The 57671-nt window shown below is 61.5% G+C and carries 48 protein-coding genes and 1 pseudogene (2 of these 49 running past the window's edge); 17 read left to right on the top strand and 32 right to left on the bottom strand.

The window, feature by feature from the left end:
- The 3 genes in view from fdhF to JZ00_RS01010 are tightly spaced (each overlapping or abutting the next) and all read right to left on the bottom strand, a layout consistent with a single transcriptional unit that may run on beyond the window.
- Nucleotides 1-2184 carry the 5' portion of a formate dehydrogenase subunit alpha gene (gene fdhF, locus JZ00_RS01000; protein WP_039591228.1) on the bottom strand. The gene continues 693 nt to the left of window position 1, outside the view, so 2184 of the gene's 2877 nt are visible here — the first part of the coding sequence; its start codon is at nt 2182-2184; its stop codon lies off the left edge, out of view.
- Nucleotides 2181-3740, bottom strand: coding sequence for a formate dehydrogenase beta subunit (locus JZ00_RS01005; protein ID WP_039591230.1), 1560 nt, complete (start codon nt 3738-3740; stop codon nt 2181-2183). Before JZ00_RS01005 ends, fdhF begins: the two co-directional genes overlap by 4 nt.
- On the bottom strand, nt 3734-4216 hold the full coding sequence (locus JZ00_RS01010) for a formate dehydrogenase subunit gamma (RefSeq protein WP_039591232.1): 483 nt from the start codon (nt 4214-4216) through the stop codon (nt 3734-3736). The genes JZ00_RS01005 and JZ00_RS01010 overlap by 7 nt, the downstream gene beginning before the upstream one ends.
- Before the next feature lie 675 nt (nt 4217-4891).
- On the opposite strand from JZ00_RS01010, the gene JZ00_RS01015 reads away from it, so the two are divergent.
- On the top strand, nt 4892-7018 hold the full coding sequence (locus tag JZ00_RS01015; protein ID WP_235433036.1) for an RHS repeat-associated core domain-containing protein: 2127 nt from the start codon (nt 4892-4894) through the stop codon (nt 7016-7018).
- Between the two features lie 317 nt (nt 7019-7335).
- Here JZ00_RS01015 and JZ00_RS01020 read toward each other — a convergent pair whose 3' ends face one another.
- Nucleotides 7336-8265, bottom strand: coding sequence for a LysR family transcriptional regulator (locus JZ00_RS01020; protein WP_045156115.1), 930 nt, complete (start codon nt 8263-8265; stop codon nt 7336-7338).
- Nucleotides 8266-8390: 125 nt separating this feature from the next.
- Here JZ00_RS01020 and JZ00_RS01025 point away from each other — a divergent pair, with 125 nt between their 5' ends.
- A complete protein-coding gene (locus tag JZ00_RS01025; RefSeq protein ID WP_039591234.1) occupies nt 8391-8840 on the top strand; it encodes a cyclophilin-like fold protein in 450 nt (149 codons plus the stop codon).
- 19 nt (nt 8841-8859) lie between these two features.
- Nucleotides 8860-9888: an alpha/beta hydrolase gene (locus JZ00_RS01030; protein WP_039591237.1), complete on the top strand. Its 1029-nt coding sequence runs from the start codon at nt 8860-8862 to the stop codon at nt 9886-9888.
- 35 nt (nt 9889-9923) lie between these two features.
- On the opposite strand, the gene JZ00_RS01035 is transcribed toward JZ00_RS01030, so the two are convergent.
- A complete protein-coding gene (locus tag JZ00_RS01035; protein ID WP_039591238.1) occupies nt 9924-10658 on the bottom strand; it encodes a helix-turn-helix domain-containing protein in 735 nt (244 codons plus the stop codon).
- A gap of 113 nt (nt 10659-10771) precedes the next feature.
- Between JZ00_RS01035 and JZ00_RS01040 the strand changes: the two genes are divergently transcribed.
- The 4 genes from JZ00_RS01040 to JZ00_RS01055 all read left to right on the top strand — a co-directional run bounded on the left by JZ00_RS01040 (nt 10772) and on the right by JZ00_RS01055 (nt 13394).
- On the top strand, nt 10772-11392 hold the full coding sequence (locus JZ00_RS01040; protein ID WP_045156154.1) for a YebB family permuted papain-like enzyme: 621 nt from the start codon (nt 10772-10774) through the stop codon (nt 11390-11392).
- A 280-nt stretch (nt 11393-11672) separates the two neighbouring features.
- Nucleotides 11673-11870 carry a hypothetical protein gene (locus JZ00_RS01045; protein WP_039591242.1) on the top strand — a complete coding sequence of 66 codons (198 nt, stop codon included), beginning with the start codon at nt 11673-11675 and terminating at the stop codon, nt 11868-11870.
- Entirely contained in the window at nt 11867-12193 is a 327-nt protein-coding gene (locus JZ00_RS01050; RefSeq protein ID WP_039591243.1) for a low molecular weight protein tyrosine phosphatase family protein, read from the top strand. The genes JZ00_RS01045 and JZ00_RS01050 overlap by 4 nt, the downstream gene beginning before the upstream one ends.
- A gap of 331 nt (nt 12194-12524) precedes the next feature.
- Nucleotides 12525-13394 carry an AraC family transcriptional regulator gene (locus JZ00_RS01055; protein ID WP_039591245.1) on the top strand — a complete coding sequence of 290 codons (870 nt, stop codon included), beginning with the start codon at nt 12525-12527 and terminating at the stop codon, nt 13392-13394.
- A 17-nt stretch (nt 13395-13411) separates the two neighbouring features.
- On the opposite strand, the gene JZ00_RS01060 is transcribed toward JZ00_RS01055, so the two are convergent.
- The 8 genes from JZ00_RS01060 to JZ00_RS01095 form a co-directional block, all read right to left on the bottom strand.
- Nucleotides 13412-13855: an HIT family protein gene (locus JZ00_RS01060; protein ID WP_039591246.1), complete on the bottom strand. Its 444-nt coding sequence runs from the start codon at nt 13853-13855 to the stop codon at nt 13412-13414.
- Complete coding sequence (locus JZ00_RS01065; protein ID WP_039591248.1) at nt 13852-14238, bottom strand: response regulator; 387 nt, start codon at nt 14236-14238, stop codon at nt 13852-13854. Before JZ00_RS01065 ends, JZ00_RS01060 begins: the two co-directional genes overlap by 4 nt.
- A complete protein-coding gene (locus tag JZ00_RS01070) occupies nt 14235-16418 on the bottom strand; it encodes a PAS domain-containing sensor histidine kinase (protein WP_046508771.1) in 2184 nt (727 codons plus the stop codon). Before JZ00_RS01070 ends, JZ00_RS01065 begins: the two co-directional genes overlap by 4 nt.
- Nucleotides 16419-16604: 186 nt before the next feature.
- The gene (locus JZ00_RS01075; protein ID WP_039591250.1) at nt 16605-17435 is read right to left on the bottom strand and encodes an amidohydrolase family protein; all 831 of its coding nucleotides are present in this window, start codon (nt 17433-17435) and stop codon (nt 16605-16607) included.
- Nucleotides 17436-17466: 31 nt separating this feature from the next.
- Entirely contained in the window at nt 17467-18756 is a 1290-nt protein-coding gene (locus JZ00_RS01080) for an MFS transporter (RefSeq protein WP_039591251.1), read from the bottom strand.
- A gap of 128 nt (nt 18757-18884) precedes the next feature.
- A complete protein-coding gene (locus JZ00_RS01085; RefSeq protein WP_039591253.1) occupies nt 18885-19616 on the bottom strand; it encodes a GntR family transcriptional regulator in 732 nt (243 codons plus the stop codon).
- 131 nt (nt 19617-19747) lie between these two features.
- Complete coding sequence (gene arsJ, locus JZ00_RS01090; RefSeq protein ID WP_039591255.1) at nt 19748-20959, bottom strand: organoarsenical effux MFS transporter ArsJ; 1212 nt, start codon at nt 20957-20959, stop codon at nt 19748-19750.
- Nucleotides 20960-20968: 9 nt separating this feature from the next.
- Complete coding sequence (locus tag JZ00_RS01095; RefSeq protein WP_039591256.1) at nt 20969-21973, bottom strand: ArsJ-associated glyceraldehyde-3-phosphate dehydrogenase; 1005 nt, start codon at nt 21971-21973, stop codon at nt 20969-20971.
- 270 nt (nt 21974-22243) lie between these two features.
- On the opposite strand from JZ00_RS01095, the gene JZ00_RS01100 reads away from it, so the two are divergent.
- Entirely contained in the window at nt 22244-23944 is a 1701-nt protein-coding gene (locus JZ00_RS01100; RefSeq protein ID WP_039591257.1) for an amidase, read from the top strand.
- A 75-nt stretch (nt 23945-24019) separates the two neighbouring features.
- Here the strand turns inward: JZ00_RS01100 and JZ00_RS01105 are convergent, their stop codons facing one another.
- A complete protein-coding gene (locus JZ00_RS01105; RefSeq protein WP_039591258.1) occupies nt 24020-24796 on the bottom strand; it encodes an EAL domain-containing protein in 777 nt (258 codons plus the stop codon).
- Nucleotides 24797-25179: 383 nt separating this feature from the next.
- On the opposite strand from JZ00_RS01105, the gene JZ00_RS01110 reads away from it, so the two are divergent.
- Nucleotides 25180-26529: an OprD family porin gene (locus tag JZ00_RS01110; RefSeq protein ID WP_039591259.1), complete on the top strand. Its 1350-nt coding sequence runs from the start codon at nt 25180-25182 to the stop codon at nt 26527-26529.
- A gap of 117 nt (nt 26530-26646) precedes the next feature.
- On the top strand, nt 26647-27597 hold the full coding sequence (locus JZ00_RS01115) for a DNA/RNA non-specific endonuclease (protein WP_039591260.1): 951 nt from the start codon (nt 26647-26649) through the stop codon (nt 27595-27597).
- A gap of 43 nt (nt 27598-27640) precedes the next feature.
- On the opposite strand, the gene JZ00_RS01120 is transcribed toward JZ00_RS01115, so the two are convergent.
- The 4 genes from JZ00_RS01120 to JZ00_RS01135 form a co-directional block, all read right to left on the bottom strand.
- On the bottom strand, nt 27641-28480 hold the full coding sequence (locus JZ00_RS01120; protein WP_039591261.1) for an oxidoreductase: 840 nt from the start codon (nt 28478-28480) through the stop codon (nt 27641-27643).
- 20 nt (nt 28481-28500) lie between these two features.
- A complete protein-coding gene (locus JZ00_RS01125; RefSeq protein WP_039591262.1) occupies nt 28501-29265 on the bottom strand; it encodes an SDR family NAD(P)-dependent oxidoreductase in 765 nt (254 codons plus the stop codon).
- Nucleotides 29266-29449: 184 nt separating this feature from the next.
- Nucleotides 29450-30742 carry a PQQ-dependent sugar dehydrogenase gene (locus JZ00_RS01130; RefSeq protein WP_039591263.1) on the bottom strand — a complete coding sequence of 431 codons (1293 nt, stop codon included), beginning with the start codon at nt 30740-30742 and terminating at the stop codon, nt 29450-29452.
- The gene (locus tag JZ00_RS01135; RefSeq protein ID WP_039591265.1) at nt 30739-31167 is read right to left on the bottom strand and encodes a DUF2231 domain-containing protein; all 429 of its coding nucleotides are present in this window, start codon (nt 31165-31167) and stop codon (nt 30739-30741) included. Before JZ00_RS01135 ends, JZ00_RS01130 begins: the two co-directional genes overlap by 4 nt.
- A 306-nt stretch (nt 31168-31473) precedes the next feature.
- Between JZ00_RS01135 and JZ00_RS01140 the strand changes: the two genes are divergently transcribed.
- Nucleotides 31474-35652, top strand: coding sequence for a DUF5801 repeats-in-toxin domain-containing protein (locus JZ00_RS01140; protein WP_039591267.1), 4179 nt, complete (start codon nt 31474-31476; stop codon nt 35650-35652).
- A gap of 83 nt (nt 35653-35735) precedes the next feature.
- Here JZ00_RS01140 and JZ00_RS01145 read toward each other — a convergent pair whose 3' ends face one another.
- The 6 genes from JZ00_RS01145 to JZ00_RS01170 all read right to left on the bottom strand — a co-directional run bounded on the left by JZ00_RS01145 (nt 35736) and on the right by JZ00_RS01170 (nt 44524).
- Complete coding sequence (locus tag JZ00_RS01145) at nt 35736-36455, bottom strand: response regulator transcription factor (RefSeq protein WP_039591268.1); 720 nt, start codon at nt 36453-36455, stop codon at nt 35736-35738.
- Nucleotides 36456-36892: 437 nt separating this feature from the next.
- Nucleotides 36893-38266, bottom strand: a complete 1374-nt coding sequence (locus tag JZ00_RS01150) for a TolC family outer membrane protein (protein ID WP_039591270.1) — start codon at nt 38264-38266, stop codon at nt 36893-36895.
- A gap of 2 nt (nt 38267-38268) precedes the next feature.
- On the bottom strand, nt 38269-39594 hold the full coding sequence (locus JZ00_RS01155; protein WP_196304776.1) for an HlyD family type I secretion periplasmic adaptor subunit: 1326 nt from the start codon (nt 39592-39594) through the stop codon (nt 38269-38271).
- Complete coding sequence (locus JZ00_RS01160; protein WP_039591272.1) at nt 39563-41347, bottom strand: type I secretion system permease/ATPase; 1785 nt, start codon at nt 41345-41347, stop codon at nt 39563-39565. The genes JZ00_RS01155 and JZ00_RS01160 overlap by 32 nt, the downstream gene beginning before the upstream one ends.
- Before the next feature lie 139 nt (nt 41348-41486).
- Nucleotides 41487-43487 (bottom strand): M10 family metallopeptidase C-terminal domain-containing protein, encoded by a 2001-nt coding sequence (locus JZ00_RS01165; RefSeq protein ID WP_039591274.1) that lies wholly within the window; start codon nt 43485-43487, stop codon nt 41487-41489.
- Nucleotides 43488-43600: 113 nt separating this feature from the next.
- A complete protein-coding gene (locus JZ00_RS01170) occupies nt 43601-44524 on the bottom strand; it encodes a LysR family transcriptional regulator (protein ID WP_039591277.1) in 924 nt (307 codons plus the stop codon).
- Between the two features lie 115 nt (nt 44525-44639).
- Here JZ00_RS01170 and JZ00_RS01175 point away from each other — a divergent pair, with 115 nt between their 5' ends.
- A complete protein-coding gene (locus JZ00_RS01175) occupies nt 44640-45635 on the top strand; it encodes an aldo/keto reductase (RefSeq protein WP_039591279.1) in 996 nt (331 codons plus the stop codon).
- Nucleotides 45636-45707: 72 nt separating this feature from the next.
- Here the strand turns inward: JZ00_RS01175 and JZ00_RS01180 are convergent, their stop codons facing one another.
- The gene (locus JZ00_RS01180; protein ID WP_082112017.1) at nt 45708-46403 is read right to left on the bottom strand and encodes a tRNA (adenine(22)-N(1))-methyltransferase; all 696 of its coding nucleotides are present in this window, start codon (nt 46401-46403) and stop codon (nt 45708-45710) included.
- Between the two features lie 166 nt (nt 46404-46569).
- On the opposite strand from JZ00_RS01180, the gene JZ00_RS01185 reads away from it, so the two are divergent.
- On the top strand, nt 46570-47289 hold the full coding sequence (locus tag JZ00_RS01185) for a substrate-binding periplasmic protein (RefSeq protein WP_230633465.1): 720 nt from the start codon (nt 46570-46572) through the stop codon (nt 47287-47289).
- A gap of 30 nt (nt 47290-47319) precedes the next feature.
- Here the strand turns inward: JZ00_RS01185 and JZ00_RS01190 are convergent, their stop codons facing one another.
- Entirely contained in the window at nt 47320-47778 is a 459-nt protein-coding gene (locus tag JZ00_RS01190) for a winged helix-turn-helix transcriptional regulator (protein ID WP_039591285.1), read from the bottom strand.
- Nucleotides 47779-47947: 169 nt separating this feature from the next.
- On the opposite strand from JZ00_RS01190, the gene JZ00_RS01195 reads away from it, so the two are divergent.
- On the top strand, nt 47948-49213 hold the full coding sequence (locus tag JZ00_RS01195; RefSeq protein WP_082112018.1) for an MFS transporter: 1266 nt from the start codon (nt 47948-47950) through the stop codon (nt 49211-49213).
- A gap of 26 nt (nt 49214-49239) precedes the next feature.
- Here the strand turns inward: JZ00_RS01195 and JZ00_RS01200 are convergent, their stop codons facing one another.
- Complete coding sequence (locus JZ00_RS01200) at nt 49240-50091, bottom strand: LysR family transcriptional regulator (protein WP_039591287.1); 852 nt, start codon at nt 50089-50091, stop codon at nt 49240-49242.
- A gap of 74 nt (nt 50092-50165) precedes the next feature.
- On the opposite strand from JZ00_RS01200, the gene JZ00_RS01205 reads away from it, so the two are divergent.
- Nucleotides 50166-51137, top strand: coding sequence for a DMT family transporter (locus JZ00_RS01205; RefSeq protein WP_039591289.1), 972 nt, complete (start codon nt 50166-50168; stop codon nt 51135-51137).
- 125 nt (nt 51138-51262) lie between these two features.
- On the opposite strand, the gene JZ00_RS01210 is transcribed toward JZ00_RS01205, so the two are convergent.
- Complete coding sequence (locus tag JZ00_RS01210) at nt 51263-51610, bottom strand: carboxymuconolactone decarboxylase family protein (RefSeq protein WP_039591292.1); 348 nt, start codon at nt 51608-51610, stop codon at nt 51263-51265.
- A gap of 110 nt (nt 51611-51720) precedes the next feature.
- Here JZ00_RS01210 and JZ00_RS01215 point away from each other — a divergent pair, with 110 nt between their 5' ends.
- Nucleotides 51721-52626 (top strand): AraC family transcriptional regulator, encoded by a 906-nt coding sequence (locus JZ00_RS01215; RefSeq protein ID WP_039591294.1) that lies wholly within the window; start codon nt 51721-51723, stop codon nt 52624-52626.
- 20 nt (nt 52627-52646) lie between these two features.
- On the opposite strand, the gene JZ00_RS01220 is transcribed toward JZ00_RS01215, so the two are convergent.
- The 3 genes and pseudogenes from JZ00_RS01220 to JZ00_RS31845 form a co-directional block, all read right to left on the bottom strand.
- On the bottom strand, nt 52647-54701 hold the full coding sequence (locus JZ00_RS01220) for a 2Fe-2S iron-sulfur cluster-binding protein (RefSeq protein ID WP_039591296.1): 2055 nt from the start codon (nt 54699-54701) through the stop codon (nt 52647-52649).
- Between the two features lie 380 nt (nt 54702-55081).
- Nucleotides 55082-55666 carry a methyl-accepting chemotaxis protein gene (locus tag JZ00_RS31840; RefSeq protein ID WP_408636545.1) on the bottom strand — a complete coding sequence of 195 codons (585 nt, stop codon included), beginning with the start codon at nt 55664-55666 and terminating at the stop codon, nt 55082-55084.
- Nucleotides 55667-55669: 3 nt separating this feature from the next.
- Nucleotides 55670-56437: pseudogene (locus JZ00_RS31845) on the bottom strand (PAS domain-containing protein); the annotation flags it as partial.
- Nucleotides 56438-56731: 294 nt separating this feature from the next.
- Between JZ00_RS31845 and yghU the strand changes: the two are divergent.
- A complete protein-coding gene (gene yghU, locus JZ00_RS01230; protein ID WP_039591298.1) occupies nt 56732-57571 on the top strand; it encodes a glutathione-dependent disulfide-bond oxidoreductase in 840 nt (279 codons plus the stop codon).
- Between the two features lie 66 nt (nt 57572-57637).
- Here the strand turns inward: yghU and JZ00_RS01235 are convergent, their stop codons facing one another.
- A protein-coding gene (locus JZ00_RS01235) for a B3/B4 domain-containing protein (RefSeq protein ID WP_039591300.1) crosses the window boundary here: on the bottom strand, nt 57638-57671 show its 3' end. 659 nt of this gene lie beyond the right edge of the window; the window shows 34 of its 693 coding nt (coding positions 660-693); its start codon lies off the right edge, out of view; the stop codon is at nt 57638-57640.

Here is a 57671-nt window from a genome sequence, read left to right on the forward strand (position 1 = left end):
TGCCAGGGCGATGGTGGCTTCCCAGTCGGCTTTACCGGCCAATGGGTCCATCACCTTGCGCACGCGGGAGATGCGGCGCTCGGCGTTGGTGAAGGTGCCGTCCTTTTCCAGGAACGAGCTGCCCGGCAGGAACACGTGGGCGAACTTGGCCGTTTCATTGAGGAAAATGTCCTGGACGATCACGCATTCCAGAGCGGACAACGCAGCCGTCACATGTTGGGTGTTGGGATCGCTCTGGGCGATGTCCTCGCCTTGGCAGTAAAGCGCTTTGAAGGTGCCGTCCAGCGCCGCCTCGAACATGTTCGGGATGCGCAGGCCCGGGTCGGGTTGCAGGGTCACGTTCCAGGCCTGTTCGAACTGGGTGCGCACCGCTTCGTTGGAGATGTGCCGGTAGCCGGGCAGCTCATGCGGGAACGAGCCCATGTCACACGAACCCTGGACATTGTTCTGGCCGCGCAACGGGTTCACGCCGACGCCTTCTCGGCCGATATTGCCGGTGGCCATGGCGAGGTTGGCGATGCCCATCACCGAGGTGCTGCCCTGGCTGTGTTCGGTGACGCCGAGCCCATAGTAGATGGCCGCGTTGCCGCCCGTGGCGTAGAGGCGCGCGGCGGCGCGAATCTGCTCGGCAGGCACGCCGCAGACCGGGCCCAGGGCCTCGGGGGAATTTTCCGGCAGGCTGACGAAATTGCGCCAGCGGGCAAAGTCAGCAGGCTCGCAACGCGCCTCGACAAAGGGTTGGTCAATCAAGCCTTCGGTGGCAATCACATGGGCCAGCGCGTTAAGCATCGCCACGTTGGTGCCCGGACGCAGTTGCAAATGCAGCTCGGCACGGGCATGGGGCGAATCCACCAGGTCGATGCGCCGTGGGTCGATGACGATCAACCGGGCACCCTGGCGCAGCCGGCGCTTGAGTTGCGAGCCGAATACCGGATGCGCATCGGTGGGGTTGGCGCCCATCACCAGGATGACGTCGGCCTTCATCACCGAATCGAAATTCTGCGTGCCCGCGGACTCGCCCAGCGTTTGCTTGAGGCCATAACCGGTCGGCGAATGGCAGACACGGGCGCAGGTGTCGACGTTGTTGTTGCCGAACGCCGTGCGCACCAGTTTCTGCACCAGGTAGGTTTCTTCGTTGGTGCAGCGGCTGGAGGTGATGCCGCCGATGGAATCGCGCCCGTACTTGAGCTGGATGCGCCGCAGTTCACTGGCCGCATAGGTGACCGCCTCGTCCCAGCTGACTTCCTGCCACGGGTCGTGGATGTGCTTGCGGATCATCGGCGTGGTGATGCGATCCGGATGCGTGGCGTAGCCCCAGGCGAAGCGGCCCTTGACGCAGGAGTGGCCGTGGTTGGCCTGGCCGTTCTTGTCCGGGACCATGCGCACCAGTTGTTCGCCTTTCATCTCGGCGCGGAACGAGCAGCCCACGCCGCAATAGGCGCAGGTAGTGATGACGCTGCGCTCCGGCTGGCCGATCTCCACCACGCTTTTGTCGATCAGCGTGGCCGTCGGGCAGGCTTGGACGCAGGCGCCACAGGACACGCATTCGGAGTCGAGGAAGTTCTCGCCGCCAGCCGCTTCCACCCGGGAATCGAAGCCGCGCCCGCTGATGGTCAAGGCAAAGGTGCCCTGGATTTCCTCGCAAGCGCGCACGCAGCGACTGCAAACGATGCACTTGCTCGGGTCGTAGTCGAAATACGGGTTGGACACGTCCTTGGCTTCGGCCAGGTGATTGGCGCCTTCGTAGCCGTAGCGCACCTCGCGCAAGCCCACCTGCCCCGCCACGGTCTGCAATTCGCAGTTGCCGTTGGCCGGGCACGTGAGGCAGTCCAGCGGGTGGTCGGAAATGTACAGCTCCATCACGTTGCGGCGCAGCGTGGCGAGCTTGGACGTTTGCGTGCGCACCACCATGCCGTCGGTTACCGGCGTGGTGCAGGATGCGGGATAACCGCGCATGCCGTCGATTTCCACCAGGCACATGCGGCAAGAGCCAAAGGCCTCCATGCTGTCGGTGGCGCACAGTTTGGGGATGGTGGTGCCGAGCAAGGCCGCCGCGCGCATTACCGACGTGCCGGAGGGGACGCTGATTTCGCGCCCGTCGATGGTCAGGCTGACCTGCACGTCGCTTTCGCGGGCCGGGGTGCCCAGGTCGATGTCGCTGGCTGGATCGAAGATCGTGATCATTGGTCGGCCTCCGGGGTCGCCAGACCGAAGTCGGCGGGGAAATGCTTGAGGGCGCTGGCGACGGGGTAGGACGTCATCCCACCGAGGGCGCAGAGCGAGCCGTATTGCAGGGTGTCGCAGAGGTCTTGCAGCAACAGCGCCTGGTCCTGGCGGGCATTGGCATCGGTGCTGGCGAGCAGGCGATCCACCACCTCGACGCCACGGGTCGAACCGATGCGGCACGGCGTGCATTTGCCGCAGGATTCCTCGGCGCAGAATTGCAAGGCGAACCGGGCCATCCTGGCCATGTCCAGGCTGTCATCGGCGACCACCACGCCACCGTGGCCGAGCATCGCGCCCATGGCGGCGAACGCTTCGTAGTCCAGCGGCGTATCGAATTGCGCCGGTGGCACCCAGGCGCCTAGGGGCCCGCCAACTTGCGCGGCCTTCAGCGGACGACCACTCGCGGTACCGCCGCCGTACTCCTGCACCAATTCGCGCAGGCTCAGGCCGAACGCCCGCTCCACCAGGCCGCCACGGCGGACGTTGCCAGCCAATTGGAATGGCATGGTGCCCAGGGAACGGCCCATGCCGAAATCACGATAGAACTGCGCGCCTTTCTCCAGGATCACCGGCACCGAGGCCAGCGTCACCACGTTATGCACCAGCGTCGGCAAACCGAACAGGCCTTGCAACGCCGGCAGTGGCGGCTTGGCGCGCACCGTGCCGCGCTTGCCTTCGAGGGATTCGAGCAGCGCCGTTTCCTCGCCACAGATGTAGGCGCCAGCGCCGACCCGCACTTCAAGTTCGAAGGCGCAGCCACTGCCGCCCACATCCGCGCCCAGGTAACCGGCGTCGCGGGCGATGCGCAGTGCTTCGTTCAGCGTGCTGACGGCGTCCGGGTATTCCGAACGCACGTAGATGTAACCCATCGTCGCGCCCACGGCGATGCCGGCGATGATCATGCCTTCGATCAACAGGAACGGGTCGCCTTCCATCAGCATGCGGTCGGCGAAGGTGCCGGAATCGCCTTCGTCGGCGTTGCAGACCACGTACTTCTGCGGCCCTTGCGCGTCACGTACGGTGCGCCACTTGATGCCCGCCGGGAATGCCGCCCCACCCCGACCACGCAGGCCGGAGTCGAGCACTTGAGCGACCACCTCGGCACCGTCCAACTGGATCGCCCGGGCCAGCCCGAGGAAACCGCCCTGGGCGCGGTAGTCATCCAGGGACAACGGCTGGGTGATGCCGGCACGTGCGAACAGCAGGCGTTGCTGACTCTTGAGATAGGGAATGTGCTCAACCAGTCCCAATGCCGATGGGTGGCTGCCTGGATCACTCGCCAGTGCATCCAGCAGGCCCGGCACGTCCTGGGCGGTGACCGGACCAAAACCCAAGCGCCCTTCGGGCGTCTCCAGCTCTACCAACGGTTCCAGCCAATAAAGCCCGCGGGAACTGGTGCGCAACAACTGCAACGGCAATTGGCGCCGTTCGGCCTCGCGGACCAGCGCATCGGCCACCTTGTCCGCACCGACGGCGCGGGCCACTGAATCACGGGGAACGCACAAGGTCAGCATGGGCCATCCTCCAGGCAGCCATTCACCAATTGGCGCAGGCGTTCCGGGGTCAGCCGTGCATGCAGTTCACCATCCAGCTCCAGGGCCGGCGAACAGACGCAAGCGCCGAGGCAATAGACCGGCCGCAGGCTGATCGCTCCGTCGGCACTGGTGCCGTGATCGTCCAGCGAAAGCTGTTCGCGCAACTGCGCCGCCAGGCCCTCGGCCCCCATGCTCTGGCACGACTCGGCCCGGCACAGGCGCAGGGTATGGCGCGCCGGTGGCGTGGTGCGAAAGTCATGGTAGAAGCTGATGACGCCGCGCACTTCAGCCTGGCTGAGGTTGAGGGCATGGGCGATTTCAGGGACGGCGGTGTCGGGAACGTACCCGCAACCTTCCTGGATGGCATGGAGGATGGGCAACAAGGCACCGGGAGTGTCCTTCTCGCGCGCCAGCACGCTGTGAATCAGAGGCAGGTGAAGCGTCTCATCAGGCATAAACGTACCTCGGCATCTCGAACGACAGCGCCGCGTGGCGGTGGTCGTTCGGAGTCTTGGCTAGGGCGTGCGGCCCACGTCACGGTTACGTGGCAAATCCGATCGCCATTCTTGCTCGCCGGCCAGGTGTCTTTGGCGCACTTGGTCCGGGGCATCTTCACAGCTTGCCACTCCCGAAAGGTGGCGATTGCACATGGACGACTAAACGTGTTCTGAAAGCGACCAAGCGGGAAAAGTTGTCCTACGCCGCGGGAAGTCAAATACACAAGTGATTGTAGGTGACGCACAGCGATCGGTGGCTATTGGCCGTTTTCCTGACTGCCAGCGTGGTGACTGCTTTGCTGGATCACAACACAAGGTTACAAACACACTATATATGTATCGTTTTACAGCGCTCCATCCCACTTATTCACCTGAATGGCAGTCGATCGTTTTTTGATAAAAAAGGAACGTCTTATGAGGCTAGGCCACCCGAAACAGGAACGCTCGTCTATCAGTCGGACCGTCGGAGCTATCACGCCCGCAATAATCGCTCACTTGAATTTGATAGCAACGGAAGGCTAATTGCGCTTATTAAATCAGGTAGCACGCTGAGCATTACCTATTTAGACAACATTGCGACCGTTACTGATGGTTTTGGTAACACCTTAAAATTTACCGGACGAACTGGGTCGCTTGCTGCGCTCAGTGGGTGCGGCCGGCCAGACAAGCCAGAGACAGTACGACCTCAACGATAATCCGATCGCGCTGACCAATCCCCGCAATCACATTCACCAACGGGCCTTTGACTCGTTGAACCGATTGGTGACGAATACTGACCCGCTTAATGGCATCACCCAACTTGAGTACGACGTTCAAGATAACCTCACGCACGTCCGCGACCCACGTGGTGTAACCACCCAATATCAATACGACGGCCTGGGGAACCTGACGCGGTTGAACAGCCCTGACAGCGGCGCCACTGACTATCAGTACGATACCGCAGGCAACGTAACGCAACAGGTGGACGCGCGTGGTGTGGTCACGACTTTTACCTACGATGCGCTCAATCGCCTGACCGCCCGCCGCTATCTGACGAACCCGGCACTGGACATTCAATTCCACTACGATTCGATTGCCGCCGGTAACAAAGGCGTCGGCCGACTGACAGCCGTGGAGGACGTCAACGGCGTGCTGAATTACACCTACGACGCCCAAGGCAACGTTACAGCCCAGCGGCAAACAGCGCCCGCAAACACAGCGACTCAGCCAGAACAAATCGGCTATGGATACGATGTCGCCAATCGGTTGAGCAGGATCGATTATCCAACAGGTTTCAGCATCGTCTACTCACGCAACACCGCTGGGCAGATCAGCCAAGTGCAGGTCCGGCGCAGCACGGGGCAGCCGACCGCGCTCGCCAGCAACATCACGTATCAACCTTTCGGTCCGCTTAAAAACCTGACCTGGGCCAACGGGACTACGCTTCAACGTACCTACGATCTGGACTACCGGCTTACCGCTCAAACCGTTGCAGGCCAGAGCAAGACCTACGCCTATGATGCCCATGGAAATATCACCCAAATGCAACGCGGTTCACTCGGCAACCTTGATTACAGCTATGACCCGCTGGATCGCCTGATAGGAGAATCTACGGCTTTCAACCGGATGACTTACGTTTATGACCCTGCGGGTAACCGCACCCGAAAAGCGCTCAGCACGTTGATTGACGGCGAGTTGCGTGTCACCGCTGGCACGTCTTATCAGTATGGGACGAGCAACAATCGGTTGACGCAGGCAGGCACCCACTCGGTAGACTTCGACGCGGCAGGCAACCTGACCGCAGACCGCGCCAATCGTCAGTTTTCCTACGACGAGCAGAATCGCCTGAGCAAAGTGAAAATCAAGGGTGCTGTCAAAGCTCGGTTCCGCTACAACGCTTTCGGCCAACGAACCAAAAAAATCACCTCTCAAGGCACTACAACATTTATCTACGGGTTGAGTGGCGAACTTCTTGGCGAGCACGTATTCGATAACCAAGGCAAGAAGCTGAAAAGTCAGTTCTATATCTGGCTCGAAGGAGTGCCCTTGGGCGGGATCAGTGTGAGCTACGGTGCAACGGGCGCGCCAGCAAACAGCGCCGAGTTCTACCTCCATAGCGACCACCTCAACACACCGCGGATCGCAACGAACGCGGCGCGAACCAAGGTATGGGAGTGGGTTTCCGATGCATTTGGTACTAAGGAAGCCGGCGGACAACTGGAAATCAATCTGCGCTTTCCCGGTCAGTACTACGATGTCGAGACTGGACTCCACTATAACTATTTTCGTGATTACGACCCGAAAACTGGACGCTATGTGCAGAGTGATCCGATTGGGTTGGCGGGTGGTTTGAATACTTACGAATATGCAACGGCCAATCCGTTGAATGTTATCGATCCTAAAGGACTTATGGGTTATCCCAACGGCCCTACGCTTATGCCAGGAAAACAGGTCGTTCGTTACGGCCTTACCGCTTGTCTTGGGATGTACTGTGCGTCCTATATTCAAGGAGATCCTACCGCCATAGGATCCCTTGGAGTCGGCGGATTGGGTGCTGCGATACTAGTATGTGAACTGCCCCCTCCACCAGAAACAAATTGTGGTCCTGACTGGAAAGATCATATTCCCAACGGTGGAGTCGTATCCGGGGCGCCGGGCCGAGCCGGTCTGTTCTTAGGAGGACAACTGAACCCCGACGGAACACTTTGCGCCTATGGCGGACTTATGGGCGGCATTCCGGGGCCCAACTACAGCACTGGCCCCATAGAGTACAAACAATGATCACATATGTTTTTTCGTTACTGGGCTTGACTTATATAAGCCTGATGATAATGGCGTATCCCCATGCAAAAAATGGCCAAAGTATTGTAGTGGCCGGACCATGGTGGTGCCTCTATAAGAATAGCTATAAAGAAAGCGTTGGAAATCTCTGCAATTTTGGCAGAGTCATCCTAGGACTCGACCTAATCCTTCTTGCTTTTATTTATTTATAGCGACACCAAAACGGTTTCTGTATCAGACATCGCTTCATAGGGAGCGACCTTCAAAGGGCCAGCCGCCAACAGCACTCTGAAAACGACGGCTGGTGCTTTTTGGTCTTACGGGCCAGCAGGCAAAGGTTTCGAGGCATCCCCCTGGGCGTCCTTGCGCAACGCATTGGCAACCAGTGTAAATGCAGGTGACGGTTGTCGCCGGCTCGGATAGTACAAATAGTAGCCGGAGAATGGCGGGCACCACGCTTCCAATACCCGCACCAACCGACCCTCCTGAAGGTACGGTTCAAATTCTTCTTCCGGCAGGTAGGCAATGCCCAGCCCGGCCACTGCCGCCTGCACGATGTGCGTCGACGTGTTGAAGATGAGCTGGCCGTCCACCCGCACGTTTACTTGCTTGCCGCGTTGCTCGAAATCCCAGACATAGAGCCCGCCGGAGGTCGGCATGCGCTGGTTGATACAGCGATGGTTCATCAGGTCGCGAGGATGCCCGGGGATGGGGCGGCTGGCGAAGTACTCTGGCGAAGCCACGGCGCCCATCCGCAAGGGTGGGCCGATCGGCACCGCCACCATGTCCTTGTCGATGGTGTCGCCCAAACGCACCCCTGCATCGAAACGGTCGGCGACGATGTCACGAAAGCCGTAGCTGACATCAAACTCGACGTTGATATCCGGGTAGTCGTGCAGCAACCCGGTCAGTTTCGGCAGCAAGGTGGTGCGCAAGACATGGTCGCCGCAGGTGATGCGGACGATGCCGGCGGGCTTGTCGCGCATTTCCGTGAGCCTATCCAACTCGGTTTCGATCTCATCGAAACGATTGCCGATGGCGTGCAGCAGGCGTTCGCCCGCAATGGTCGGCGAAACGCTGCGGGTGGTCCGCGTGAGCAAGCGGATCTGCAGGCGTGCTTCAAGACCACTGATCGCCTGGCTCAGAGCCGACTGGGTGACGCCCAATGCGCCGGCAGCGCGGGTGAAGCTGCCCTCCCTCGCCACCGTGACGAAAGACAGCAGATCGTTGAGATTTCTTTTGACCATGGCGAAAGCACTTCAAGCGGATTGATTAGCCACGCTTATAACCCTGTTAAGCATTAATTAGCTAGTCGCACCACTGCCCACCGGTCACCATGTGCCCCATGAATAGAAACCCATGGACAACTGCGATGAGGTCGGCCCGGCTTTTGTTGTTGCTGGTGATGCTCGTGCTTGGCAGCTACGCAACGATCAACGGCGCCGCGTCGGCATCTTCCGCAACGGAGGAAACGGCTATGTGGATGAGCGTCGGTGAACAGCGCTTCGCCATCACCTTGACCGACAGCGCTGCCGCCCGGGCGCTTGCCGGGCTATTGCCGCTGGCGCTGGAGATGAGCGATCTCAATCGCAACGAGAAATACGCAACCCTACCCCAACCGCTACCCGCCAAGGCGAGCAGGCCGGGAACGATCCGCAACGGTGACCTGATGCTGTACGGCAAGGACACCCTGGTCGTGTTCTACAAGGACTTCGACTCAACCTACGCGTATACGCGCCTGGGTCATATCAACGACGCCTCTGGTCTCGCCCAAGCCCTGGGGCCGGAGTCCGTGAAAGTGACGTTTACCCACGATCGATAACCCACATCGACAGGCCCCCATGAAAAAAATCCTCGTTTTATTAACGCTTTTCGTCACGTCTCTTTCAGCGATAGGAGCCGATATGTCCAACGGCGCAGACAACTTCTACACCAGCGATGAAGTGACCGTGCAAAAGGTCAATTTCAAGAACCAGTATCAAATGAACGTCGCGGGCAACCTGTTCATCCCGAAAAAACTCAACGGCAAGACCAGCAATCCGGCAATTGTCGTGGGCCACCCGATGGGGGCGGTTAAGGAGCAAAGCGCCAATCTCTATGCCACGAAGATGGCGGAAAAAGGCTTCGTGACGCTTTCCCTGGACCTCTCATTCTGGGGCGAAAGCGAGGGGCGGCCACGCAACGCGGTCTCGCCGGATATCTACGCCGAGGACTTCAGCGCCGCCGTGGATTTTCTCAGCGCCCAGCCTTTCGTCGACAAGGAGCGGATTGGCGTCATCGGCATCTGTGGCAGCGGCAGCTTCGTGATCAGCGCCGCCAAGATCGACCCACGCATGAAAGCCATTGCGACTGTGAGCATGTATGACATGGGCGGCGTCAATCGCAACGGGTTGAAGCACTCCCAGACGCTCGATCAACGCCGAGCCATCATTGCCCAAGCAACACAGCAGCGTAACGTGGAGTTCGCTGGCGGTGAAACGCTGTACACCAGCGGTACGGTGCATCAGTTGGATGAAAATACCCATCCGATCCAACGCGAATTCTTCGATTTCTACCGCACGCCACGCGGCGAGTTCACGCCATCGAGCTCGTCCAGGGACCTGACCACGCACCCGACGCTGACCAGCAACATCAAGTTCATGAACTTCTACCCACTCAATGACATCGAGACCATTTCGCCCCATCCGATGCTCTTCATCGCGGGCGCCGATGCGCACTCCAGGGAATTCAGCGAAGAGGCCTACAAGCTTGCCGGTCAGCCCAAGGAACTGGTGATCATTCCTGGGGCCGGGCATGTCGATCTGTATGATCGGGTCGATCTGATTCCTTTCGATAAGTTGACGCGCTTCTTCCAGAGCAATCTGAAGTGACCCCTGTTCCAGCCCGATAAGGCCCTCCTTATCGGTTAACCCCGCTTCAGCCTCCTGAACGCCTGCGGCTCCCAGACGCGCATCGCCAGCAACAAGGCAGTCCCCCGTTTTTCGGACAGCGGCGCGGCCAACGATTCGTCGTGAAGCGCCGCCAGCTTGCTGCGCAATTTGTGGATTTCGGCTTGCAACTGGGCGTAAGCGGGATGGGTCAGCATGCCATGGGCGAAGTGCAGGGTTTCGTCGGGGCTGTCGAATCGGCTGGCCATGAAGTCCGGCAAGCCCTGTTTGAGGAAGAACCCTCGGATAGGGCCGTCCGGCAGCCAATCAAAATCCCGCGCTACCAGCAGCCTGATGCGATTTCCCGGCTTCAGGTCCGCCAGTCCCATCCGTTCCAGCACAATCAAGTGGCTGATGCATTCGGCTTTGGTAACGCTGTAGGCAGACACGATGTCGTCCAGCGACCAGTGATTCAGCGCACACACCGCCACCAGCAAGAGCTTTTCGTTCGAAACCAGTTGCGCTTCCTGTTCCCGCGCCAGCATTTGCAGGCGTGGGGTTGATCGCTCCGCCTCCTCAAGCAATTCAGCCATCGTCATGCCCAGCAGTTCACAGAGCTGGGCCAGGCGTTCGACTGTCAGGCGTCCGCTGGCCAACAGGCGTTTTACACTGGGCTCCGACAAGTCGAGCGCTTGGGCCACGTCGCGATAGGTCAGGCCGGCAGCCTTGAGGCGCTTTTTCAGGGTGGAGATGAGTTGGACAATTTGAGTCATAAGTATTGATATCCGATACCGTTGGTATAAGCTTAGCGAAATTATGATTAGAACGTTGCGAAATACGCCACCTCCTCCCCATGCTGAAAACTCCAGACAGCCGAGCGACCAGCATGTTTATCAACAAAACCGCAGCACTTGATTCCCCAGCACCCGGTGGGCCACTCGCGGATGACCTGCGAATTGGCGACATGGTGTTTATCCGCGTCACCGCACGCCCGTTCCTGGAGGTCGCCAACGCGACGAACGCATGGACAAACCACGTGGGCGTGGTGGTCGACGACAGCGGCGATGAGCCGTTGATTGCCGAAAGTACCTTTCCGTTTTCACGCACCACCTCGCTCTCTCGCTTCCTCCAGCGCTCCGAGCACGGGCATTGCGCAATCGCGAGGCTCACGCGCTCTCTCACCGACACGCAACGCAAGGCGCTGAAAAAGGCCGCTGATCATCGGCTAGGCACGTTTTACGACACCGGTTTCAACATCAGCTCGCGGCGCCAGTTCTGTTCTCGTTTCGTTCGTGAGGTCATCGAAGAAGCGACCAATATCCAGGTCGGACACGTGGAAACGTTCGCGACCTTGCTGCAAGACAATGCTGATCCAAATCTCGCGTTCTGGCGGCTGTGGTACTTTGGCCGGATTCCTTGGCAACGCCGTACCGTCACGCCGGCAAGCCTGCTTCGAAGCCCGGCGGTACAGATCATTTTCGATTCCCAACTCAAGGGTGCCGCATGATCGATGACGTGAAAGCGCCATCCGCTTCAAGGTCACCAGCCTGCCTCACCCGGCGCAGCCTGCTTCAGGTGGGCATGACCGGGGCGTGACCAAACTCCCCGGCGGCCCGTTGATTCGCAAGGATGGGATAAGTATTACCTGGAGTAGTGTCAGATTGAGTGATGCACGCAGCCGATGCCGAAATCGGGACGAGGCCTAGCCATTGCCCATATTCCTGCTTATGCGGTTCCGACTCGTATTACCGCGGCTGCTGAACCCGGTACTCACGAGGAAACAAACCATGGAAAGAAGCCGCGCCTGGCGGCGTACGCAGGCCCGTCGTAAACACGGTAATGACAAACCGGCTCGTCGGCCGGAGTTCAAGCCGGAAAAAAACTGGAAGCTCATGTATACCCGTGCCGACAAGCTCGCCAGGGCACGTCAACTCGGCATGAGCTATCCCATCAGCAGCACTCGCCAACTGTTGGATCAAGTGTGACAAACCTTCTGTTCGTCTGCAGTCGTAACCAGTGGCGCAGCCCCACGGCGGAGGCAATCTGGCGCCGCCGCCCGGGCTTCAGTGTCCGCTCGGCGGGCACCAGCCCTAACGCGCGCAGGCACATCGGCCCAGCGGACATTCGCTGGGCCGACATCATTTTTGTCATGGAACGCAAACACCTGAATCGCTTGCAGGCCGAATATTCCCGACTGCTTGAATACAAGCGGATCCATACCTTGGATATTCCCGACGACTATCGCTACATGGATCCGGAGTTGGTAGACATACTCGAAGACGCGGTGAAGCGTCATCTCAGCGTTTAAGCCAAGTGCATCGTCAACCAGGATCGAAACATCATGGATGAACGACGGGCGTAACACTGGCCTTTCGTTGCTGACGCTTGCCGGAGAACGCTGCTAGGGTCTGTACGAAATGTGTTCGCGCGAAGGCCAGACAAGGCGAAACGGGGCGAGGAAGCGCAGTGTACTGGAGTACATGAGCATTCCGAGCCCCGTTTCAACGCAGTATGGGTGAGTGCGGATACATTTCGTACAGAGCCTAGTGCCGAGCTACGCTCTTTGAGCAAACACGGCTAGGCAGGCCCGTGGCCGATAGTCGACTCTACACGGACCGCATTTCCAAGAGCCATTATCCGTGCCTGAACAACCGAGCGATTTCGCTTACAAAAAACGCTTCGACGCCGTCCTGGCCTACATCGACGCCAATCTCGAAGGTGATCTTTCGGTGAAGGCGTTGAGTGACGTGGCGAACTTCTCGGCTTATCACTTCCACCGGCAGTTCACGGCGTTCATGGGCGTGCCCGTTTCGCGTTATGTGCATCTGATGCGGCTGCGACGCGCGGCACATCAGTTGGTCGCCCTTGCCGGTTACTCGGTATTGGACGCCGCGCTGGATGCGGGTTTTAAAAGCCCCGAGGCATTTTCCAGGGCGTTCGGTCGAGCGTTCGGCATGGCGCCAAGCGTGTTCAGGAAGAACCCAAGCTGGCAGGTCTGGAATACGGTGTTTGCCATCCCCCATTTTTCAAGGAATATCCTCATGCAAGTTCGAATCATCGAACTCCCTGAAGTCAAGGTCGCCGCGCTGGAACATCGTGGACCGGCTGGGCTGGTCAACGAAAGCGTGCGCCAGTTCGTCCAATGGCGCATGCAGAGCGGGCAGTCGCCGGTGGCATCGAGCCGTACGTTCGGCATTCCCTATGGCAACCCTGATACCACACCGCCACACGCTTTCCGCTTCGCGATCTGCGGTGAGATTAGTGGGGATGTAGCGCCGAATGCGTTCGGTGTCCAGCCGCTCATCATCCCCGGCGGACGTTACGTCGTGGTTCGCCACGTGGGGTCACCTGATCACATCGGCGAAACGATCTACCCGATCTACCGCGACTGGCTGCCCGCGAGCGGCGAAGAATTTCGCGACCAGCCGCTGTTCTTCCATTACCTGAGCGCCTATCCCGAGACGCCACAGGATCAATGGCAAACCGATGTGTATGTCCCGCTGCAATGAGGACAAGCGCTACGGCCTCAGCCCCCCGAACGAATACGCCCCACCAACCGCGCCTGCAACGCCTCGAGCTCCTTCGGATCGGCTTTCCCTTGCCCGTGTACCCCAGGCGCCTGTCCTTCCCAACGCGGAACGATATGCACATGGATGTGAAAGACTGTCTGGCCAGCCGGCGCGCCGTTGAATTGGGCGATCTGCACGCCGTCCGGCTGCAACTCGTCGACGATGACGCGGGTAAGGCGTTGCACCGCCGCCATCATCGTGCCGAGGACTGCCGGGTCGACATCGAGGATATTGCGGGCCTGGGCCGCCTTGGGAATGACCAGCACATGGCCGCGTGATTGGGGAAAGATGTCGAGGAAGGCCAGCACATCGTCATCTTCGTAGATCTTGTAGGCAGGGGCTTCGCCGCGAAGGATCATCGCGAAGATGTTCTGGGAATCGTATTGGCCGTGCAGACTCATGGTTGCTCCTTGGACAGGCTTTGGTGGTTCAGGGTCAGCGCAATCTTCAACTGCAATTCGCTTTCTGAAAACGGCTTATGCAAAACCGGATACCGGGCAAACTCGGCGGGCACACCGCTGGCGCCGTATCCGGTGCTGAACAGAAATGGAATCTTACGATCCCGCAGGATTTCGGCAACCGGAAAAACCCGCTCCCCGGCGAGGTTGACGTCCAGGATCGCCAGGTCGAACTGCGCCGTACTTGCCACTTCACGGGCCCGGGCGAGCCGCGGGACGGAGGCCACCACCTCGCACCCCAGCTCTTCGAGCATTTCCTCGATCAGCATGGCAACGGTCCCCTCGTCCTCGACGAGCAGCACCTTGATCCCAGCAAATAACGTCATGCGTGATGCTCGGTGACCATGAACGAGAAGCGGCAGAGCACGCCCTCAGGTGCGAAGGTCAGCACGAATATCCCGCCCAGGTCGCGCTCGATGCAGCGTTTCATCAATCGCGACCCCAGCCCCTCGCGTTCCGGCGGTGACACTGGCGGACCGTCCTGCTCGCGCCAGTCCACGGTGAGCAACACGCCGTTCGATTGCGGCTGGACATTCCAGTTCACCGAAAGCCGGCCTGTCTCGACGGACATCGAACCGTATTTCAGGGCGTTGATCGCCAGTTCGTTGAGGGTCATCGTGAGGCCGAGCGCCACCCGGGTGTCGACCTCGATGGCGTCGCCCTCGATCGAGATACGAGCAGGGTCGGCGCCGAAAATGGGCATCAGCACTTCCTGGGCCAGGGACGCCAGGGCCGTATGCCCCCAATGCCGCCTCGTCAGCAGGTCGTGGGCGCGGGACAACGCGAGCAGCCGCGCTTCGAAGCGGTTGTAACCGTCCTTTGCGCTTTCTGCGTTGCGTGCGGTCTGGGCCGCCAGGGACTGCACGGTGGCCAAGGTGTTCTTGACCCGATGGTTGAGTTCGTCGATCAGGGTTTTTTGCCGATCTTCCGCCTGCTTTCGCTCGGAAATGTCCACCAGCATGTTGATGGCCCCCACCAGGTTGCCCTCGGCATCGTGCAGCGGCGTCGGGTATGGGGTAAACGGCACGCGGGTGCCGTCGGGACGTTCGGCAACCGCCTCGACACCGCGTATCGGCCGGTTTTCCTTCAGGGCCACCGCCATCGGGCATTGATCGTGGGGCAGGAAGGTGCCGTCGGTGTTGAACAATTTCCAGGTTACGCACCAAAGGTCGCCCAATTGTGGCGTTCGTCCCGACAGCTCCACCGCCGCGCGATTGAAGAACGTGATACGACCTTGCGCATCGGTGGTGTAGACCGCCGCCGGCAGTGCCTCGAGCAGGTTGCGCATATGCCGTTCGCTGTCGCGGATCTGGTTTTCCATGCGCCGCGCCAGCGTGACGTCCTGGAGTACCCGCACGCCATAGCGAAACGCGCCGTTGGCGTCCCGGACAGAAGAACTGTGGATGTCCAGGTAGACAGTCTCGCCATCGGGCTTGAAAGCGCGCTTGCGCAGCGCATAGTTGTCCATTTCACCCGCGACCTGGCGGGCATAGAGGGCCGCATCCTGGTCGATGCTCTCGGAGTGGGTGTAGTCCAGGAATGTCATCGCCAGCAGTTCTTCCCGCGTGCGGCCGAGCATGTTGCAGAAAGCGTCGTTGACGCGCAGCAGCCGGCCATCCGCCCCACACTCGGCAATGCCGATCGTGGCCGCTTCGTACGTTGCCGACAGCCTGTCGTCGCTCTCCTGGCGCGCCGTCTCGGCCGCATGGACACCCGTCATGTCCACCGTGAAGCAGCGCGTATTGAACAGTTTTCCCGCTTCGAAGCGCCCGTTGGAGGTGATGGTGACATGCTTGATCGAACCGTCCTTGGCCCTCAGGCGCGCCGGGTAGTCCTGCAGGCACTCGCCGCTGCCGAGCTTATCCAGGATGTCATTGATGACCGGCTCGTCGACATGGAAATCAGTGATGCTGCGACCGATGTACTCCTCTGCCGAATAACCCAGCAAAGCCAGTTCAGCCTTGTTGGCGCGCAGGATGAGGCCGTCGGCGCTGACGATGTGAAGGCCCACGGCGCTGTTTTCGAAAAAGTCCTCGAGGTCGGCATTCTTGCGCTGCAGCTCATCAGCCATGGCGTGCTGGGCGGAGACGTCCTGAAAGCAATTGATCGCCCCCTGGATGACGCCTTGTGCGTCTTTGAGGGGCCGGATGTTGACCAATGCCACGACGCGCGATCCGTCAGTACGCTCGATCAGCACTTCCTGGTTGCGCGTCGCGGCTCCCGCCTCGAGTGCCCAAGCCATCGGGCAATCTTCGAACGCGAGCGGGGTGCCGTCGGGCAGGAAAAGTCGATAGGAACCGCAGAAACGATCACCGCCCTTTCCCAATGTGGGCGTTCGCCCCCACAGGGTCGCCGCCTCGCTGTTGTACCGGACCAGCCAGCCGTCGTGATCGCACAGGTACACCGCGCCAGGAATCGCATCGAGCGCGCTGGCACCCATCGCCAAAAGACTTTCGTAATCGCTCTGCGCGCGCGTCTCCGTGGGAAACGCTTCTATGTTTGACATGGTTGATCCTCGATCCGCCTGGCTGAATACCTGCTACACAACGATCCCGGTATAAAACCGGGTAGAGATCCAGGCTCGGATACTTCATTGAATCTGCCAGCGCGGATTTTTTCATGCAGCAACAATGCATTCTAGATCGTTATTCATACCGCGAGTTCAGGAAAGTTGGATGCGGCGGCGCGGGGTTCAGAACTTGAACAGTGTCCGAGGTGTTTCCACCATGAGCGCACGCATCAGTTGCGGTGGGCACTCCAGTGCCTGCAACTGCTGCATCACGGTGTCGAAGCCCACATCGCTTTCATGTTGCGTATGCGGCCAATCACTCCCCCACACCAGCCTGCGAGGGCCGAAACTTTGCTCCAGCAACGCCAACGCGGCGTGGGCGAAGTCGAGGTTTTCCCGCTTCGTCCCGGCCAACCGGTAGATGCCGGAAACCTTCATCCAGACTTGCCCGCCCTGCCCCCACTTGAGCACCTCGGCGAAGCCCGGCTGCTCGACGCCCAGGCGCGCATCCGGACGGCCGAAATGGTCGATCACCAATTGGACGCCAAAAGGAATCAACTGCCGAATCAACCGCGGCAGATGATCGACCGGTGCATGCAATTCGACGTGCCAGCCCAGTTCGGCAAGATGGCCTAGGAATCCGCGCCAGATCGTTTCGCGAAAATCAGGCACGGCCTTGCCCATCAGGTTCAAGCGAACGCCGACCACGCCCAGCCGCGCCATGTCATCGAGCATCGCTCGGCTGACCTGCGGCTCCACCACCACGACGCCACGCAGTCGCTCCGGCGCCTGCCGGAGGGCCGCCAGCAGGTAACGGTTGTCGGTGCCGAGAAAACTCGGCTGGACCAACACCCCATGGCTCAGGCCGTAGCAACGCAGGTGTTCCAGGTATTGCGCCAGCGTGGCGTCATAGTCCGGTGTGTAGCGCCGCGCGGCAGCCAGCTCCAACTCACGGCTGAACACGTGGGCATGGCAGTCGATGCCGGTGATCGGCGTAGTGCAGGTATCAACCATGGGTATCCATCTTTCTGTAGATAAGCAGTAATCAGGCCCGTGCGCTTTCGCTGCCAGGCGCTACGTCGGATGCCGGTTGCGCCGTGGTCTCGAGACTTCGTCCGCGGGTTTCGGGCAGGCAAAGCGCCGCGAGTACCGCCACGCCGTAGGCGATGCCGGCATCGATCCCGATGGCCGACCCCAGGGACATGGAATCGCTCATGTGGCCGACCAGGAACGGAAACACCGCCGACAGGACCCGGCCGAAGTTGTAGCAGAAGCCGACGCCGGCGCCGCGCACATCCGCCGGGTACAACTCGTTGAAAAACGCGCCGAGACTCGCCGGAATGCCGGCCGCGAAAAAGCCGAGCGGGAAACCCAGGAACAACATCTGGGTGTTGGTCAGTGGCAAGAACACGTAGCACTGCACCGTAACCACACAGCACAGCGCGAACAGCAGGATGTTCTTGCGTCGGCCGATGCGGTCGATCAGCAGGCCGCTGACGACACAACCGCACCAGAAGGCGAAGATGATCACCGCCAGGTAGCCGCCGGAATTGAGCACCGACAGATTGCGCTCGGTCTTGAGAAAGGTTGGCAACCAGGTCATCACCGCGTGATAACCGCCATGGGCACCCAGCCCCAGCAAACCACCGAACAAGGTGACGCGAATCAGTTCAGGCCGAAAGATACCGCCCAGGGACTTGAAGAAACTCTGCGGGATGCCCTGTTCTTTTTGCAGGCGCTGGAAGCTGTCCGGCTCCTCGACATTACGACGCACCCAAATGATCAGGAACGACGGCAACAGGCCAACGATGAACATCACTCGCCAGGCCATGTCTTGCGGCACCAGGGAATAGATCAGCGTAAAGACCCCGACCGCCAGGCCCCAGCCCACCGCCCAGGCACTCTGCACTGTGCCCATGACCTTGCCGCGGTATTTCGGATTGATCGTCTCGGCCATCAACACCGCGCCGGCCGCCCACTCCCCGCCAATGCCAAAGCCCTGCAAGGCCTTGACGATCAGTAGCTGGTGAAAACCGCTGACGAACGCCGACAGGAAGGTGAAGAACGAAAACCAGAGGATCATCCACTGCAGCGTGCGCACCCGGCCATAGCGATCGGACAACGTCCCGCCGACCCAACCACCCAGGGCCGAAGTGACCAGCGTGACGCCGCTGATCAACCCGGCATCGCCCTTGGACAAGGCGAATGCGGCGATCAGCGCCGGGATCGCCAGGCCGAACATCTGGACTTCCAGCGCGTCGAGCGACCAGCCGCCGAAACACGCCCAGAACGTCTTGCGCTCCCGCGAAGTGATTTGCCGATACCAACTGAACATGATTTTTATCCTTGTAGGTGGAACGAAAGGCAGCCGAAAGCGAACCGCGCCGCTACCGGCCAGTCAGGAAAACAAATACGGCAAGGGCAGCGATATCCGCTGCCGGGAGGTCAGTTGACGCGGCGTGGTCAGCGAATCTCCACGCTGTAGCGGAAATGCTCGGCATGCCCGCGCGAACGCCGCCATTCCAACGGGTTGCCCGCGTAATCCCGGGCCAGGCGCTCGATCACCACCACCGGGCTGTTGACCGGCACCTGCAACAGGCGCGCGTGCACGTCGTTGACCGACTCGGCGGTGAGGGTTTCCTGCGCATAAGCGACAACCTGTCCGCAGGTTTCTTCGTAGATGGGATACAGCAGCGGACCTTGCTGGCTCAGGTCGATTTCCAGCAGCGGCTGGAATCGGCTGCGAGGCAACCAGATCTCTTCGGCGAGCACTGGCTTAACATCCAACAGACGCACCCGGACAATGCGGATGACCGGCGCGTCCACCGGCAACCCCAACGCCTGGGCCACCGCTGACGGCGCGGCCACCGGCTCCACCGACAAGATGCGACTCTGCGGAACCCGACGCTCACCGGACGCGGACTGAAAACGGAAGAAACGGAACAGCGACGACTGGAACTGGGGACGACGAATGAAGGTGCCTCGGCCCTGCTGGCGCTCCAGGACGCCCTCGCTGACCAACGCATCGATCGCCTTGCGCACCGTCCCGGTGGACAGCCCGTATTCGGCTGAAAGCGCCGCCTCCGTGGGGATCGCCTCCCCCGGACGCCAGCGATTGTTGGCGATCTGCTCGGCCAACTGGTCACGCAAACGTTGATAGAGCGGCAGGCGGGCATCGCTGGAGAGTGGGTTCATGAGACGTTATCGACCTTATTATCTAGTCATCTATATGAATGTGCGCCGAGTATTTCCTCCTATCGGCAATGTTGTCAAGAACGGACAAGGTGATGGCTAGACGAACGGAGGCAAGCGAAGGCTCGCAGAGCTCAGCGATCTGGGGGTGCGTGCCGAGGCAACGCGAACGAAATCAATGCGGCGAGCAGCACGAACGCGCTGGAAATCCAGAGGCATGCGGCCAACCCGTACCCTTGATAAACCCAGCCCGAGAGCAGCGTCCCGACCAACCGCCCGAGCGCGTTGGACATGTAGTAGAACCCCACGTCCAGCGACACACCGTCCTCCTTGGCATACGACACGATCAAGTAACTGTGCAGGGACGAATTCACCGCGAACAGCGCGCCAAACAGCATGAGCCCACCCAACAGCACCGCCTGATGAGACAGCCCCAGCGCTATCGCCGCCGGCAACCCCGCCAGCGCCAGCGCCCAGAGGAACGCGGCGCGACCGTCGGGCACCTGGCCGCGCTTCCTTGCGGTGATAGTCGGCGCCAGGGATTGCACGATGCCGTAGCCAATCACCCAGGCGGCGAGGAAACCACCCACCGTCCAGAACTCCCAGCCCAAGACACTGCTCAGGTAAACCGGCAAGGCCACCACGAACCAGACGTCCCGGGCTCCGAACAGGAACATCCGGGCCGCAGACAGAATATTGATCGCCCGGCTTTTCGAGAAGATGTCCCGGAACTTCGGCTTGGCTTTGGCCTTGCCCAAGTCTTTTTTCAGCAGTATCAGGCTGCCGACCCAGATCAGCGCCAGCACAGCCGCCATCGCCAGCAGCGCACCCTGGAAACCAAGCAACGCGAGCAACGCCCCGCCGAGGAAAAAGCCGACACCTTTGAGCGCGTTCTTCGAGCCGGTGAGAATGGCGACCCATCGATAAAGCGTGCCCTGCTGCCCGGCCGGCACCAAGAGCTTGATCGAGGACTTGGCACTCATCTTGTTCAGATCCTTCGCAATGCCGGACAACGCCTGGGCGCTCATCACCCAGGCGACCGTCAGCAACGTGGAAGGAACGGTGAGCATCAACAGCGCCACGACCTGCAACCCCAAGCCGAGGTTCATGGTCCGGTTCAGGCCAAGCCGGGCGCCGAGATAGCCGCCCAACAGATTGGTGATCACCCCGAACAGCTCGTAGAACAGAAACAGCGCGGCAATCTGCAACGGGCTGTAGCCCAGCGCATGAAAGTGCAGCACCACCAACATGCGCAGGGCACCGTCGGTGAGCGTGAACGCCCAGTAGTTGCCCGTGACGAGCAGGTACTGGCGCACTTCTGGCGCGAGGGCCGACAAGATGTTCATCGCGACTCCTCAGCCAGCCAGGCCAACCATCCGGGCCAGCTCGACGGTACGGTTGGCATAGCCCCATTCGTTGTCGTACCAGGCATAGAGTTTGACCTGGGTGCCGTTGATGACCATGGTCGACAGGCCGTCGATGATCGAGGAACGCGGATCGGTGCGGTAATCGATGGACACCAGCGGGCGCTCTTCGAAACCGAGGATGTCCTTGAGCTCATGTTCGGCGGCGTCCTTGAGCAAGCGATTCACCTCTTCGACCGTGGTCGCTCGCTCGACCTCGAACACGCAATCGGTCAGCGATGCATTGGCCAACGGCACCCGCACGGCATGGCCGTTGAGGCGTCCGCGCAGTTCCGGGAAAATCTCCGCAATGGCAGTGGCCGAGCCGGTGCTGGTGGGAATCAGGCTCAGACCCGACGCCCGGGCGCGGCGCAGGTCCTTGTGCGGTTGGTCGAGAATGCTCTGGGTGTTGGTCAGGTCATGGATGGTGGTGATCGAACCGTGGCGGATGCCGAGTTTTTCGTGAATCACCTTGACCACGGGTGCCAGGCAGTTGGTGGTGCACGAAGCGGCAGTCACGATGCGATGTTGATCGGGCTTGAACTGCTGATGATTGACGCCCATGACGATGTTCAAGGCGCCGGGCTCCTTCACCGGGGCGCTGACCACTACGCGCCGCACACCCTGATCGAGATACCCCTGCAGGACCGCGACCGTTTTCATCTTGCCGCTGGCCTCGATCACCACGTCGCAGCCCGACCAATCCGTCTCGCCGATCGTCTTGTTGGCCGTGACCTTGATGCGTTGCCCCTCCACGACGATGTTGTCGCCCTCGGCTTCGGCCTGACGATGCCAGCGGCCATGCACCGAATCGAAGTTCAACAGATGGGCGTGGGTCGCCGCGTCACCTGCCGGGTCGTTGATCTGTACGAACTGAAACTCCGGCCAGCCCCAGGCTGCACGCAGGGCGAGGCGACCGATGCGGCCAAAACCGTTGATGCCAATTTTTATCGTCATGGAGGGGCACTCATATGTGTTTAGCCGAATATATGGTTTTTCGCATATAAGTGAAAGTCCAGCGTCACTTTGCTCGTCTGAGGTGTCGAGGCAATGCGCTCCTTGCCCACAGTTCCTTTGTAATTCTCGATCGATGGAGTGCCCTCAGGTCACGCTCGTAGTACAGTCTCCACCCGATTATCAGAACCCATTTTGAACGATGTGAAACCACCGGGACTCCGTTCGAACGGTTCCTCGCACACATCATTCACCAGCCGCAGCGGTCACAGCATGATTGAAATCACCGAAGTCTCCATCGCCCAACTCCGGGCTGCGCTCGAATCCGGCCAGACCACGGCGGTCGAATTGGTCCAGGCATACCTTGCCAGGATCGATGCGTACGACGGTCCGCAAACGCCCACGGCCCTCAACGCGGTGGTGGTTCGCAATCCCGACGCACTGGATGAGGCAAAGGCATCCGATGACCGTCGGGCCAGGGGCCAGACGCTGGGCCCACTCGACGGCATTCCCTACACGGCCAAGGACAGCTACCTGGTCAAAGGCCTTACCGCCGCCTCTGGCAGCCCGGCCTTCAAGGATCTGGTCGCCTATCGCGACGCCTTCACCATCGAGCGGTTGCGCGCCGCCGGGGCGATCTGCCTGGGCAAGACCAACATGCCGCCCATGGCGAACGGCGGCATGCAGCGCGGCGTGTATGGCCGTGCCGAAAGCCCCTACAACGGTGATTACCTTACGGCACCTTTCGCCTCGGGTTCTTCGAACGGTGCAGGCACCGCCACCGCCGCCAGTTTCGCCGCCTTTGGCCTGGCCGAGGAAACCTGGTCCAGCGGACGCGGCCCGGCTTCCAATAATGGGCTGTGTGCCTACACGCCGTCGCGCGGGGTGATCTCGGTGCGCGGCAACTGGCCGCTGACGCCGACCATGGACGTGGTCGTGCCCTACGCCCGGACCATGGCCGACCTGCTCGAAGTGCTGGACGTCGTGGTCGCGAACGACCCGGATACCCGCGGCGACCTGTGGCGCCTGCAACCCTGGGTGCCGATTCCCCCCGTCGATTCGGTTCGCCCCGCCTCCTACCCCAGCCTCGCTGCCAAACCCGAGACGCTGGCGGGCGTGCGCTTCGGCGTCCCGCGCATGTACATCAATGCCGATCCCGAGGCGGGTACCGCCGAAAAGCCTGGGATCGGTGGCCCGACCGGCCAGCGCATCATCACGCGCCCGTCGGTGATTGCGCTTTGGCAAGAAGCGCGCAAGGCCCTGGAAGCCCAAGGCGCCGAAGTGATCGAGGTGGATTTCCCACTGGTGTCCAACTGCGAGGGCGACCGTCCTGGCGCGCCGACGGTGTTCACCCGCGGCCTGGTGTCCAAGGAATTCCTGCACCATGAACTGTGGGACCTGTCGGCCTGGGCGTTCGATGATTTCCTGCGGGCCAACGGTGACCCGAAACTCAACCGCCTGGCGGACGTCGACGGACCGCTGATTTTCCCCCACGACCCAGGCACCCTGCCCAACCGCGAGGACGACCTCGCCGCAGGCATGGACGAGTACGTGAAGATGGCGCAGCGCGGCATTACGCCGTGGGACCAGATCCCCACCCTGCCCGAGGGTTTGCGCGGCCTCGAAGAGACACGCCGGATCGATCTGGAAGACTGGATGGCGCGCCTCGGCCTGGACGCGGTGATCTTCCCCACCGTGGCAGACGTCGGGCCGGCGGACGCGGACGTCAATCCAGCGTCGGCCGACATCGCCTGGAGCAACGGCGTCTGGGTCGCCAACGGCAACCTCGCCATCCGTCACCTGGGCGTGCCCACCGTCACCGTGCCGATGGGCGTCATGGCGGACATCGGCATGCCTGTCGGCTTGACGTTCGCCGGCCGCGCCTATGACGACTCGAAGCTGTTGCAGCTGGCTTCGGCATTCGAATCGATGGGATCGAAACGGCGGATTCCGCCGAGGACTCCACCGTTGTAACCACAACAGGGACATGACCTGGAAAAGCAGGCCCACCGGGGTGAGGCCTGCGCCACCGTTGCTTCAGGCTATCGGTTAATCAAAACTTCCGACCGCAAGCCGGCCGACCTCAGGCCGCGCAAACAGGAATCCCTGCATCAGTTCGATGCCCATCGCCAGCAGCGTGGCGCTTTCCTCACGCGTCTCGACGCCCTCGGCAATGACGGTGATCCCCAGGCGGTTGGCGACCAGGATGATCCCTTCCACGATGGCCCGCTTGACCCGGTCGTGGTCGATGCCTCGGGTCAGCGCCATGTCGATTTTCAGTACCTGGGGCTGGAACATCGCCAGCAGGTTGAGCCCCGAGTAACCGGATCCGAAATCATCGATGGCGGTGGTGAAGCCCTGGCGCTCGTATTCCAGGAAAATCGACTTCAAGTGATCAGGGTCGTCGACCCGCTCGCCTTCCGTCACTTCGAACATCAGCCTGTCTGGCGGAAAGTTAGTGTTCCGCGCGGCCTCCAAAGTCGCGCGGATGCAGGTCTCGGCCCGGTACACGGCGTTGGGGAGGAAATTGATGCTGAGCAGGCAGCCGGGAATGTCCAGCATACCCAACCTTGCGGCTTCTTCGATGGCTTTCACTCGACAGGCCTGGTCGAACCGATAGCGATTGCTGTCATTCACCAGCCCAAGGATATGGCCGGCCGACTCGCCATTCACGCCGCGGACCAACGCCTCATACGCAAACGCCTGGCGCGTGCGGACATTGAAGATCGGTTGGAAAGCCATGGTGAAATCGAACCCCAGCGCTTCACGGTCGCGACACTCGGCGCAGCCAAGGGATTTGAAATTCGGATGAGAAGATTGGGTCATGATCTGTGTTCCGTCGCGGCAGCGGGCGTCCCTGTGACGCAGAAACTATAGGCAATCCCTCTTGAGTCGGCACGGGCCCGGCTTTCTGGAGTGCTGTCGGGCCCTTTGATCGTATGACCGCCGTGTCAAATCAGGCGTTCACTCGATTATCGGCTCGTAATTAACAACGTTTAACTCGCACCCGCGCGCAGCGTCACCAAGAATGGTCGCTCTGTTCAGACCTTCCAAAGCGGGAGGCGCCGACCCGCGCACGGTACGCCGGCGCGCTTTTCGCCGGCACGGAATTCATGTCATGGCCCATCCATCGCCCAGCACCGCCAGGACGCCCATCCTGGAGGATTGCGCGCACCCTCTCGCCACACTTTTTGACCTGGAACTGCCGCATGTCGCCTGCAATGAAAAACCTGATCGCCCACGGACAAGGAACGGCCCCGCTGAAGCCACTCTGGCTCCTCGCCTTGCTGGCAGGAAATGCCCCGGCACTGGCGGCGCCCACCACGCCCGGCTTCGCGCAAGGGGCATCGCTGGAAGTGCTGAGCCGTAACTTCTACCTCAACAATGACTACCGCTCCCCTACCTCGGCGGGCAAAAGCTACAAGCAGGAATGGGCGCAAGGGTTCATTGCCACGTTCGAGTCCGGCTTCACCCCCGGCTCCTTTGGCGTAGGCCTCGACGCCCATGGCTTCCTCGGGTTGAAACTGGACGGTGGCAAGGGCCACGCCGGGACGGGATTGCTGCCGCTGGACAGTGAGGGCCACGGCGAGGACCAATATTCCAGTGCCGGTGGCGCGCTGAAATTCAACGCGTCGCGAACCACCCTGGCGCTGGGCGAAATGACCGTGGAAACGCCGGTATTCGACACCGCGGACAAACGTCTGCAACCGGAATACGCCAGCGGCGTCCTGCTCAGCAGTCGCGAAATCGACGAGGTCGATCTGCAGGCCGGTCACTTCAGTGCATTCAAGAATCAGGATGCATCCACCGCCAAGGGCGATTTTTCCGGCTACGGCGCGACCACCCGCCACGGCCACATCGACTTTATCGGCGCCGATCTGTTCAGCGGCCGCAAGCTGGGCGGCGCCCTCTATGCTTCCGAACTGAGCGACACCTGGCGCCAGTATTACGGCAATCTGCACGCGACCGCCGGCAGCCTGTTTCTCGACGGCAACGTCTATTACACCCGCGACCACGGCCAGGCCATTGCGGGGGCTCTCGACAACACTGCGTTCAGCCTGTCGGGAAAATACCGGCTCCAAGCCCAGGCGTTCACCCTGGCCTATCAGAAAGTCCATGGCGACACGCCTTTCGATTTCGTCGGTGGCGACTCCATCTATCTGGCCAACTCAATCAAATATGCCGACTTCAATGGCCCGGGCGAGCACTCCTGGCAAGCCCGCTACGATCTCGACCTGGGCGCCGTGGGCATTCCCGGCCTCAGTTTCATGGCGCGCTACGTAACAGGAAGCGGCATAGACGGCAGTCACGCTCCCCGTGGCGGTGCCTACAACCCGTTCGACAACGACACCGGCACCTACAGCCCGCAGCAGGGAGACGGTGGCCGGCATTGGGAGCGCGACCTGGACCTGCGCTATATCGTGCCGTCAGGCCCGGCCAAGGACCTGTCGCTGCAGGTGTCCCACGTCACCCACCGCGCCAACGACGCCCAGGCCGGCGATGACATCGACAGGCTGTACATCGTCATCCAGTACCCGCTCACACTGGGACCGTTCTGAAGGCATGCCGGCTTCCATGGGTGGCAGGGTCATTAAACGTTCATCGGAGCGACAGCATCATGACTCGCAACAAACGCTGCACAGTCACGATTTTTGCCAGCCCAGCGAGGAAGCGCCATGCCGCCATCAGGACAACCGTTGAATCTGTCCCATCGTCCACGGCTTGCGGATCTGCGACCGCTCGTTCAATCCTTGCGGTCGCAAGGCGATTCCCTGCGCCAGCCCGCAAGCCCGAGGATCACGCCTGCGTCGCAGTTGGAAAATCGCAAGGGATACCGCAATGACTTCCTTGGCGATTTCACCGTGCCCTGGCCAAGCCTGGAAGCAACCCAGGCAGAGGACGCCTACCCGACCGGCAATACCGAGAACCGCCTCGATTACACGCACTTTTCGATCACCATGTCGCGGCGTCGGCGACTGGCGCTCGTCGTCGGCGTGAATATTGACGGGGCCGGCAGTGTCGAGGTGGATCGCGGGCGTGATGCCTGGGCATATGACGGTCGGCTGCCCAGCGATGCGCAGCTTGGAGAAGCCCTGTATGCCGACAACCTGCTCGATCGCGGCCATCTGGTGAGGCGCCAGGACCCCAACTGGGGGCCGGACGCCCACACGGCGAATGCCGACACCTTCCACTTCACCAACTGCTCGCCGCAAATGGCGGCCTTCAATCAGAAAACCTGGCTTGAGCTCGAGGACTACATTCTCGACAACACCCGGCGGTGGCAAGCCAGGGCCACGGTGTTCACCGGACCGCTGCTGCGGGAGGACGACCCGACCTACAGGGGCGTGCGGATTCCCACCGCATTTTGGAAAGTCGTGGCATTCCTTGGTGATGACGGCAAGCCCTCGGCCAGCGCGTATATGATCGATCAGCGCCGAGAACTGGGAAAACTGGAACTCATCTTCGGAGCGCTCAAGACCTACCGACACAGCGTCGTTCAGATCGAAGCGCTGACGGGTGTCCGTTTTGGTGATCTTGCCGATTACGATGGTTTTTCGAATGAGGAGCGGTTGACGGGGACACGGATCGAAGCCCCCATCCGAGGTCCGGAGGATATCCGTCTCTAAACGGGCCAACCGGCGCCCTGCACAACGGGCGCCGGTCAGACTTTCAACGGTCGGGATCCGGAAAATCAGCCCCACGGGCTGTCGCCTCCCAGGCGCGGAACTCGGTCTGCATGGCGGACAGCTTCGCCATCGCCACCTCGAACGCCCGGTTGCCCAACAACAACCGCTGCGGTGGTTGCTCGGCATTGACCGCCGCGTAGATCGCCGCAGCCGCACGGGCCGGGTCGCCTTCCTGTTGGCCGATCGAGGCGTGATAGGCGCGCCGTGCAGCGCCAGCGGTGGCGTCGTAGTCGTCGATCGGCTCGCGGACCTCGTCCGCCGAGCCGGCCCATTCGGTGCGAAACGCACTGGGCTCGACGGTCATGACGCGAATGCCCAGCGGCTCGACTTCGGCGCGCAGGGCGTCACTGAGACCTTCCACCGCGAACTTGCTCGCGCAGTAGTAACCCACCGCAGGAAAGCCGGCGAGCCCGCCTATGGACGTCAGGTTGACGATCGTTCCCCGCCGCCGCTGGCGCATGCCTGGCAGCACCGCGTGGATCATGCCGGCGGTGCCGAACAGGTTGACCTCCAGGAGCCGACGCGCCGCCCGTGGATCGGTTTCCTCGACGGCGGCGAAATAGCCGATACCAGCGTTGTTGACCAGCACATCGACCGCGCCGAAGACCCGCTCGCTTGCCGCCACCACATCGCGGGCCTGCTGCGGATCAGTGACGTCCAGCGGCAGCACCAGGGCTTCGCCAAGGCGGGCCAGATCCTCCACATATTCAGTCTTGCGAGCCGTGACCACCACGCGCTCACCCTGCTTGAGCAGATGCTCGGCAATGTAGCGGCCAAAACCAGTGGAGCAGCCGGTCACCAACCAGGTTCTTGGGTTGTTCATGACATTTCTCCTTCGTGGATTCAACCTGCGGTGACCGTCATGCCGCCATCCGCCATGACCACCGAACCGACCATGAAACTGGCACGGTCCGACGCCAGGAAGGCGACCACCTCGGCGATTTCCTCCGGTTGCGCGGCCCGGCCGATGGGCGCGGCTTCACCGTGCTGGGCGAGAAACGCGGGGCCATCCTCGACCACGTCATTGAGGATATTGGTGACCACATCGCCGACGCCGACAGCATTGACGCGGATCCCATGCTCGATGACTTCCAACGCCAACGTACGCGTCAGTTGCGCCAGGGCGCCCTTGGACGCGGTGTAGGCGGCGATGGTCGGGAACGCGAAATAGGACGCGTAGGAGGCGATGTTGACGATGGCCCCGGCTTTGTTGGGGATCATCGCCTTGACGGCTTCGCGTGAATGCAGGAACGCGGCGGTGGCGTTCACGGCCTGGATGCGCTCCCAATCCTGGCGGGTCATGTCGACCACCAACTTGTTGATGATGATGCCCGCGTTGTTGACCAGGATGTCCAGCCGGCCGAACTGCTCCACCGCCAGCCCCACCGCACGCTCGGCGGCGCCGTCCTCGGTGATGTCGGCCACCAGCGGCACCAGCCCCGGACGGGCCAGTTCGTTGACGGCAGGGTTGATGTCCTCGGCGATGACCTTGGCGCCACGGGCGTGCAACAACAGGGAAATGGCCTTGCCGATGCCGCTGGCGGCGCCGGTAACCAGCGCGACCTTGCCTTCTACTTCTTTGGAAATGCTGTGTTTGATATCGCTCATGGTGGTTCTCCTCATTGACAGGCCGACGAGGTATTCGCCGGCGCGCTGTCGTGATTGACGGCTTTACTGTCGCGCAATGAAGGAGATCGGGCTTTCGTGAGGTTGCGGTGACTGTCGGGATCTTGCGCGAAACTGCAGAACCAGCGCGGTAGCCCGGGACAACGATGCGTCCCGGGCTTGAAGTTCACGGATTGCGCGTTACCCGCCACACCGTGTTCGCCAGGTCATCGGCAATGATCAAGGCCCCCCGAGGATCGACGGTCACGCCCACCGGCCGGCCTCGGGTCTTGCCATCGGAACCGCGGAACCCGGTCACGAAATCAACCGGCTCACCCGTGGGCCGACCGTTGCTGAACGGCACGAAGATCACTTTGTAGCCCACCGGCTGGTCACGGTTCCAACTGCCGTGCTCGCCCACAAACGCGCCTTCGGCGAACTTTTCGCCCATGGCCGAAATGGAAAAATCGACACCCAGGGCGGCGACGTGGGAGCCCAGGCTGTAGTCGGGCTTGACCGCGGCAGCGACTTTTTGCGGATCCTGCGGCTGCGCCCGTGGATCGACGTTCTGGCCCCAATAGCTATAGGGCCAACCGTAGAATGCACCTTCGCGCACCGAAGTCAGGTAGTCCGGCACCAGGTCCGGCCCCAACTCGTCCCGTTCGTTGACCACCGCCCATAGCTGCCCGGAGCCTGGCTCGACCTTGAGCGCCGTCGGGTTGCGCAGGCCGGTGGCGTAAGGCTTGTGGGCGCCCGTCTCGGCGTCGATCTGCCAGACCATCGCCCGGTCGATCTCGACTTCCATGCCCCGCTCGGTGACGTTGCTGTTGGAACCGATACCGACGTACAGCGAGCGCCCGTCGGGGCTGATGGCCAGCGCCTTGGTCCAGTGATGGTTGATCGCCGAGGGCAAATCAGTGACCTTGACGGGCGCCCCGCTGGCCTTGGTCTGGCCGTCCTGATAATCGAAGCGAACCAGCGCGTCCTGGTTCGCCACGTACAGCTTGCCGTCGGCAAACGCCAGGCCATAGGGCGCGTTGAGGTTTTCGGCAAAGACAGTCTTCAGCTCGTAAGTGCCATCGCCATCGGCGTCACGCAGCAGCGTCAGGCGGTTGCCGCCCTTGACCTGGGTGTTGCCCTTGGCCTTGATAACGCTGGCGATCACGTCCTTGGGCTTGAGCTTCGCGGCGTTTCCCCCACGACCCTCCGCCACGAGGATATCGCCGTTGGGCAGGACCAGGGTCTGGCGCGGGATCTTCAGGTCGGTGGCGATGGCAGTGATCTCGTAGCCTTGCGGCACGGTCGGCTTCTGCTCACCCCAAGGCACCGGCTCGGCGATTTTCATGCTCGGCAACAGGCCACGCTGGGGCTCGGGCAACTTCGGATCCGGGCCGCGCGCTTGCGTGGTGTCCCCTTCGCCTCCGCAGGCGCTCAATAGCAAGGCCATGCTCAGGGCCGTCAATGCGATGCGAGGTTTCATTGCTCACCTCCCGAACGCAGGTTGGTCAGCCCGACCCAGGCCGCCACGCAGGCCAGCAGGGTCACGACGACGGACAACGCCAGGCCCTGGGGCATGCTGGCCCAGGCATCCTTGGCGTGCTCGAAAGCGTTGATCAGCCCCAGCACCCAGGTGGCGAACAACAGCAGGAAATAGCCTACCGGACGCCCGGCCTTGTGGTTCGCGCGGATCAGGTTGACCAACGCGAACAACAACGCCAGCCCACAAAACAGCAGCCCGCCGGCAATCAGCCAGGAGGCGAAATTGCTCCACTGGATCTGGTAGGTCTTGTAGTAAGCGATGTCGCTGAGCAGGCCCCCGAGAAACAGCGGAACCGTGCCGGCAAGCAGGACCGCATGGAGCGGCCCCGGCGTGCTTCGGTAGATAGGATGGGCGGTAACGGTCATGACAGCTCCTTATCGTTCAGCGCCCTGTCGGTCATTTCCAAGAGAATTGACTGGCAGGGCGCGTGGGTTGACGCCAAGGAAAATGATCGCGCTGGCGAAGGGTAAGTTCCGATTTTTCGCCATCGCAGGCGTTCGGACCCGTATTGACGGGGCGCTGGGCGCGAGCGACCAAGCGAGGGCCGACTAGTCCGAAACTCCCATGCCGCCTGGGAGTATCGGCCGATGCGCAATCACCCCGTGCATATCCATAGTTGCGGTCAATGGTCAACGGTCAGGCCTTGATGACCGCATGCTCTGGAGAAAGTCATGACTATTCGCGAGCAAGACTCATCACTGCTGAGTGATCCGACCTCGCTAGACGCGGCAAGCGCCACCGACGACCTCGGCGTCGTGGCAACCGGCGTGAACGTCACCCTGGACGAAACCGCCAACCTGCAGAACGCCACCGCCACGCCCGCCCCGGCGGGAGACGCCGACGACAACGACATCCTGGCGACATCCCTGCCCTCGTCCTTCGCCAGCCGCCTGACCGCGCTAGGCGCTGGAACGGCGACCGGCGCCGCCCTGAGTGGCTATACCGGCGCGGTGGGCGATACCGGCAGCGATGCCTTTACGATCAACGCCGCCCCTGGAGCACTCGTAACCGGCATCAGCTTTGTTGGCAGCGATGGCGCCCCGCTCGATGGGGTCGACAGTGGCTTGGACACCCTCGATGGCACCAGCATCCTGCTGTACACCGACACCAATGACAATATCGTCCTCGGCCGGGCCGGCGGGCCAAACGGTGCGATTGTCTTCGCCGCGTACATCGACGAAACCGCCACCGGCGGCAAGATCTGGACCGTGCTCTACCAACCGCTCGCCCAACCGGATAACACCAACCCGGACGACGCGGTCAATCTGCTCGACAAAGTCTTCGTCGGTGCCAGCCAGGACTTGGAGTTCAGCCTGGAGGGCGCCCCTTCCGGCCAGAACCTGTTCCTGATGTACACCTCGGCGGATCCGACCACCGAGCTGGTCGACGGCGTGCTGCGGATCACCGACCCCACCATCATCGCCACCGGTAAAAACCCGGCCGACCAGTCCACCGGGGTCAACATCAATACCGGCGACACCATCAACACCAGCCAGGCCGGCGGGCCGACCACGTTCGGCACCAACAACCAAATGATCGTCGAGCAGGAAGGCATCCGTTATTCGTTCGTCACCGGTGCGCGGCAGGACATGACCATTCCCAACCTGACCCAGACCGAAGCGGACGTGGAATCGAACATCGACTTCACCGACGTTTTCGATACGAAGATGGCCAACTTCGACGTGGTGCAATTGCAAAGCGGCAAGACCGCGGTGGTCAGGATCAGCGCCTTCAGCACCGCGGCCGAACCTGGGGTGGATTTCGTCAACGGCTACGCCGGTGATGCGCCTGTGGCGATCACCAACGTTCGCGTCATCAACATCGCCACCGGCGTGGTCGTGGAGAACTCCGACGGTACGGCCAACGACGCGGGCATTGTCATCAGCTTCAATTCCGGGGTGGCGACCATCACCGGGGTCCAGGCCGGCTACCAGATCGAATACACCACGACGGCGGACCACAATCGGGTGTTGATCGAAAACGGCGCGGCGCTCGATGCCAAGGGCAATAACCACGCGGACTTCGACATCGGTGGCTTCACGCTGGTCCAGGCCTCGGTAGCCAAAACCGAAATCGGCTCGAAGATCATCTTTGAAGACGACGGGCCGAGCATCAGCACCACCGGCACCGAGCCGACACTGGCAGTGGATGAAACCGTCCTGGCCACCAATGCCACGCAGAGCTTCGCCGCCAACTTCGTCTCCGCGTTCGGCGCCGACGGTGCCGGCACCCTGACCTATGCCTTGAGCGTGGTCGCGGGCGCTTCTGGCTTGACGGATACGGCCACCGGCGAGGCGGTCAATCTATCCCTCAACGGCACGGTGGTGGAAGGCCGCACGGCGACGACCAATGAGCTGGTGTTTAGCGTCAGCGTCGCCAGCAATGGCGAGGTCACGCTGGACCAACTCCGGGCCGTGGTGCACCCCGACACCACCGATCCCGATGACGCCACGACACTGACGTCCGACGACCTGGTCAAACTCACGGCAACCAAGACCGACGGGGATGGCGACAGCGTCCAGGCGACGCTCGACATTGGCCAGAACCTCTCCTTCGAGGACGACGGACCGAGCATCAGTACGACGGGCACAGTGCCGACGTTGACCGTAGACGAGACCGTACTGGCAACCGACGCCACGCAAAACTACGCGGCCAATTTCAACTCGTCCTACGGCGCGGACGGTGCCGGCACGCTGACCTATGCCTTGGGTGTGGTGGCGGGTGCTTCCGGGCTGACGGATACGGCGACTGGCGAAGCAGTCAACCTGTCGCTCAACGGCACGGTGGTGGAAGGCCGCACGGCCGTCAGCGACGCGCTGGTGTTCACCGTCAGCGTCGCCACCAATGGCGACGTCACCCTGGATCAAGTCCGGGCGGTCGTCCACCCTGACGCCAGCAACCCCGATGATGCGGTGACGCTGACCTCGGACAACCTGGTCACGTTGACGGCGACCATCACCGACAAGGATGGCGACAGCACCCAATCAACGCTCAATATTGGCCAGAATCTCTCGTTCGAGGACGACGGCCCCAGCGTCAGCACCACCGGCACAGAGCCGACGCTGACGGTGGACGAGACCGTATTGGCGACCGATGCCACGCAAAACTTCGCGGCCAATTTCCTCTCGGCGTATGGCGCCGACGATGCCGGTACGCTGACGTACGCCTTGGGCGTGGTGGCGGGGCCTTCCGGCATGACCGACACGGCCACGGGCGAAGCGGTCAACCTGTCGCTCAACGGCAACGTGGTGGAAGGCCGTACGGCCATCACCAACCTGTTGGCGTTCACCGTCAGCGTCGCCACCAACGGTGACGTCACGCTGGACCAGATCCGGGCGCTGGTGCATCCCGACCCGACCAATCCCGACGACGCCAAAAGCCTGTCCTCGGACAGCCTGGTCACGCTCACGGCGATCAAGACCGACAAGGACGGCGACAGCGCCCAGGCGACATTGAACATTGGCCAGAACCTGGTATTCGAGGATGACGGCCCATCCCTCGCGTTCGGCAACCTGGTCGGCACTGGCAGCGTCCTGCCGCAATACGGTTTCTGGAACCACTCCACCGGTGCCGATGGACTCGGCGCAACGGGTCTGGACATTACGCTGGTGAACGGCCAGTTCACCCTGGTCAGGCCGGACAATACGACCACCACCGGCACCGGTACGCTCACCGAACAGGCGCCCTCCCCGGACGGCAATGGCGCCTATCAGTTCGCGGGCACGTTGACCGGTGATTTCGACAACAATGCCGCCACGGCGGACACTGCGGTCGACTACACGCTCACCGCCTACGCCGACGGCAGCTATGCGCTGGACCTGGTGCAGGGCTTCAGTTCGACGATCGTGCGCAGCAGCGCAGACGGCGCCCTCAGTGCCGGCGGCCCGGATTCAGTGCGCACCTTGCTGATCCCGGACACCGATAACCCGGCCATCCCTTCAGCCTCAGAGGAAATCGTGTTCTTCTCGGCGAAAGCCCTCGCCTCGCCGACGGACATCCTCGCCGGCATCGGCATCGGACTCGCCGACCCCACCGAAGCTGCCCTGCAAACCACGCCACTGCCGTCGTATATCGACCCGGCGGCCATGAACGTCAGCACCTCCGGCATCGGGGTCGCCAACAACCTGCTCCAGGGCGACAACCTGGCTGCCATCGGCGCGGCCGATGAGAGCTTCGTCATCAACCCGGAAAGCCTGGTCACGGGCATGAAGATCTTCATCGACAATTCCGTGGCCGGCTACAACACCGCGACCGAAGACTTGTATTTCCGGATCTACTACGAGGACGGTACGTTCTCCAATCTCATCGAGGTCAACACCCTCACGCCCGAGGCCGGCGGACAGGTGTCCTTCGAGGTCGAGCGCGAGGGTTCGGTAATGATCGATGCCGTCCAGCTCACGATGGCCCGTGGCGCGATCAAGATCCCGGTGATCCAGTTCATCCAGGAAACCGAGAACCTGGCCAGCGATGTCCAGTTGAGTTTCAACGCGACCCTGACGGACAAAGACGGTGACACGGCGACGAGCGCCTTCGATGCCAACCTCTTCGCCGACACCCCCGATGACCCGTTGTACAACTACACGCTGGCCGGCACGGGCGGCGAGCGCGATGCCTTCAACGTTGACCTATCCTTCACCGAGGACACGTATCAAGTAACCGGCTTCGATGTCAGCCTGGACCTGCGCGATACCTTGGTGCTCAACGGCGACCAGGGCGCGGTGGTCCAGTCCATCGACAATGGCGGAGCGGACAGCATCGTGACGGTTGCCGAAACCGGAGGACAAATCACCACCATCACGCTGGTCGGGGTGGACCTGCTCAGCAGCGACGTGGTGCTGGGCGCAGCCTGAACATAGGGCGAGCATGAAAAATGCGGGGAGGACCTGGAAATCCTCCCCGCATTGTTTTTTCCGGATCTGCCCATCGTGTCGGCTCAGTCCAGTTCCACCCAGGTGGACTCGGGGGGATCCTCGTTATTGGTCAGCCCGTGCTTGAGGGCGTACATCAGCAAGTCGATCCGGTTGATGAGATTGAGCTTCTGGTAAATGTTGCTGAGGTGGTTGTGCACAGTGTGCTCGCTGATGCCCAGGCGCCCTGCGATGCTGATGTACTTGGCGGACGGGTCGCCGACGATGGCTCGAATCAGCTCTTTCTCACGCAGGGTCAGTCGCGCCTGCTTCGCCTGCTCCAGGTTGCACTGGGTGGGTACATGACCCATCGTGGCATAGCCTGACAACCCTCCGGCCCAAGCCCTGTCTGACCCGGTATCGCGGTGATGAACCTTGATGATCGCGCGGATGATCGATTCCGTCGGGTCTTCCGCCAACACGACACCGCGCGCGCCCGCCTCGATAGCCTGGGCAACGGGTACGGCTTCGTACAATCCCTTGAGCACCAGCACTTTCATCTCGGTGTTGCGGGTGAGCCCGGCGACGACCTCCAGCGGATTCAGCGCATCGGGAAAGAAGCTGAAAAAAATCACGTTGGGGCGTAATTGGTCGGCGAGATCCAGGGCGTTGGTGTAGGTGGAGGCCTGGCCGCTGACTTCCATCTGGGGTTTCCTGGCATTGATCAGATCGTGCAATCCCCTCAACACAAGGGGGCGACAATCGATCAGCAAGACGCGTATCGAACTTCGGTGGTCCGGTCTCATATTGATAACCCCCTTGAACAACAAACGATGGGGTTCATCCTGTGAACCAACGGCAAATGAGCCTGTGTGACGCAGCCGAACAAGACCGTTGAGTCCGTTTAAACAGGAATAATTATCAACGACTTACACATGATCATGCGTTGCACTTGGGTCCGTAGCCTGAGTCTAGGCCAGCCTGACGCAACGCCGGGTCGTCTCCTGCGCGACTCGTCAATTAATCGACGAGCGGTGTATTAGGCTTCATAAGTACAAGAATGGCGCCAATTTATCGACATCACGAACATATTTAGGGTCCACGTGCGCCCCGACGCGGCCTGGGGGCCTACCGGGTTCCGGTGACGCACCGCTTTGCCCCTGCTCGCGAAGAGGCCGGCACATCCAACATCTCATCGGCGGTGACAGCGCATTCGCGAGCAGGCTCGCACACATTTGGCCAATCAACGGAAATCCTGCCCAGCGCTGCCAGGGCTCAGCCAGCCATTGACGTGTTCGATACTGTCGGCGGGTGGCCTGCCAGCCCAGCGGTTGAGCGTCAGCACGTTGCTGAGGAATTCGTACTGGGTCTTGAGCAGATCCCGTCGGGCGCGAAATTCGTTGCGCACGCTGGCCAGCACATCGACCGAATTGACCATCCCATAGCTCAGCGCTTTTTCCGCCGCCACCCTGGACAGCTGTGCCGACTCCAGCGCCAGCCGGTTCGCGCCGATTTTTTCCCCATTGGAGTTGGCGGTCAGGTAGGCGTTGGTGATCTCCTTGACCACCCGCCGCCGCACGGCTTCCATCTGCTGCTCGGCAACTATCTGATCCTGATACAGCCCACGGACCCGCGCCGAGGTTGAGCCGCCGCTGTACAGCGGCACTTGCAGGCCGATGCCCGCGACATAGCTGTCGGTGCGGGGGGCCAATGAGTTGTTGTAACCCTCGTTGGTCTGTTGCGCGCTGAGGTTCAAGCTCAGGGTCGGATAATGCCCGCCCTTGCCGCTGCGCAGCGCCGCGCCTGCCGCCTCGACACCGCTCTCGTTGGCCTTGAGCGCCGGATTGAAGGCGATGCCATCACGGACCCAGCTCTCCAGGCTCTGTGCCGACACCTGCAATTGCCGGTCACTGCGAATCCGGTCGAGCCGTTCCTTGACTGGCCGACCGACAATCTCCGCCAGTGCCTCGCGGCTGAGGCTGGCCTGGTTGCGGGCGTCCAGCTCTTGCGCCGAAAGCAGGTCCACCCTGGCTTTGAGGTCGAGTTGATCGGTGATCAACGCCATCTGCTTCTCGTACAGCGCATTGACCCGGTCCAGGCTCTTTTGCGTGGTGCGACGCTCGGCCTTCACCAGTTCCAGTTCATCCTCGGCCGCCAACGCGGTGAAATAGCGCTGGGCCAGTTCCACGGCGGCCTCGGCCTGGCTGTCGAGCGCTTGCGACTCGGACTGCCTGGCCAGGCTCTTGAATTTTTGATAGTTCTCCCATGCCGCCTTGTTGTAGAGATACTGACGCAACACCAGGCCATAGCTTTCGCTGTCGTAACTACGTTCCACCAGATCGCTTTCCTGATGAATCCGGTTCGACCCGGCATTGAACGACAGCTGCGGCAACAGCGCGCCCTTGGCCTCGCGCTGGTGCTCGGTTCCCGCCTGTGCTTGCGCAAAGGAGGCGAGCACTTGCGGGTCTTCCAGCCGCGCCTCGCGATACAACTGCATGAGGTCGGTGGAATACATCGAGGCGTTTACCCCGGGGGGCACCGCGACCTCGGTTTGCGCCACGGCGACGCCCACCGCCAACACCCAGGCACTGCCCAGCAACGCGACCGACACGACCATGGTCATTCCTCGATCATCGATTGGGAAAGCGCATTGCGCGCCGGTTGCATCAGATACTGCAACAGCGTGCGTTGCCCCGTAATAATCAACACATCCGCCGGCATCCCTGGCAGCAATTTGCGCTCACCCAGCGTTTGCGCGCCCTCCTGGGTCACTCGCACCCGCACCAGGTAATAAGCCGTCCCCGTCTTTTCGTTGGTCATCCGGTCGGCCGAGACGCTGCTGACCTGGCCCTCGATCACGGGGGTGGTCGCGCTGTTGAAGGCGCCGAAACGGATGTCGGCCCGCTTGCCGATGGCGATGCGGTCGATATCCACCGGCGCGACCTGGGCCTCGATTACCAGGTCGGATACCGAAGGAACGATATCCAGCAATGGCGTGGCCGGTCGTACCACGCCGCCGATGGTGTGCACCGTCATGTCGATCACCATGCCCGCGTCGGGCGCACGGATGACCACGCGGCTGAGCCGGTCTTCCAGGGCCGAGGTTTTTTCCTGGAGGTCGTAGATCTTGGTTTGTACCTCGGCCAGTTGCTTGACCACCTCGGCGTTGAATTCCTTGTCCACCTGGAGGATCTGCAACTGTGTTTCGCTGATTTGCAAACGCGTCCGGTCGATGGTTGAGCGGTGGTCGGCGACTTCCGAACGCAGCAGTCCCAACTTGCGTTCCTGCTCGAGCAAGCGCTGCTTGTCGACGAAGCCTTGCTTGAGCAGTTCGGACAAGTCGCTGATTTCGCCGCTGTAGGATTTCTCCAGCTTGACTTTGGCGCCGACCATCGATTCCAGGCCCTTGATCTGTTGCCGGAACTGGCCGATGCGCTCGCGCAACACCGCGATCTGGCCCAGGCGTGAGTTTTGCCGGGCGCTGAATACATGGCTCTCGCCCTGGCGCGCCTCCATGCCCCGCAGGTTCTGCGGCTCGGTCATCTCGCCGAAACCTACCGTCGACGACATGTCGCGCTCGGCGATGAGCCTCGCCTCCATCGCCCTGGCCGCGAGCAATTGGCTTCGCGTCATCTCGTATTCAAAGCGCAGCTGCGCGTCGTCCAGGATGATCAGCGGATCGTCGCGCTTGACGATGTCCCCGTCATGGGCAAGTACCGCCTTGACGATGCCGCCCTCAAGGTGCTGGACGGTCTTGCGATAAGCCTGCACGGTGACGACACCGGGTGCATAGGCGGCGCCGTCGAGTGGCGCGATGGCCGCCCAGGTGCCGAACAGGCCGAAGATCAGCCCTACGATGATCACACCCAGGCGTCGGATCTTATGGTCGGATATCGGCAGGTCGGCGAAGCTGTCAATTGGGCGAATGGGCACCACGGGGTTCATCGGAATCACCCTTGCCGGTGTCGACCGAAGCCGCGCCGGAGCTTGCGGGTACGGCTGGCGTCTGTGCCTGCTGTCGCTGCGCGTTGAGTTCGGCCAGGACATGCTCGCGAGGCCCATAGACACTGATGACACCGGCGTTCAACACCATCAGCCGGTCAAGTTGCGACACGATGTTGGTCCGGTGGGTAATGACGAATAAGGTCGCGCCGGTCAGCTTGAGTTGCTGCACGGCGGCTGCCAGGGCACGGTCACCCACGTCGTCCAGATTGGAGTTGGGTTCGTCGAGGACGATCAGCCGCGGATTCCCGTAAAGGGCCCGCGCCAGGCCGATGCGCTGGCGTTGTCCCGCCGACAGCATGATGCCCTCGCTGCCCAGCACGGTGTCGTAGCCATCGGGCAGCTGCAAAATCATCTCGTGCACGCCAGCGGTCATGGCCGCCAGGATGACTTTCGCCGAATCGACCTCGGCGAAACGGGCGATGTTCTCACCGACGGTGCCTTCGAACAGTTCGATGTCCTGGGGCAAATAACCGATGTAGGGGCCCAACTCCTGTTTGTCCCAGGCACTGATATCCGCGCCATCGAGCCGAATCACCCCGAGTTGTGGTGGCCACACCCCGATCAGGGCCCGGGCCAGGGTCGACTTGCCCGCAGCGCTTGGGCCGATGATGCCGACCGTGCAACCGGCCGGCGCGCTGAAACTGATGTTCCTGATGATCGCGGTCCTGGAACCCGGTGCGGCGACAACCAGGTTCTCGACCCGCACGTCCCCCTGTGGCGCCAGCAAAGGCATGCGCTCGGGTTGCGCCTGCTGCTTGTCGAGAATGTCGTTCAGGCGGCTGTACTGTGAGCGCGCGGCGATAAACCCTTTCCAACTGCCGATGATCAGATCGATAGGCGCCAGTGCGCGCCCCAGCAGCACCGCCCCGGCGAACACCAGGCCCGCCCCCACTTGATGGTCCACCGCGAGGTAGGCGCCGAGCCCCAGCACCAGCGATTGCACGAGGAGCCGGAAGGTGCGTGAGAGCGTGCTGATGAGGGCGCCTCTGTCGCTGGCCAACGACTGCAACATCAGCACGTTGCGCTGGCGCCGTCCCCAACGGTCAATCAGGGTTTCAAGCATGCCCATGGATTCGATCACTTCGGCGTTGCGCAGGTTTTTCGTCGTGTCGAGTGTCGCCCCGATGTGTTCCTTGTTGGCCTGGGCCAGTGCCGGTCCGGTCAGCCGCTCATTGAGAAAGGCGAGCGCCAGCAACAACAAGGCGCTGGCCGTGGCAACCCAGCCAAACCAGGGGTGGAAAAGAAACATCACGGCGATATAGATCGGCAGCCAAGGCGCATCGAAAAAAGCGAACAGCCCGTTGCCGGAAAGAAACTGCCGCAAGCCTGTCAGGTCGTTCAACGACTGGGCCGAGGCATCCATGCCGCCACTGTCCAAGGCCCGTTTGAAACTGGCCTTGTAGACCTGGCGGCCAAGCAACACGTCCAACCGGGTACTGACCCGGACCATGATGCGCGAACGGATCCATTCCAGGGAGCCAAGCGTGATCACCAGGGTCGTCATGATCAGCGTCAGCATCGCCAACGTCGTGAGGCTTCCACTGGTGATCACGCGCTCGTACACCTGGAGCATGTAGAAGGTCGGGACAAGCATCAGCGCGTTGATGAAAAAGCTGAAGAAACCGACAGAAATGAAACTGTCCCGACAGGCTTTCAATGCTTTTTTCAGACTGTTTTCAGGTGCGCTTCGCATTGAAACCCCCTGCCCGAGAGACCCTCTTCTGGAGCGTAGATCATGGCGGGCAAGGGTGTATCGCGATTGGCCAGAATGTTTTCGGATCCAAGCCAATCCCCAGCCAGGGAGGTCACCAGGGATTGGAACGAATGGCCTGCTACCCGAATTGCTCCGGGGCAGCTACGCCCAGCAGTTGCAGCTCGGTAAAGGCATCGTCGCCGGAAGCAAAGATAAAGTTGTTGTCGCTCAGTTCCGAAGCCACATTGCCCTCCAGGGCGATCTCGAACCGGCGCCCTTCTTCATCGGCGTTGTAGCTTTTCAGGTAGGTCCGCTGGCCGTCTTCGCTGACAACCGCTCGCAGCGATGTGTAGTAACCGCTCCAGAGTTCGGTGAAACCCAACGCCGACACATCGATCTTGTCGGTGAGCGGATTGAAATCGGTGATCCGATCCTGGAAGTTACCGTCCGCCGTGCGGAAGCTGTCTTCGAGGGAATCGTAGCGGAATACATCCGAACCCTCGCCGCCACTGAGCACGTCACGTCCCAGCCCGCCATCGATGACATCGTGCCCATTGCCGGCCGAAACGACATCGTTACCGGCACCGGCGAGTATCTCGTCACCGACTACCGAGCCCACCAGCCGGTCGGCTGAGTCCGTCCCCTGGACCCGTTGCGGCGCGAATACCACATTGGTTTCATTGAGGGCGTCAGCCAGGTCACCGTCCAAGGCCAGTTCGAAACGATGGCCCTGCCAGTTCGCTTCGAAGCTTTTCAGATAGGTTCGCGTCCCTGCCTCATTGACCTGCACCGCCAAGGTTCCGTCCAATCCATTGCCGAACCCGCTGAAACCCAGCGACGTCAAGTCGATGCGATCCAGGTTGGCGTCGAAATCGGCGATGCGATCGCCGACTACCTGGCCGTCGATACGATAGCTGTCGCCGATCACGTTGATCCGAAAGACATCGGCACCGGCGCCGCCCTCCAGCACGTCCCGTTGCCCGGCGCCGTCGAGCAAGTCGGCACCGTCATGACCGCTGAGTCGCTCCGGGACATAGCTGCCTGACAGGACATCATCGCCCTGCCCCCCATCAATGCGCGGCAAGACACCTTCAAGGGCGCCGAACGTGGTGTCGAGCGTGCCGTCGGGGTTGAGCCGGATGAGGCTGAAATCAGGGTTGCCGAAATAGGTGCTCTGCCCCGCCACGAGGATTTTCCCGTCCGCCAGTACGGTGATGTCCCGCGCCATATCCCGATCCCCGGTCAGGTCAAGCACCGCTACGCCGGCATTGCCGAAGCTGGTGTCCAGCGTGCCGTCCTGATTCAGCCGGATGATCTTGAAATCATAACCGCTGCCCTCTTGTTCGCCGCCACCGGCCAGCAGGATCTTGCCATCGGCCTGGACTGTGACGGCGGCCGCCAAGCCTGCCACCTGCGTGTCGGCCAGGCCGTCCGTGCCGAAACTGCTGTCCAGGCTGCCGTCGGCATTCAAGCGCGCGACCACCATCTCGCCGTTGTAACCCGGCACCAGTAATTTGCCGTCCGCTTGCAGCGTGAATCCGTACCCTTCCAGCGCGCCAATGTCCGGGATGTTGAATTCGATGGCGTTGCCGCCATTGAAGGTCGAGTCAACCGTCCCGTCGGCATTGAGGCGACTGACCGAAAAAAGATTCTCATAGCTGTCACGATTCGACACGAGGATCTTGCCGTCAGGCTGTACCGTGGCACTGGCATAATCGCCCCAAGTCGCCGGCACGATGGCTTTGCCGTCGATACCAAACCCCTGGTCCACCGTGCCGTCGGTATTGATCCGGATCATGGCGATGCCGGACGTGAATTGCGGATAGACCAGCAAATATTTCCCATCCGGCTGGACGGCCGCGCTGTAGCCTTCCCCCGGGTAGATATCGGGGGGAAGCTGCGTCTTGCCATCGTCGCTGAAGGTCGTATCGGGGGTGCCGTCGGCGTTGAAGCGCATCAGCGAGGTCCGGTAGCCTTCGTTTTCCCAGCCCTTGTCCACCCCGGTCATGCCCGCCAGCCATATCTTGCCGTCCGGGGCCACCGCGATTTTCTTGCTGTCGTTGTAGCCGTCAAGGTCGACGAAGGTCTTGCCGGTGCCCGCTCGTGGGGTCAATCCTGCGTTGCTGTCTGCGTTGTCCATGCTGAGCCTCATGTGTCGATGGGGAGCTCCAGAAAATTTCGCACCTTACAAAATAGCCCCTCATGCCAGCTTCGCCAGTTTTGGATCCATCAGCACAGCACCCTTTTCAACCCTCACACTTTCTCCATCAGTTCACCTTGCACGTCCGCCACGCCATGCAGCAATTCGATCACCCAGTCGATGAACACCCGCACCCTGGGCGACAACTGCCGATGCGGCGGATAGACCACCGAAATCGGCCATGACGGCACCGGATGTTCAGCCAACACTTGCACCAGGCGCCCCTCGGCCAACTGCCGCTGGACGTGATAACGCGGCGCCTGGATCAAGCCGAGCCCCGCTTCGCAAGCCGTCACGTAGGCGTCGGCGTTGTTGACGGTCAGTTCGGACGGCAACTGCAGCTCGCGCACCTGCCCCCCCACCTCGAACTCGAACGGAAAGAAGCGCCCGTTGCCGGCGGCAAAACCAATGGCGCGGTGCTCGGCCAGTGCTTCAAGTCGCTGCGGCGTACCTGCGCGAACCAGATATCCCGGGCTGGCACAGGTCACTTGATGCAACCGCACGATCGGCCGCGCTACCAGCGCCTGGTCGACGATAGTGCCGGCCCGGATGGCGCAATCGACACCTTCGCGTTGCAGGTGCACTTGGCGGTCGTGGAAACCCAGGTCCAATTGCAGCTGCGGGTAGCGCCGATAGAACGCCGGCAGGTTCGGCACGATCCAGGTGCAGCCGAAGGCGATGGGCATGTCCACGCGCAAGGTGCCCCGGGGTTGGCTTCGTTGCGTGGAAACCGAGTTCTCCAAATCATCCAGCTCGTCCAGCAATTGGCCGCAGCGCTGGTAATAGGCTTCGCCATCGAGGGTGGCGCGCACTTGACGGGTGGTGCGCTGCAGCAGTTGCACGCCCAGGTGACTTTCCAACTGCTGGATCAACAGGCTGACGGTGGCCCGAGGCAACCCCAGGTCATCGGCTGCCCGGCCAAAACCGCCCAGTTCGACGATGCGCCGGAACACTTGCATTGCCTGTAATCGGTCCATGGTTTTCGGCTCATTATTTAGAAATGACGAATAGTTAAACCATAATCCCTGGCTTTATCCAGAAAACCGATTTGCGGAGACTGATCACGTCCTCTAAACCCAAAGGAAGAATTGCATGATCACTCGCCAACTCGGCCACCAAGGCCCACACGTCAGCGCCATCGGCCTGGGCTGCATGGGCATGTCTGACTTCTACACTACCGGCGCGGATGAGCGAGAGGCGATCGCCACGCTCCACCGCGCCATCGAGCTCGGCGTAACGCACTTCGATACCGCCGACATGTACGGGCCGTATACCAACGAAGAGCTGCTTGGACGGGCCTTGCGCGGCAAGCGTGAAGGGATCTGCCTGGCAAGCAAGTTCGGCCTGGTGCGCAGCGCCGATCCACACGCCAGGGGCGTCAATGGGCGCCCCGAATACGTTAGGCAATCGGTCGACGGCAGCCTCAAGCGCCTCGAAACCGATTACCTCGATCTCTACTACCAGCACCGTATCGACCCGCAGGTGCCAGTCGAAGAAACGATTGGCGCGATGGCTGAGTTGGTCAAGGCCGGCAAGGTCCGCCACATCGGGATTTCAGAGGCCAGCGCCGAAACCATCCAGCGTGCCCATGCCGTGCATCCCCTGGCGGCGGTGCAAAGCGAATATTCGCTGTGGTCCAGGGAGCCGGAACACAACGGCGTGCTCGAAACCTGCCGGCGCCTGGGGATCGCTTTTGTTGCCTACAGCCCTTTGGGGCGTGGCTTTTTGACCGGGGAACTGAAGACCCCGGATGATTTCGCTGTCGACGACTATCGGCGTTTCAACCCACGTTTCCAGGCTGACAATTTCTATCGCAACCTTGAGCTGGTCGAACGGGTCCGGGCCATGGCCGAGCAGAAACACATCACTGCCTCGCAATTGGCCTTGGCTTGGGTGCTCGCCCAGGGCAGCAACGTCACCGCGATCCCGGGCACCAAGCAGCGCCGATACCTGGAAAGCAATGTCGCCGCCGCCGGCGTTCACCTGAGCAGCGATGACTTGAATCATCTCGACGCTATTTTCGCCCCCGAAGGCGCCGTGGCGGGAGAGCGGTACAGTGCAGAGGTGATGACCTTGCTGGACGGTTGAAGGCACGTTAAACAGACTGCGACAGGCCCGTAGCCGATTGAATCGGTTTCAGGTCATCGAGATTCGTCGGACTCACGCCAGCAGTTCGCTGATCCACCGGACCTGCTGTGCGATTTCCTCCACCTTCTCTTCGGCCACGGCCTGCTGCGCCCGGGTGAAACTGGCCAAGGTCTTTTGCTTGAGGCGCAGCATGCGTTGCCATTTGGCGAGGAATACCGGGCTGCGGGCCTGTAGTTGCAACGGACCGAAGTACAGCTGTTCGGCGCTGTACCGCACTGGTCCGTCGCGCTCGGCGACAATGATTTCGTAGTAGAAGCGGTTCTCCTGCAATACCTCTTCGCGCTGGATGCGGTAGTCGTTGTCCATCAACCATCGCCGCAGGGGCTGTTCGCCGCCGTTAGGCTGGAGGATCAAGCGTTCCCCGCCGTTCAGGTGACGCTTGCCGCTGTCGAGAATGTCGCGAATCGTCTCGCCGCCCATGCCGCACATACTGATCGCCGTGATGCCGTCCGCCGGCTCGATCGCTTCGAGGCCGTTGGCCAGGCGCACGCTGATTTGTTCGTCCAGGCCACTTTCACGCACCGTGCGTTCGGCCGAGCGAAACGGCGTCAACGCCACCTCCCCCGCCACTGCCGCCGTGATCACCCCACGCTTGATCAATGCCACCGGTAAGTAGCCGTGGTCCGAGCCGATATCGGCCAGGCGCGCCCCTTTCGGCACGAGCCCCGCCACGCGTTCAAGGCGCATTGACAATGTCTGTTCGTTCAAGCGTGCGATCCTGTTTTCTGTCGCCCATATGGCGACTGCCTTGGCGAGGCTTGGCATGTTACCAGCGGTGGAAGGTAAAAATTGTCAGCACGTGATTGGGTCTATGCTTGTCTTGGGTTCGCCAGCAAGGGCGCACCGTCCATCAGGAGAACACGTGAAGCATTCGATGCCTGCCGCAGCGCTGCTCTGCCTGTTGCTCGGTTCTGCGACCGCAGACGAGCAGTATCAGGTCGTCACTGAGGAATGGGCGCCCTACAACTATGTAGAGGATGACCAGCTCACCGGCATGACCACGGAAATCGTCCGGGCCATCATGACGCTGACCGGCGACCACTTCGAAATCTCGGTGCAACCCAGCATGCGCGCCACGCAGGTATTGAAGAACCGGCCCAAGACCATCATGTACTCGCTGTTCCGCACACCGGAGCGCGAGCCGTTGTACAAGTGGGTCGGGCCGATTGTCGAAGAATCCATCCACGCCTACCAGCGCGCCGACTCGCCACCGATCGATACCCTGGAGCAACTGCTGCACGCGCCGCAGATCACCACGCGACACGCGGGCCTGGTGCCACAGACCTTGCAGTCGCTGGGGTTCAAGAACCTGGACAAGAGTGCGACCGAAAGCAGGCTGCTCTACCGCATGCTGCTGGCCGGACGAACCAGCATCATCGTCGGCGACACCGCTGCCGGAGTGGCGTACTACAGTCGCCAGTTGAACATCGCCCCGGGCATGTTGCGCAAGATTCCCATCGAACTTTACCGCTCATCGCTGTACATCGCCTTCAGCACCGACAGCGACGACCAAGTGATCGCCGCGTGGAGCAAGGCGCTGGAACAACTGCGCCGGTCCGGAGAGTTGACACGCATCCAACGGCGCTATGAGTAAGCTGCCAAACCCTGAAATGACTCGCTCGGATCAAGGCTCGCCGGCGATGCGCCTGACCCTGTGGCAATCCCATGGCTGCAGTTTCTGACCATTCGACGCGCGGACCTCGATAGGCATCAGCGGCTCGCCCGAGGCGTTGTCCAGCAGTACAGACCGCGTTTCCTGCGCGCTGAACAGAAACCGTTCGCCCCACTGCCGCAAGCTGACCACGATCGGGAAAATCTCCTGGCCTTTTTGCGTCAGGACATATTCCTTGTAGGCACTTCCGTCCGAGGCGGGCTGCACGTCGAATACGCCGACGTCGACCAATGCCTTTAGGCGCGATGCGAGGATGTTCTTGGCGACGCCCAGGCTCTTCTGGAACTCGCTGAAGCGGCGGATGCCATCGAAGGCGTCGCGGATGATCATCAGTGACCAGCGGTCGCCGATGATGTCCAGTGTTCGGGCTACTGGGCACTCGCTGTTCGGGGAGGGGGTAGTTTCTGACATTGTGGTTCCTGGTTGTTTGCGCTGTTTTGTTCGTGTGTATATCCCCGGCAGAAAAAACCCGCGCCACCGAAAAGATTCATCGCAGCCCCATCAAACTAGTTGCAATTCAAAACCTAATCAAGCAAGACTCCAATCAGGTTTTTATTTGCAACCAGATTGGAAGGCGCACATGACCGCATACCCCCCCCCAAGCCAAGGCCTCTCACCCTCTTTAACAACCCTTTTCTCCATCACCTGCGCACTGGCAGTCGCCAACGTCTACTTCGCCCAACCGCTCCTCGCCTCGATGGCCGAAAGCCTGGGCGTCGCTCCCGCCGCGATCGGCATCGTCGTCACAGCGACTCAACTCGGATACGCACTGGGATTACTTTTCATCGTCCCGCTGGGCGACAAAACCAACGGCAAACGGCTCATCCTGACCCTGGTAACGTTGTCCGCAATCGCACTGGCAGCCGTCGGCGCATCCCAGCATTGGCTCGTCCTGCTGGGCGCCATGATCATGACCGGCTTGCTCGCTGTCGTCGTCCAGGTGCTCGTGGCCTACGCCGCCGTGCTATCTGCGCCAACACGCCGTGGCCAGGCCGTGGGAACCCTCACCAGCGCGATCGTGCTGGGCATACTTCTGGCGCGGTTCATTTCCGGATTCATTGCCGACCTCGCAGGCTGGCGCGCGGTCTATCTTGTGTCGTCGGGACTGATGCTGATCATCGCGACCGTATTCTGGAAAGTGGCTCCCACCACCGCGCCGCCGCGTAATCGGCAGTCCTACCCGGCGCTGATCCGCTCACTGTTCCAACTGTTCATGACCGAACCGCTATTGCGGACCAGAGGCCTGTTCGCGCTGCTGATCTTCGCCGCATTTTCCGTACTGTGGACGGCTATGGTGCTACCATTGAGCGCCCCGCCGCTGTCGCTGTCCCACACCGCCATCGGCCTGTTTGGCCTGGCCGGGGTTGCCGGAGCGCTGGCGGCCAGCAGAGCCGGTCGCTGGGCCGATCGGGGTTTGGGACACCGCGTGACCGGCGTGTCGCTGGGGCTCCTGGTGCTCTCATGGCTACCTATCTCGTTCGCCGAAAGCTCTCTGATCGCCCTGGTCTGCGGCGTGGTTCTGCTCGACTTCGCCGTACAAGCCGTGCACGTCACCAACCAGAGCCTGATTTTCGCCGCACGTCCCGACGCGCAGAGTCGCATGGTCGGCGCCTACATGTGCTTCTACTCGATCGGCAGTGCGCTCGGTGCTGCCGCCGCGACCCAGGTCTATGCACGCTGGGGCTGGATCGCAGTCAGTTGGCTGGGCGGGTTGATCAGTCTTGGCGCGTTGGTTGTGTGGGCTGTTTCGGTCTATCGGGCCCAGCCAGTCGCTCGCTTATCCTGCCCTACACGATCTTGCACATCAGGCCGTCCGAAGAATAGCGTCAGGGGCACGGAACGCTAAGCCCCCAGGCCACATAAAGCCTTTGCCTACAGCCGAAAACGCTGCTGCATGGCCTCGCCAAGCAGATCGACCGCTTCTTCGGTACACGAGGCTTCGGACCGCATGAATACCACCTCATGGTCCGTGATCACCGGTAGATCACTGAGGATCCGCATATCCTTCGTCACGCGGCCACGGTCGATCAGGCTGATCGCCAAACCGGCTTCCACGCACGCCTTGACGGCCTGGTTCGATGGGCTTTCCAGGACGATTCGCACCCTGCGCCCGCTTTGCCGGAGCGCCTGCAACATGACTTGGCGGTAAGGGCATTGCGGCGCATGCACGGCTAGCGCAAGGGGCTCCGTCAGACTCGCGGATGCGTGTATGGCCGCAACCCAGACTGGCGTGGTGGTGACCAGGACCTCCCCGGCCTGCCGTTGACCTTTCGGCAGGGTGAGCACGGCCGCTTGAAGCTTGCCGCGCTGCACCTGTTCACGCAGCGCATAGCTGGGCGCGGTCTTGAGTTCCAGGATCACGTTGGGCCAGGCTGCCGTGAACGTCGGGAGAATGTCGCGAATGACGTGGTCCGCATATTCGTCCGGCACGCCGAGCATGATGCGTCCCGCCAATTGTGTGCCGTGGAGATCGGCGAGCACACGGTCGTGGGTCGCGAGCAGCTCCGTGGTGGAAATGAGCAAGCGCTTGCCCAGGGCAGTCAGGGAGACCGCCTGATTGTCACGGTTCAGCAAGCGCCCCCCGGCGACGGCTTCCAATCGCTGAATGTGGACGCTCACCGCCGCCGGACTTTTATGAAGCTGCTGCGCCGCGCCGCTGAACTTGCCCAACCGCGCGACCGCATGAAAGGTCCGGATCAGCTCGATATCCAGTATGGCTGTCATGGTTCAACCTTTTTGAACAACTGCTGCAGGATATTTTGATTTATTAGATTAGGCTGCTTTCGTAGCCTGTGCTCATGAACCCGACCAAATCGATTACTTGCGCGTCCTCGCCCAGCGGCTGTCAGCTGGTTCCATTGCCCTTGCTCGAAGCGGCACTGCTGGTGGCCTGGAGCTCAGGCTTCGTCGGCGCGCGATTTTCCCTTGATTACGCGCCGCCATTGCTGGTGGTGTTCTGGCGCTGCGTTCTGGTCACCCTTTTGCTGTTTCCCTTTGTCGCAAGAGAACTGCGGCAGATCTCGCCGATGACGTTGGTGAAGAATGCCGGCATCGGCCTGCTGGCGATGGCCGGCTATCTGGCCGGCATCACCCAAGGCATTGCCCTGGGCGTGCCGGCAGGCCTGGCGGCGTTGTTCGCGGACCTGCTGCCGATGGGCCTGGCACTGTTGGCCGCCGGTTTGCTGGGACAGCGCATGGCGCCGCGAGTCTGGGCAGGTCTGGTCATTGGTTTGGCAGGCGTTGCCCTCGGCACCCATGGTGCGTTGGCCTGGGGTAACGCACCCTTGTGGGTTTATGGGCTGCCACTGCTTGGCATGTTGTCGCTCGCTGCCGCGACCCTGTGGCAAAAGCACCTGCCCGCTTCGCAATCGATGGGCCTGTTGCCTAACCTCTGGCTGCAGTGCTGCGTGTCGGGCGTGGCCTTCGCCCTGATCGAGGGCTCGCAGGGCAGCTTGGCACCGATCCCCAGCACAGGTTTCGCAGTGAGTGTGTTGTGGACTGCAGGGTTGTCGACGGTTGGCGGATATGGACTCTATTGGTTGTGCCTGCGCCGCGCATCGGCCACGCGTGTTGCCAGCGTCCTGTACCTGAGCCCGCCCATAACGATGGTGTGGGCCTGGGCAATGTTCGATGAGCCGTTGTCGTGGCAAATGGCGTTGGGGATGGCGGTGTCTGCCGTCGGTATCTGGATGGTTGTGCGCGAGGAAGCACGTGAGGCGCGACGCAGAAGACCTCACGGAACGGCAGCCGAGTCGGAGACTGTCGGTTAAGTCTTCACATCGAAGCTTTTTACGATGGCCACGAAGCCGTCCTGCGAGGGGATTGCGTTTCAGCGCATGAAACAATCACGAGAAAGCCCGGGCACACCGTGCACCGGGCTTTGCAAAGCGCAGGATCAAGCCGGCTGCTTAAGCGTGTCGTACGCCTCCAGCGACCGCAGCGAGTAGATATACGCAGCACCCGCATTCAACGAGATGGCGGTTGCCAGGGCGGCGGCGACTTCCTCGCGGCTGGCGCCGGCCTTGATCGCCGCATCGGTGTGCACGCCGATGCAACCGTCGCAACGCGTGGTGATCGCCACGGCGAGGGATATCAATTCGCGGGTCTTACCATCGAGCACGTTGTTTTCGCTGGCGGCTTCGCCAAGCGCCGTATACGCCTTGACCATTTTCGGGTTGCTGCGGCCAAGGGCACCAAAGGCTTTCTGGATGGTGGGCAACAATTCGGACCAGTTATTGAACATGGCATTAACTCCTGAGTGGGTTGGGTGTACTGTTTCAACGCCCTCAGTTTTCCAGCTGGGCGTGGGTCGGGTTTGTTCGATCCGCTCAGTTTTTTTCGCGAAGCGCTCAAATGAATGCCATCGATAAACTCATCAGCCTGGCGAACGTGCGCGGCAGCCTCGACCTGCGTTGCCAGTTCGAGGGTGACTGGGCCCTCGATCATGAACAGCAAGCCCTTGGCAATGCGCCCTACCACATCGTGCTTGCGGGTGAATGCCGGGTGGAGTTCCCCGACGGCCAGCGCTTGCCCATGCGCGCCGGCGACATCCTGTTGTTGCCCCGGGGCGCCCGGCACATGATGCACAGCCCTGGGAAAATCGTGGCCCCGACCTCACCCAAGATCATCAGCGGCGACACGCTGCCAATCCATCGCATCGGCGGTGCCAGCGCGGAACTGGATATGCTCTGCGGTGGATTTCACTTCAACCGCGCCTCGCTGTTGTTCGCGTCGTTGCCTGAGTATCTGGTAATTCCCAGCGGCGCGCTGCCGGCCAACGGACCATTGCCGGCACTGGTCGATGTCATTCGCGCCGAAGCGGAGGGGAACAAGGTCGGCGCGCGCTTGCTGCTGGATGCGTTGTCGCAGGCACTGTTCACTTTGATCCTGCGGGCGCACCTGGCGAACCACGGCCAGGACAGCGGCTCGTTCGCACTGCTGGGAGACAAGCGCCTTGGCCGCGCGTGGCAGGCGATGCTGGATGATCCTGCCCATGAGTGGACGATACAAAGCCTGGCGGACCTGGCGAGCATGTCCCGGGCCAACTTCATGCGGGCATTCGTCAAAGTGGCGGGCGTCTCGCCGTGGGTACTGTTGACCCAGGTGCGCATGGAATTGGCGTTCAGCCTGCTGAGTCATTCGCATCTGGGCTTGAGCGATATCGCGGTACAGGTGGGCTATCAATCCCAGGCAGCGTTCAGCAAGAAATTCAAGGAAATCTATGGCGAGGCGCCGGGGCGCGTGAGACGGGCGTTATAACCCGCCTGCATCGCCGAGTATCAGGCTTCGAGTATCAAAGGCTCGCTGCCCTGGGCCGGTACCGCGCAACAGATCAGCACTTCGCCGTCAGCCACGGGCTCGGCCGGCCGGGTCAGGTAATGCACCTGACCTTGGGTCATGCGGGTCTTGCAGGTGCCGCATGAACCGCCGCGGCAACTGAATTCCGGGTTCAGGCCGCGGGCCTCGGCCAGCTCGAGCAGCGTCCCGCTGTTCGGCTCCCAGCGGGCTTCCTTGGCTGAGCTGGAGAACAGCACTTTCACCGCTTCGGTCGCCGCCGGCACTTGTTCGGCCGCCGGTACGCGGACCTCGATATCGCGCACCAGCGTGGACGGGCCGAAGGTTTCGGCGTGAATGCGGTCATCCGGAATGCGCAGCGTGCGCAGGCCATCGTACACCGCCTGGGTAAAGGTGCCCGGACCGCACAAGTAGTAATCGTAGTCGTCCAGTGGCAACAGTTGCTTGAGCAGCGCCACATCGATCCGGCCGGCCACGTCGTAGCCTTGCCCAGCCTTGCCGTCGGTAGGCGGTTGGCTGACCAGGCGCAGCACTTTCACTTTGTCTCCCGCACGCGCCACCAGCTCATCGATTTCTTCGCGAAAGGCCAGGTCGACCACGTGGCGGGCGCTTTGCACCAGCCAGACTGGACGCATGCGGCTGATGCGTTTCCCTTGATAGACCACCTCGCGCAGCATCGACAGCAACGGCGTGATGCCGACGCCCGCCGCCAGCAGCACCAGGGGCCGGCGCTCGGCGGGATCCACGGTGAAATGCCCTTGGGGCGCCCGGGCCTCGATATCGTGGCTCGCCTGGATCTGTTCATGCAGGTGCGAAGACACCACGCCGTCGCGCTTGACGCTGATGCGCAGGAAATCATCCGATGGCGCGCTGGACACGCTGTAGGTCCGGATCGACGGCACGTCTTGGCCCTCCAACCGCACCCGCACGGGCAGATGCTGTCCGGCCTCGAACCGGGGCAGGCCGGCACCATCAGTGGCTTGCAGGTAGAACGAACGAATATTGTGGCTTTCATCCACCACCCGGGTGACCTGCAGCGCACGCCAATGGGTGCGCAACGCCTCGGCCTGCAAACGCTCGGCGGTCTGCTCCCAACTGCCGGTCATCAAGGAATTGGGCGAGTCACCCGCCTCCTCGTCTTTCCAGCGCAGAGGTATCGCCGCCGGCCGGTGGACAATCCGATGCGGGGTAAAACGCAACAACCGTTCGGCGCCCTGGAACGCGGCAATCTGCGGGTCGTCCAGCAGCACCTGGGCCGAACCGCTCATTTGCAATAAGTCACCGGTTTGAAAATCGACGAATACCAACCCAGCGCGAGGGTTCAGCAGGATATTGCCCAGGGTGTTGAAAAACAGGTTCCCGGAGAAATCCGGGATGGTCAGCGTCCCGTCCTCGTCCATGCGCACGAACCCGGGCTTGCCGCCACGATGGGAGGCATCGACCTGCCGCTCGCCGTCACGTACCACGTAGGTGGCGATGTAGAACGAATCGGATGTCGTCACCAGCCGACGAACCAACGGGTCGGTTACGTCAAGTTCACGGGAGACGGCCGGCTGTTCATCGACGAAGCTGTACTGGCGCAGATTGATGTAGCGCGGGCAGTTGCCATAGGCCTGGCTCACCGAAATCTCCAGGCCCTGGTCGAGCTGGCGGCGCACCACACCGTTCATGCGATTACGCCGACGGGTGTGCAACTCGATACCCAGCATGCCGATGGCATCGCCCTCGCCCAGGCCTTCCTCGGCCGGGTCCTCGGGCTGCGGATCGAAACGGATATGCAGCGTTTCAGGGTCCGGTGAGTTCATGAAACCGGGCTGCCCGGTGCGCAGGGTCGCCCAGGCGTCGCCCTGGCTATCGACCGCCCCCAGCACCACGAACGGCAATTGTGCGTAGAACTCACGGTGCTGGTCCGGCATCCAGGTGCGCGCCAGTTGCCGCTGACCGACACCGGCCATCATCTCCACCGCCCCGACGGAGCGTTGCAAGGTCAACTCACCTTCATGCCAGGGGGAAGATTGTGCTTGGGTGGCTTCGTTCATCAGCTACTCCTCGCGCCCCCGGCTTGGCTACGGGGTCAGTGCGCTGTGGTCAGGGAGGGTCCATCACACCTTTGGCGAACGGTGTATGAGGTGGAGCCATCTTCTGCCCAAAGCGGCGACGCAGGAATACGCATGGACTGAAATCCACTGTTTCATAAAATGGAATGGCCCGCCGTGCCGGGGCCTGGACCCGCGTGACGCTAGATGCGCCAGGCAAAGTCCTGGGTCAGTTGCTCGGCGGCAATGCCCCGGCCCTTGTCATAAATGACAATCGCCAGGCCTGGGTTCGAGCTGGCCGGTGTCGAGGATCGAGCGAAACAGCTGCGCCACGATGGGCAAGGACCCTCTTGGCCTCCCCCCGGACGCAGCCGCCAACCTCCTCAGCCGACCCAGCCAATCGCCGTTTTAGGAATGACTTCCGACTCGTCGAGCTTGGACGCGAACATGCTCACCGCCTCCAATGCATCGGTGGTCCCGGCCCTGATCTGCACGATCACCGATCCCGCCTGGTCCGCCAGGGTCACGCCGCGTAGCGCGCCCTCGTGCGTAACGCTCATGCTGGCGACGGCATCGCGGGTTTCAGAAAGGATCATCCCGATCATCTCGGCGATTTCCGAGGTCGAGCGACTGGTGCGCCCGGCCAGTTGCCGGACTTCATCGGCCACCACCGCAAAGCCCCTGCCCTGGTCACCGGCCCGCGCGGCCTCGATGGCCGCGTTGAGCGCCAACAGGTTGGTCTGGTCGGCGATGCCGCGAATGGTATTGACGATGGCGGTGATCTCTTCCGAGCGCGCGCCCAGTTGCCCGACCAGGCGCGCGGAGGCGCCGATGTTTTCGGCGATCTGGCGCATCTCCTTGGCGGTCTGCTGGATCACTTGCGCACCCTGTTCGGCGACGCGCTCGGTCTCGGAAGAAATGTGGTAGGCACGGGACGCGCCGCGTGAATCCTCCTCGAATTTTTCCACCCGTTCGGAGATGTCACTGGCGAACTTGACGATCTTGCTCAGTTTGCCGTCCGCGTCATAGACCGGGTTGTAGCTGGCTTCCAGCCAAACCACCTTGCCGTGTTTGCCCAGGCGCTTGAACTGGCCGCTGAAAAACTCGCCGGCATTGAGACGCCGCCAGAAATCGCTGTATTCCGAACTGTTGATCAGGCTCGCTTCGCAAAAGAGTCGGTGATGCTTGCCTTTGATCTCCGCCAGCGAGTAATTCATCGTGTGCAGGAAGTTGTCATTGGCGGTGAGGATATTGCCGCCCAGGTCAAATTCGATCACCGCCATGGCCCGATCCAGTGCGGCCAAGCGACCGCGTATCTCCGCATCGCTCGCAACCCGGGCGGTGACATCGAGCGCGTATTTCACCACTTTGGAAACCTTGCCCTGCTCATCCAGGACCGGGTTGTAGCTGGCCTCCAACCAGACATGGCGGCCATCGCAACTGATTCGCTGGAACGTCCCGGAAACGAATTGACCGGCTCGCAGCCGGTCCCAGAACTCCCGGTATTGGGCACTGCCGGCCAGCGCCGGGGTACAGAAATTGCGATGGGACAATCCCGCCAACTGATCTTCACGGTAGCCCATCGTGTTCAAGAAGTTTGCGTTGGCGCGAAGCACCTTGCCGTCGGGACTGAACTCGATCACGGCCATCGACCGTTCCAGCGCTCCGACCAGTCCCTTGTAGGTTTCCAAGTCGGCCGTCCTGGCCGTCAGTTCATTTTTTAATGTTTTATTAAACATGACGTACCCTCGACGAACCCAAGAGAATCAACCGGACCTCAAATGGCTATCGGCGAATAACTGGGCGGCTGTAACGAATCGAGGGAATTATCTTTTGACGTCAAGCAAGCCTATATCGGCTTATTTGAGCGGTTATCGCCAAAGGAAATAGAGGCACCGCGACAAAATGCTGCCCGCCCTTGTCTGCCGGACACACCGCCCATAGATTAGAGTCCATGTCTCGACGCGAGCCATAGCGCAAATGTGCTATGGCTTCGTCCCAGGATCAGTGCATTCAAACGATAAGGTACGTTCATGAGCCAAGCGTCTTACGTTCCGCCCAAGGTCTGGAAAAACGAAGCCCCCTCGGGTGGCCACTTCGCCAGCATCAACCGCCCTGTAGCCGGGCCCACCCATGAAAAAGACTTGCCGATCGGCGAGCATCCCTTGCAACTCTATTCTCTGGCGACGCCCAACGGCGTGAAAGTCACCATCATGCTCGAAGAGCTGCTGGCCCTCGGGCACACCGGCGCGGAATACGACGCCTGGCTGATTCGCATCGGCGAAGGCGACCAGTTCTCCAGCGGCTTTGTCGAGGTCAATCCGAACTCCAAGATTCCGGCCCTGCTGGACCGCAGCGTCGAACCGCCAATCCGTGTGTTCGAGTCCGGTTCGATCCTGCTGTACCTGGCGGAAAAATTCGGAGCCCTGTTGCCCGCCGATCCGGCCGGCCGCACCGAAACCCTGAACTGGCTGTTCTGGCAGATGGGCTCGGCGCCTTACCTGGGCGGCGGTTTCGGGCATTTCTACGCCTACGCGCCGGAGAAACTGGAATACCCCATCAACCGCTTCACCATGGAAGCCAAGCGTCAACTGGATGTCTTGGATCGTCGCCTGGCTGAAAACCAATACCTGGCGGGCGAGCAGTACACCATCGCCGACATTGCGGTCTGGCCATGGTATGGCCAACTGGTTCGGAACAACGTGTATTCGGCGGCCGAGTTCCTTTCCGCTCATGAATACACCCACGTGCAGCGCTGGGCCGAGGAAATCGCCAACAGGCCCGCGGTCAAGCGAGGACAACGCGTCAACCGAACCTGGGGTGATGAGGCGAGCCAGGTGCCGGAGCGGCATCGGGCGCAGGATCTGGACTAGTCGAGGCGCAACGCGTGGCGATGGGATTTATCCTCTCGCCACAAAAGCTTTGCGAGCAACCATGAGTCAGCTAGCTGGCCCTACCAGCGCACTTTCAATC

Source organism: Pseudomonas frederiksbergensis, assembly GCF_000802155.2.
Classification (GTDB): domain Bacteria; phylum Pseudomonadota; class Gammaproteobacteria; order Pseudomonadales; family Pseudomonadaceae; genus Aquipseudomonas; species Aquipseudomonas frederiksbergensis_A.

Excerpts from the sequence above, each read along its gene's own strand:
- JZ00_RS01205 (WP_039591289.1), top strand. The coding sequence starts at position 50,166 with ATGAACCCGACCAAATCGATTACTTGCGCGTCCTCGCCCAGCGGCTGT.
- JZ00_RS01040 (WP_045156154.1), top strand. The coding sequence starts at position 10,772 with ATGTTTATCAACAAAACCGCAGCACTTGATTCCCCAGCACCCGGTGGG.
- JZ00_RS01045 (WP_039591242.1), top strand. The coding sequence starts at position 11,673 with ATGGAAAGAAGCCGCGCCTGGCGGCGTACGCAGGCCCGTCGTAAACAC.
- JZ00_RS01115 (WP_039591260.1), top strand. The coding sequence starts at position 26,647 with ATGCCGCCATCAGGACAACCGTTGAATCTGTCCCATCGTCCACGGCTT.
- JZ00_RS01060 (WP_039591246.1), bottom strand. The coding sequence starts at position 13,855 with ATGAGTCTGCACGGCCAATACGATTCCCAGAACATCTTCGCGATGATC.
- JZ00_RS01010 (WP_039591232.1), bottom strand. The coding sequence starts at position 4,216 with ATGCCTGATGAGACGCTTCACCTGCCTCTGATTCACAGCGTGCTGGCG.
- arsJ (WP_039591255.1), bottom strand. The coding sequence starts at position 20,959 with ATGAACATCTTGTCGGCCCTCGCGCCAGAAGTGCGCCAGTACCTGCTC.
- JZ00_RS01100 (WP_039591257.1), top strand. The coding sequence starts at position 22,244 with ATGATTGAAATCACCGAAGTCTCCATCGCCCAACTCCGGGCTGCGCTC.
- JZ00_RS01125 (WP_039591262.1), bottom strand. The coding sequence starts at position 29,265 with ATGAGCGATATCAAACACAGCATTTCCAAAGAAGTAGAAGGCAAGGTC.
- JZ00_RS01025 (WP_039591234.1), top strand. The coding sequence starts at position 8,391 with ATGAGGTCGGCCCGGCTTTTGTTGTTGCTGGTGATGCTCGTGCTTGGC.
- yghU (WP_039591298.1), top strand. The coding sequence starts at position 56,732 with ATGAGCCAAGCGTCTTACGTTCCGCCCAAGGTCTGGAAAAACGAAGCC.
- JZ00_RS01005 (WP_039591230.1), bottom strand. The coding sequence starts at position 3,740 with ATGCTGACCTTGTGCGTTCCCCGTGATTCAGTGGCCCGCGCCGTCGGT.
- JZ00_RS01105 (WP_039591258.1), bottom strand. The coding sequence starts at position 24,796 with ATGACCCAATCTTCTCATCCGAATTTCAAATCCCTTGGCTGCGCCGAG.
- JZ00_RS01215 (WP_039591294.1), top strand. The coding sequence starts at position 51,721 with ATGAATGCCATCGATAAACTCATCAGCCTGGCGAACGTGCGCGGCAGC.
- JZ00_RS01030 (WP_039591237.1), top strand. The coding sequence starts at position 8,860 with ATGAAAAAAATCCTCGTTTTATTAACGCTTTTCGTCACGTCTCTTTCA.
- JZ00_RS01065 (WP_039591248.1), bottom strand. The coding sequence starts at position 14,238 with ATGACGTTATTTGCTGGGATCAAGGTGCTGCTCGTCGAGGACGAGGGG.
- JZ00_RS01170 (WP_039591277.1), bottom strand. The coding sequence starts at position 44,524 with ATGGACCGATTACAGGCAATGCAAGTGTTCCGGCGCATCGTCGAACTG.
- JZ00_RS01150 (WP_039591270.1), bottom strand. The coding sequence starts at position 38,266 with ATGGTCGTGTCGGTCGCGTTGCTGGGCAGTGCCTGGGTGTTGGCGGTG.
- JZ00_RS01200 (WP_039591287.1), bottom strand. The coding sequence starts at position 50,091 with ATGACAGCCATACTGGATATCGAGCTGATCCGGACCTTTCATGCGGTC.
- JZ00_RS01155 (WP_196304776.1), bottom strand. The coding sequence starts at position 39,594 with ATGAACCCCGTGGTGCCCATTCGCCCAATTGACAGCTTCGCCGACCTG.
- JZ00_RS01195 (WP_082112018.1), top strand. The coding sequence starts at position 47,948 with ATGACCGCATACCCCCCCCCAAGCCAAGGCCTCTCACCCTCTTTAACA.
- JZ00_RS01020 (WP_045156115.1), bottom strand. The coding sequence starts at position 8,265 with ATGGTCAAAAGAAATCTCAACGATCTGCTGTCTTTCGTCACGGTGGCG.
- JZ00_RS01220 (WP_039591296.1), bottom strand. The coding sequence starts at position 54,701 with ATGAACGAAGCCACCCAAGCACAATCTTCCCCCTGGCATGAAGGTGAG.
- JZ00_RS01080 (WP_039591251.1), bottom strand. The coding sequence starts at position 18,756 with ATGTTCAGTTGGTATCGGCAAATCACTTCGCGGGAGCGCAAGACGTTC.
- JZ00_RS01070 (WP_046508771.1), bottom strand. The coding sequence starts at position 16,418 with ATGTCAAACATAGAAGCGTTTCCCACGGAGACGCGCGCGCAGAGCGAT.
- JZ00_RS01095 (WP_039591256.1), bottom strand. The coding sequence starts at position 21,973 with ATGACGATAAAAATTGGCATCAACGGTTTTGGCCGCATCGGTCGCCTC.
- JZ00_RS01135 (WP_039591265.1), bottom strand. The coding sequence starts at position 31,167 with ATGACCGTTACCGCCCATCCTATCTACCGAAGCACGCCGGGGCCGCTC.
- JZ00_RS01120 (WP_039591261.1), bottom strand. The coding sequence starts at position 28,480 with ATGAACAACCCAAGAACCTGGTTGGTGACCGGCTGCTCCACTGGTTTT.
- JZ00_RS01210 (WP_039591292.1), bottom strand. The coding sequence starts at position 51,610 with ATGTTCAATAACTGGTCCGAATTGTTGCCCACCATCCAGAAAGCCTTT.
- JZ00_RS01110 (WP_039591259.1), top strand. The coding sequence starts at position 25,180 with ATGTCGCCTGCAATGAAAAACCTGATCGCCCACGGACAAGGAACGGCC.
- JZ00_RS01085 (WP_039591253.1), bottom strand. The coding sequence starts at position 19,616 with ATGAACCCACTCTCCAGCGATGCCCGCCTGCCGCTCTATCAACGTTTG.
- JZ00_RS01145 (WP_039591268.1), bottom strand. The coding sequence starts at position 36,455 with ATGAGACCGGACCACCGAAGTTCGATACGCGTCTTGCTGATCGATTGT.
- JZ00_RS01175 (WP_039591279.1), top strand. The coding sequence starts at position 44,640 with ATGATCACTCGCCAACTCGGCCACCAAGGCCCACACGTCAGCGCCATC.
- JZ00_RS01075 (WP_039591250.1), bottom strand. The coding sequence starts at position 17,435 with ATGGTTGATACCTGCACTACGCCGATCACCGGCATCGACTGCCATGCC.
- JZ00_RS01035 (WP_039591238.1), bottom strand. The coding sequence starts at position 10,658 with ATGACTCAAATTGTCCAACTCATCTCCACCCTGAAAAAGCGCCTCAAG.
- JZ00_RS01165 (WP_039591274.1), bottom strand. The coding sequence starts at position 43,487 with ATGGACAACGCAGACAGCAACGCAGGATTGACCCCACGAGCGGGCACC.
- JZ00_RS01190 (WP_039591285.1), bottom strand. The coding sequence starts at position 47,778 with ATGTCAGAAACTACCCCCTCCCCGAACAGCGAGTGCCCAGTAGCCCGA.
- JZ00_RS01160 (WP_039591272.1), bottom strand. The coding sequence starts at position 41,347 with ATGCGAAGCGCACCTGAAAACAGTCTGAAAAAAGCATTGAAAGCCTGT.
- JZ00_RS01185 (WP_230633465.1), top strand. The coding sequence starts at position 46,570 with ATGCCTGCCGCAGCGCTGCTCTGCCTGTTGCTCGGTTCTGCGACCGCA.
- JZ00_RS01140 (WP_039591267.1), top strand. The coding sequence starts at position 31,474 with ATGACTATTCGCGAGCAAGACTCATCACTGCTGAGTGATCCGACCTCG.
- JZ00_RS01130 (WP_039591263.1), bottom strand. The coding sequence starts at position 30,742 with ATGAAACCTCGCATCGCATTGACGGCCCTGAGCATGGCCTTGCTATTG.